Origin of the sequence: Psychroflexus sp. S27 (assembly GCF_002810405.1) — a bacterium.
Lineage (GTDB): Bacteria > Bacteroidota > Bacteroidia > Flavobacteriales > Flavobacteriaceae > Psychroflexus > Psychroflexus halocasei_A.
The window spans coordinates 1-57,671 of record NZ_NEXQ01000027.1 but is presented as its reverse complement, the minus strand read 5'-3'; the positions used below and the strand labels follow the sequence as shown (position 1 = coordinate 57,671).

The 57,671-nt window shown below is 33.6% G+C and carries 46 protein-coding genes, 1 tRNA gene, 2 rRNA genes and 1 pseudogene (1 of these 50 running past the window's edge); 25 read left to right on the top strand and 25 right to left on the bottom strand.

Annotation, left to right across the window (positions count from 1 at the left end):
• A protein-coding gene (gene queA / locus CAP47_RS12230; RefSeq protein WP_093242259.1) for a tRNA preQ1(34) S-adenosylmethionine ribosyltransferase-isomerase QueA crosses the window boundary here: on the top strand, positions 1-681 show its 3' portion. Its footprint begins 369 nt before the window's first position; 681 of the gene's 1,050 nt are visible here — the last part of the coding sequence; the start codon falls outside the window, past its left edge; its stop codon occupies positions 679-681.
• An 85-nt stretch (positions 682-766) separates the two neighbouring features.
• Here queA and CAP47_RS12225 read toward each other — a convergent pair whose 3' ends face one another.
• Complete coding sequence (locus tag CAP47_RS12225; protein WP_100776873.1) at positions 767-1,885, bottom strand: TlpA disulfide reductase family protein; 1,119 nt, start codon at positions 1,883-1,885, stop codon at positions 767-769.
• Between the two features lie 136 nt (positions 1,886-2,021).
• On the opposite strand from CAP47_RS12225, the gene CAP47_RS12220 reads away from it, so the two are divergent.
• Complete coding sequence (locus tag CAP47_RS12220) at positions 2,022-4,388, top strand: GAF domain-containing protein (RefSeq protein ID WP_100776872.1); 2,367 nt, start codon at positions 2,022-2,024, stop codon at positions 4,386-4,388.
• Here the strand turns inward: CAP47_RS12220 and CAP47_RS12595 are convergent.
• Both CAP47_RS12595 and CAP47_RS12215 read right to left on the bottom strand, forming a co-directional pair.
• Positions 4,380-4,679, bottom strand: coding sequence for a Pycsar system effector family protein (locus CAP47_RS12595; RefSeq protein WP_317042718.1), 300 nt, complete (start codon positions 4,677-4,679; stop codon positions 4,380-4,382). The two genes, CAP47_RS12220 and CAP47_RS12595, sit on opposite strands and share 9 nt — an antisense overlap.
• Positions 4,680-4,704: 25 nt before the next feature.
• Positions 4,705-5,562 carry an HD domain-containing protein gene (locus tag CAP47_RS12215; RefSeq protein WP_317042717.1) on the bottom strand — a complete coding sequence of 286 codons (858 nt, stop codon included), beginning with the start codon at positions 5,560-5,562 and terminating at the stop codon, positions 4,705-4,707.
• Positions 5,563-5,657: 95 nt separating this feature from the next.
• Between CAP47_RS12215 and CAP47_RS12210 the strand changes: the two genes are divergently transcribed.
• Positions 5,658-9,377, top strand: coding sequence for a metallophosphoesterase (locus tag CAP47_RS12210; protein ID WP_100776871.1), 3,720 nt, complete (start codon positions 5,658-5,660; stop codon positions 9,375-9,377).
• Here the strand turns inward: CAP47_RS12210 and CAP47_RS12205 are convergent.
• Positions 9,374-10,126: a C40 family peptidase gene (locus CAP47_RS12205; RefSeq protein ID WP_100776870.1), complete on the bottom strand. Its 753-nt coding sequence runs from the start codon at positions 10,124-10,126 to the stop codon at positions 9,374-9,376. The genes CAP47_RS12210 and CAP47_RS12205 overlap by 4 nt on opposite strands.
• A gap of 20 nt (positions 10,127-10,146) precedes the next feature.
• The gene (locus CAP47_RS12200; protein ID WP_100776869.1) at positions 10,147-11,325 is read right to left on the bottom strand and encodes an acetyl-CoA C-acyltransferase; all 1,179 of its coding nucleotides are present in this window, start codon (positions 11,323-11,325) and stop codon (positions 10,147-10,149) included.
• A 109-nt stretch (positions 11,326-11,434) separates the two neighbouring features.
• On the opposite strand from CAP47_RS12200, the gene CAP47_RS12195 reads away from it, so the two are divergent.
• The 3 genes from CAP47_RS12195 (at position 11,435) to rpsA (ending at position 16,184) form a co-directional block, all read left to right on the top strand.
• Positions 11,435-13,477: an HD family phosphohydrolase gene (locus CAP47_RS12195; RefSeq protein ID WP_100776868.1), complete on the top strand. Its 2,043-nt coding sequence runs from the start codon at positions 11,435-11,437 to the stop codon at positions 13,475-13,477.
• A 4-nt stretch (positions 13,478-13,481) separates the two neighbouring features.
• Positions 13,482-14,186 (top strand): (d)CMP kinase, encoded by a 705-nt coding sequence (gene cmk, locus CAP47_RS12190; protein ID WP_100776867.1) that lies wholly within the window; start codon positions 13,482-13,484, stop codon positions 14,184-14,186.
• 168 nt (positions 14,187-14,354) lie between these two features.
• Positions 14,355-16,184: a 30S ribosomal protein S1 gene (rpsA, locus tag CAP47_RS12185; protein ID WP_100776866.1), complete on the top strand. Its 1,830-nt coding sequence runs from the start codon at positions 14,355-14,357 to the stop codon at positions 16,182-16,184.
• A gap of 85 nt (positions 16,185-16,269) precedes the next feature.
• On the opposite strand, the gene CAP47_RS12180 is transcribed toward rpsA, so the two are convergent.
• Both CAP47_RS12180 and CAP47_RS12175 read right to left on the bottom strand, forming a co-directional pair.
• On the bottom strand, positions 16,270-16,653 hold the full coding sequence (locus CAP47_RS12180) for a protease complex subunit PrcB family protein (RefSeq protein WP_192870001.1): 384 nt from the start codon (positions 16,651-16,653) through the stop codon (positions 16,270-16,272).
• A gap of 232 nt (positions 16,654-16,885) precedes the next feature.
• Positions 16,886-17,296 (bottom strand): DUF4293 domain-containing protein, encoded by a 411-nt coding sequence (locus tag CAP47_RS12175; RefSeq protein ID WP_093241606.1) that lies wholly within the window; start codon positions 17,294-17,296, stop codon positions 16,886-16,888.
• Positions 17,297-17,477: 181 nt separating this feature from the next.
• On the opposite strand from CAP47_RS12175, the gene rho reads away from it, so the two are divergent.
• Positions 17,478-19,199, top strand: coding sequence for a transcription termination factor Rho (rho, locus tag CAP47_RS12170; RefSeq protein WP_100776864.1), 1,722 nt, complete (start codon positions 17,478-17,480; stop codon positions 19,197-19,199).
• A gap of 89 nt (positions 19,200-19,288) precedes the next feature.
• Here the strand turns inward: rho and CAP47_RS12165 are convergent, their stop codons facing one another.
• From CAP47_RS12165 to tsaE, 3 genes are read right to left on the bottom strand one after another with little or no spacing between them, the layout of a single operon-like run.
• The gene (locus CAP47_RS12165; RefSeq protein ID WP_100776863.1) at positions 19,289-19,660 is read right to left on the bottom strand and encodes a hypothetical protein; all 372 of its coding nucleotides are present in this window, start codon (positions 19,658-19,660) and stop codon (positions 19,289-19,291) included.
• Between the two features lie 2 nt (positions 19,661-19,662).
• Complete coding sequence (locus tag CAP47_RS12160) at positions 19,663-20,865, bottom strand: alanine dehydrogenase (protein ID WP_100776862.1); 1,203 nt, start codon at positions 20,863-20,865, stop codon at positions 19,663-19,665.
• A 26-nt stretch (positions 20,866-20,891) separates the two neighbouring features.
• Positions 20,892-21,299, bottom strand: a complete 408-nt coding sequence (gene tsaE, locus CAP47_RS12155; protein WP_100776861.1) for a tRNA (adenosine(37)-N6)-threonylcarbamoyltransferase complex ATPase subunit type 1 TsaE — start codon at positions 21,297-21,299, stop codon at positions 20,892-20,894.
• Positions 21,300-21,465: 166 nt separating this feature from the next.
• On the opposite strand from tsaE, the gene CAP47_RS12150 reads away from it, so the two are divergent.
• A complete protein-coding gene (locus tag CAP47_RS12150) occupies positions 21,466-22,578 on the top strand; it encodes a DUF748 domain-containing protein (RefSeq protein WP_100776860.1) in 1,113 nt (370 codons plus the stop codon).
• Positions 22,579-22,659: 81 nt separating this feature from the next.
• On the opposite strand, the gene CAP47_RS12145 is transcribed toward CAP47_RS12150, so the two are convergent.
• Positions 22,660-24,204 (bottom strand): bifunctional response regulator/alkaline phosphatase family protein, encoded by a 1,545-nt coding sequence (locus CAP47_RS12145; protein ID WP_100776859.1) that lies wholly within the window; start codon positions 24,202-24,204, stop codon positions 22,660-22,662.
• Positions 24,205-24,237: 33 nt separating this feature from the next.
• Here CAP47_RS12145 and CAP47_RS12140 point away from each other — a divergent pair, with 33 nt between their 5' ends.
• The 11 genes from CAP47_RS12140 to CAP47_RS12090 all read left to right on the top strand — a co-directional run bounded on the left by CAP47_RS12140 (position 24,238) and on the right by CAP47_RS12090 (position 35,225).
• A complete protein-coding gene (locus CAP47_RS12140; RefSeq protein ID WP_100776858.1) occupies positions 24,238-25,467 on the top strand; it encodes an HD domain-containing protein in 1,230 nt (409 codons plus the stop codon).
• Positions 25,468-25,491: 24 nt separating this feature from the next.
• On the top strand, positions 25,492-26,523 hold the full coding sequence (gene lpxD, locus CAP47_RS12135; protein WP_100776857.1) for a UDP-3-O-(3-hydroxymyristoyl)glucosamine N-acyltransferase: 1,032 nt from the start codon (positions 25,492-25,494) through the stop codon (positions 26,521-26,523).
• On the top strand, positions 26,516-27,919 hold the full coding sequence (locus CAP47_RS12130) for a bifunctional UDP-3-O-[3-hydroxymyristoyl] N-acetylglucosamine deacetylase/3-hydroxyacyl-ACP dehydratase (RefSeq protein WP_100776856.1): 1,404 nt from the start codon (positions 26,516-26,518) through the stop codon (positions 27,917-27,919). Before lpxD ends, CAP47_RS12130 begins: the two co-directional genes overlap by 8 nt.
• Before the next feature lie 2 nt (positions 27,920-27,921).
• Positions 27,922-28,704, top strand: coding sequence for an acyl-ACP--UDP-N-acetylglucosamine O-acyltransferase (gene lpxA / locus CAP47_RS12125; RefSeq protein WP_100776855.1), 783 nt, complete (start codon positions 27,922-27,924; stop codon positions 28,702-28,704).
• A gap of 9 nt (positions 28,705-28,713) precedes the next feature.
• Positions 28,714-29,277, top strand: a complete 564-nt coding sequence (gene efp, locus CAP47_RS12120) for an elongation factor P (RefSeq protein ID WP_100776854.1) — start codon at positions 28,714-28,716, stop codon at positions 29,275-29,277.
• 6 nt (positions 29,278-29,283) lie between these two features.
• Positions 29,284-30,213 (top strand): UDP-3-O-(3-hydroxymyristoyl)glucosamine N-acyltransferase, encoded by a 930-nt coding sequence (locus CAP47_RS12115; RefSeq protein WP_093241557.1) that lies wholly within the window; start codon positions 29,284-29,286, stop codon positions 30,211-30,213.
• The gene (locus tag CAP47_RS12110; RefSeq protein WP_100776853.1) at positions 30,213-30,584 is read left to right on the top strand and encodes a nuclear transport factor 2 family protein; all 372 of its coding nucleotides are present in this window, start codon (positions 30,213-30,215) and stop codon (positions 30,582-30,584) included. Before CAP47_RS12115 ends, CAP47_RS12110 begins: the two co-directional genes overlap by 1 nt.
• An 84-nt stretch (positions 30,585-30,668) precedes the next feature.
• Entirely contained in the window at positions 30,669-31,541 is an 873-nt protein-coding gene (sucD, locus tag CAP47_RS12105; RefSeq protein WP_100776852.1) for a succinate--CoA ligase subunit alpha, read from the top strand.
• A 74-nt stretch (positions 31,542-31,615) separates the two neighbouring features.
• Positions 31,616-32,362, top strand: a complete 747-nt coding sequence (gene fabG / locus CAP47_RS12100) for a 3-oxoacyl-[acyl-carrier-protein] reductase (protein ID WP_093241535.1) — start codon at positions 31,616-31,618, stop codon at positions 32,360-32,362.
• 4 nt (positions 32,363-32,366) lie between these two features.
• Positions 32,367-34,376 carry a hypothetical protein gene (locus CAP47_RS12095; RefSeq protein WP_100776851.1) on the top strand — a complete coding sequence of 670 codons (2,010 nt, stop codon included), beginning with the start codon at positions 32,367-32,369 and terminating at the stop codon, positions 34,374-34,376.
• A 30-nt stretch (positions 34,377-34,406) separates the two neighbouring features.
• Positions 34,407-35,225, top strand: a complete 819-nt coding sequence (locus tag CAP47_RS12090) for a prohibitin family protein (protein ID WP_100776850.1) — start codon at positions 34,407-34,409, stop codon at positions 35,223-35,225.
• Positions 35,226-35,313: 88 nt separating this feature from the next.
• Here CAP47_RS12090 and CAP47_RS12085 read toward each other — a convergent pair whose 3' ends face one another.
• Positions 35,314-37,302: an aconitate hydratase gene (locus tag CAP47_RS12085; RefSeq protein WP_100776849.1), complete on the bottom strand. Its 1,989-nt coding sequence runs from the start codon at positions 37,300-37,302 to the stop codon at positions 35,314-35,316.
• A gap of 192 nt (positions 37,303-37,494) precedes the next feature.
• On the opposite strand from CAP47_RS12085, the gene CAP47_RS12080 reads away from it, so the two are divergent.
• Positions 37,495-38,655, top strand: a complete 1,161-nt coding sequence (locus tag CAP47_RS12080; RefSeq protein WP_100776848.1) for a hypothetical protein — start codon at positions 37,495-37,497, stop codon at positions 38,653-38,655.
• Between the two features lie 89 nt (positions 38,656-38,744).
• On the opposite strand, the gene CAP47_RS12075 is transcribed toward CAP47_RS12080, so the two are convergent.
• The 3 genes from CAP47_RS12075 to CAP47_RS12065 form a co-directional block, all read right to left on the bottom strand.
• Positions 38,745-39,500, bottom strand: coding sequence for a YoaK family protein (locus tag CAP47_RS12075; protein ID WP_100776847.1), 756 nt, complete (start codon positions 39,498-39,500; stop codon positions 38,745-38,747).
• Between the two features lie 55 nt (positions 39,501-39,555).
• Positions 39,556-40,683, bottom strand: coding sequence for a transporter substrate-binding domain-containing protein (locus CAP47_RS12070; protein WP_100776846.1), 1,128 nt, complete (start codon positions 40,681-40,683; stop codon positions 39,556-39,558).
• A 97-nt stretch (positions 40,684-40,780) separates the two neighbouring features.
• On the bottom strand, positions 40,781-42,004 hold the full coding sequence (locus CAP47_RS12065; protein WP_100776845.1) for an outer membrane beta-barrel protein: 1,224 nt from the start codon (positions 42,002-42,004) through the stop codon (positions 40,781-40,783).
• A 219-nt stretch (positions 42,005-42,223) separates the two neighbouring features.
• On the opposite strand from CAP47_RS12065, the gene CAP47_RS12060 reads away from it, so the two are divergent.
• Complete coding sequence (locus CAP47_RS12060; protein WP_100776844.1) at positions 42,224-42,838, top strand: DUF3365 domain-containing protein; 615 nt, start codon at positions 42,224-42,226, stop codon at positions 42,836-42,838.
• A gap of 6 nt (positions 42,839-42,844) precedes the next feature.
• Here the strand turns inward: CAP47_RS12060 and CAP47_RS12055 are convergent, their stop codons facing one another.
• Both CAP47_RS12055 and CAP47_RS12050 read right to left on the bottom strand, forming a co-directional pair.
• A complete protein-coding gene (locus CAP47_RS12055; protein ID WP_100776843.1) occupies positions 42,845-44,107 on the bottom strand; it encodes a Y-family DNA polymerase in 1,263 nt (420 codons plus the stop codon).
• Positions 44,107-44,538, bottom strand: coding sequence for a LexA family protein (locus tag CAP47_RS12050; RefSeq protein ID WP_100776881.1), 432 nt, complete (start codon positions 44,536-44,538; stop codon positions 44,107-44,109). Before CAP47_RS12050 ends, CAP47_RS12055 begins: the two co-directional genes overlap by 1 nt.
• A gap of 227 nt (positions 44,539-44,765) precedes the next feature.
• On the opposite strand from CAP47_RS12050, the pseudogene CAP47_RS12045 reads away from it, so the two are divergent.
• Positions 44,766-46,218 (top strand): annotated as a pseudogene (locus CAP47_RS12045) (sodium:solute symporter family protein).
• Between the two features lie 96 nt (positions 46,219-46,314).
• On the opposite strand, the gene CAP47_RS12040 reads toward CAP47_RS12045, so the two are convergent.
• Entirely contained in the window at positions 46,315-47,823 is a 1,509-nt protein-coding gene (locus CAP47_RS12040; RefSeq protein WP_100776842.1) for a succinate CoA transferase, read from the bottom strand.
• A 172-nt stretch (positions 47,824-47,995) separates the two neighbouring features.
• On the opposite strand from CAP47_RS12040, the gene CAP47_RS12035 reads away from it, so the two are divergent.
• The 3 genes from CAP47_RS12035 to CAP47_RS12025 all read left to right on the top strand — a co-directional run bounded on the left by CAP47_RS12035 (position 47,996) and on the right by CAP47_RS12025 (position 50,905).
• On the top strand, positions 47,996-48,589 hold the full coding sequence (locus CAP47_RS12035) for a helix-turn-helix transcriptional regulator (RefSeq protein ID WP_100776841.1): 594 nt from the start codon (positions 47,996-47,998) through the stop codon (positions 48,587-48,589).
• Between the two features lie 116 nt (positions 48,590-48,705).
• On the top strand, positions 48,706-49,809 hold the full coding sequence (locus CAP47_RS12030) for an IS4 family transposase (RefSeq protein ID WP_093246194.1): 1,104 nt from the start codon (positions 48,706-48,708) through the stop codon (positions 49,807-49,809).
• A gap of 31 nt (positions 49,810-49,840) precedes the next feature.
• Positions 49,841-50,905, top strand: coding sequence for a branched-chain amino acid aminotransferase (locus CAP47_RS12025; RefSeq protein WP_100776840.1), 1,065 nt, complete (start codon positions 49,841-49,843; stop codon positions 50,903-50,905).
• A gap of 173 nt (positions 50,906-51,078) precedes the next feature.
• On the opposite strand, the gene wecB is transcribed toward CAP47_RS12025, so the two are convergent.
• The 7 genes from wecB to CAP47_RS11985 form a co-directional block, all read right to left on the bottom strand.
• A complete protein-coding gene (gene wecB / locus CAP47_RS12020) occupies positions 51,079-52,170 on the bottom strand; it encodes a non-hydrolyzing UDP-N-acetylglucosamine 2-epimerase (RefSeq protein ID WP_100776839.1) in 1,092 nt (363 codons plus the stop codon).
• 408 nt (positions 52,171-52,578) lie between these two features.
• Entirely contained in the window at positions 52,579-53,028 is a 450-nt protein-coding gene (locus tag CAP47_RS12015; protein ID WP_100776838.1) for a transposase, read from the bottom strand.
• A 1,034-nt stretch (positions 53,029-54,062) separates the two neighbouring features.
• Positions 54,063-54,136: transfer RNA gene (locus CAP47_RS12005), tRNA-Asp, on the bottom strand.
• A gap of 92 nt (positions 54,137-54,228) precedes the next feature.
• Positions 54,229-55,128 carry a DUF58 domain-containing protein gene (locus CAP47_RS12000; RefSeq protein ID WP_100776836.1) on the bottom strand — a complete coding sequence of 300 codons (900 nt, stop codon included), beginning with the start codon at positions 55,126-55,128 and terminating at the stop codon, positions 54,229-54,231.
• Positions 55,129-55,181: 53 nt separating this feature from the next.
• Positions 55,182-55,499, bottom strand: a complete 318-nt coding sequence (trxA, locus tag CAP47_RS11995) for a thioredoxin (protein ID WP_100776835.1) — start codon at positions 55,497-55,499, stop codon at positions 55,182-55,184.
• Positions 55,500-55,620: 121 nt separating this feature from the next.
• Positions 55,621-55,728: ribosomal RNA gene (gene rrf, locus CAP47_RS11990) — 5S ribosomal RNA — on the bottom strand.
• A gap of 78 nt (positions 55,729-55,806) precedes the next feature.
• Positions 55,807-57,671, bottom strand: a 23S ribosomal RNA gene (locus CAP47_RS11985); the annotation flags it as partial.

Below are 57,671 nucleotides of genomic sequence, written 5' to 3'. Positions count from 1 at the left end.
GATAATACAACATCTCGTGGTCGTACGTTACGTTTTTTATATGATGGTTCTTACGAAGATTTTAGATCTAAAATGCGTGAGTTAGGAGAGACACCTTTACCGAAATATATTAAAAGAGATGTTTCTCCTGAAGATGAAGAACGTTATCAAACAATTTATGCAAAAAATGAAGGTGCTGTAGCTGCACCAACTGCAGGTTTGCACTTTTCAAAGCATTTGATGAAGCGTTTAGAAATTAAAGGCGTTAATTTTGCAGATGTTACTTTACATATTGGATTAGGAACTTTCAACCCTGTTGAAGTCGAAGATTTATCTAAACATAAAATGGATTCAGAAGAAATCTGTATTGAAAAAGAAGCAACTGAAATTATCAACAGAGGTTTAGATGAAAAGAGAAGAATTTGTGCTGTTGGAACAACTGTTATGCGTACTTTAGAAAGCGCTGTAAGTTCAAATCAACGCTTAAATGAATATGAAGGTTGGACAAATAAATTTATTTTCCCTCCTTATGATTTCAGTATAGCAAACTGCATGGTTACAAATTTCCATATGCCTAAATCAACATTATTAATGATGATTTCTGCTTTCGCTGGCCATGAATTAATGGAGAAAGCTTATAAGGAAGCTGTGAAGGAAAATTATAGATTTTATTCTTACGGTGACGCTATGTTGATTATCTAATCAATTTCAAATAGTCATCAGTTTTAATCATAAAAAAAGGCTCTGAATTTTCAGAGCCTTTTGATTTTATGAAACTTATTAAAAATTAATCTAATAATTCAGCAACTTTATCTCTTAATTGTTGACCTCTTAAATTCTTTGCAATAATTTTTCCTTCCTCATCGATTAAGTAAGCGCGCGGAATACTTCTAACACCATACAATTTTGCAATAGGATCATTCCAAAATTGAAGGTTAGAAACATGATGCCAATCTAATTTATCATCTTCAATTGCTTTTAACCAACGGTCTTTTTGATTTGGTCGATCAAGTGAAACACCAATAACATCAAAACCTTTGTCTTTATAGTCATTGTAGATTGCAACGATATTTGGATTTTCAACACGGCATGGTCTACACCAAGAAGCCCAAAAATCAATCAATGTAACTTTTCCCATAGCATCATCTAAAGATAAAGTTCCCCCATCAGGTGTTGGTCCTTCAAATTTTGGAGCAAAAGCACCGATATCAGTCGCTTTTACTGAAGCTAAGTTTTTATTAATACTTCTGCCTAACTCTGTATCTTTAACTTCTGGCGTAAGTGTTGCTAATAATTTTTTAGATTCTTCAACTGGTAAAGATTTCTGAGAAAGAAAATCATTAATAATCAACAGACTCACAATTGAGTTAGGGTTCGTGTTGACAATATGTTTTCTATAAGCTATGTTTTCTTCTTTAAATTCATTGAATTTTGCCATTTTTTGAGAAAATTCTTCTTGATTGTTTTGAACTTTTGCTTGCGTGATTTCTCCTTGTAAATTATTGATTTTAGTTGCAAACCCCATTTGCTTATCAAGATACTTTGACATTTGGTCAGTTTGTGGACCGCCTGTGATTTTTGAATCTCTTAAGTTGTTTTTGTTTAACTCAATTTCTACATCGTGACCTTCATTGATGAAGATTAAGTTCTGTCTGTCTAGACCTTCAACGCTTAACAAGAAAATTTCTTGATGATTTGGTTCTGGTAATTCTGAAGCAAAACTATTTTGTTTAACTTGGAAAGTATCAACAGCCTGAATACTTTGAGATTTACCTAATTTACTGAGATAGATGTTTGTTCCATCACTGAGATCGTCTGCAGTTCCTTTAATTTGGGTATCAGGAGTTTTTTCACAGCTCTGCAATAGAGCACTGCCAATAAGACATATCGATAATAACTTACGCATAAAAATATTTTTTTACAAAGTTACATTTATAAAATTATTTTCCTTACAAAAAGGTTTAATAAGGTGTTAATGTACTTGCTTGTATGAAGGGTGGATGCAAAATTTCGTACTTTTGTAGATCTTACCATTTGTAGCTATGAAACAAAACTATCAATTTCCTTTTAAAATTTCTGTTAGCTTTAAAAAAGTTATTCAGTTGTATGAAGATCGACTTCGCACTGAGAAAAATCCGATTGCTAAAGATTATATCAAATCTTTGCTGGATTACATCAGTAAATATCCCGAACTTCTAGAAGGTGTTGATATTGATGAGAAGCTTAAATCGTATGATGATATCATAAAGGTTGTCCTCGATGATATCTTTCCAAATATGCTTTCGAATAATGAGATTAAAGCGGCTACTGTACCTTTTATTCCTACAATTTTCTGTAAATCTGATCGATTAGATAAGATTTTATCAGAGGCTGGAAATGATTACGAATTATCACCAAGAGACTTTAACATAGAACTAAATTATATTTTTGCTTGTGTTATAATTTTAAATGAATATTATGGTTGTCAGATAGATTACAGAATACCTCTCTATTACGATATTCCAGATAAGGATGGAAAAATAAAAACTTATCGTCTTTTTGTTAACTCTGATTTTGTTGAAATTGAACCTTTAAATAAAGCTGTTGAAATTACAGATGAAGATGTTGATTTATTAATGTCAAACCCTAAAGATATTGCTTTATGGGAATCATATTTTCCAAAAAACTCTTGGCATTTTAAAGGGTTTACACTTTTTAGCTTTTCAGATGTCACTATTGATGAGCAAGTTTCTAGACTTAAAACGGTACTCATTAATAACAGTTTAAAAAATGATACTGTTGTTTATGATCAACTAACATCAGTTTTTCGTAATATGTTTAATGTGGATGATCTTGAGTTTGGTTTTACTCTCTTTAATCAAGAGAGAAAAACGTTCAATGTCATCGATAGTGAGAAAATTGAAAGTTTTATATTAGGTGATTTGTTTTCTGAAAAATGTGAAAACGTAATTTGTCAAGATTCATTGAAGAATTTGGCAGAAAAAGGAGATTACTTTTGTATTTCTGATGTTGAGAAATATGCAAGCCAACATAGTGATATGCAGCTTTCTCAAAACTTGCTTTCTAAGGGTTTTAAATCAGTTATATTGGCGCCTATTTCAAAAGGAGATAATATTATTGGTATTCTTGAAATAGTTGCTCGCCAGAAAAATCAATTAAATCAGATCAATGCGATTAAACTTGATGCTGTTCTTCCTTATTTATACGCTTCTGCTGAACGTAACAAAATTGAACAACAAAACCGCGTCAAAGCTGTTATACAAAACAAATGTACTTCAATACATGAAAGTGTTGAGTGGAGATTTGAGAGAGAAGCACACAAATATATAGAGGCAAAAGATAAAGGTGAAAATTATGAGTTTGATGATATAATCTTTGATGGTGTCTTCCCACTTTATGGTCAAATTGATATTGTCGCTTCGTCTGAAGAACGTAATAAAGCGATTAAATTTGATTTGAGTAAGCAGCTCAATATTATGTTGGATATTTTTAAAGAGGCTAATGATTTGTCTTCTTTACCTATATATGAACATTCGATTTTTAGAATTAGAGAGTATTTAGATAAAATAAAAAATAGTTTTACAGCTAACTTAGAGCAACGTGTTTCTAGTTTGATTTTTAATGAACTCGATCCAGTACTTGACCATATTCTTGAAACTGAGCCTAGTCTTGACAAAAAAATACTTTCTTATAACCAACTTTTAAGTCAAGACAATAATTTAATTTATGAACGCCGAAGCGCTTTTGATCATACTGTTCATGAAAGTAATGAAAAATTGGCTGAGTATATCGACCAAAAACAAAATGAAGCTCAAAAGATATTTCCACATTACTTTGAGCGTTATAAAACTGACGGTGTTGAGCATAATCTTTACATAGGTCAAAGCATTTCGAGTTCTCAAAAGTTTAGTCACGTATTACTGCAAAATCTGCGTTTATGGCAACTTCAGGTGATGTGTGAAATGGAAAATGAATTTTATAAAATTCAAGATCACGCTGATTTACCACTTCAAGCTGCCTCCATGATATTGGTTTTCAATTCTCAATTATCTATCCGTTATCGTATGGATGAAAAGAAGTTTGACGTTGATGGGACTTATAATGCAAGGTATGAAGTGATTAAGAAAAGAATTGATAAAGCATTAATCAAAGACACTGATGAACGTGTGACTCAAAAAGGTAAAATTGCGATTATTTACACTTCATCAGAAATGAAAAAAGAATACAAGAAGTATATTTCTTACCTCCAAAGCAAAAACTATATTTCAAAAGAAGTAGAAGATTTAACGCTTGAAGATGTTCAAGGCGTTTCAGGTTTGAAAGCTTTACGTGTTGAAGTCTGCTATCACACTGAAGAAGATGAGAAGCAAACGATTAGTTACGATGAGTTGATGAAGCAATTACATTAAGTAAAAGGCAACGATAAAGCTCATCACTGAAATAATAATTCCTAATAGAAAAACTGTATAGGTGATACGCAACAGTTTATATTTCCTTTCTAATACAATACCGAGGTAGTAGAGGTCTTTCGTTAAGGCCTCATAAACATAATCTTTATCATCGATAATTTGTTTGATTCCCCAATGGTAATCATCAAACTTCATTTTATGGAAGTTTCCAAAAAACAAGATATTGACTTTGCGCTCTTTAACTTCTTCCTTGCTAAACTCACCAGATGTTACATTTGGCTTTGTTGACATAATAGACAAAATAATAGCCGCGACACTAAAAATAACCAATATTAAAGTTGGGGATCATTAAGTGCTGATTTGATGGATTATCTAGCTTAGGAATGATATTAGATAAAGCAAGAGAAATAATAATCGCATTAACAGAGAGGAGAATATTCGCTTTTGTATCTGCAATATCACTCAGCTTAATGTGATTACGAAGTGTAATTCTGAAAAGCGTTTGAATACTTCTTTCAGGATTTTCATTTTTATATTTGGCCTTATATTTGGCTTTAACTTCTTCTTTTCGATATTTTTTCTTGATCTTATTTTTCTTTTTGATCAAGTCCATCAGGTTTTCTTCCTTTTTTGCAGACCATTCTTTAATAGCGTAGGTAGAGTAAAATTTATGTTTGTTGGAAAGCATATTGATATTCTCCTCACGCCATTCTCTCGTATTGTAGTTTTCTTTACCTAATCGCTGAAATTCTTGTCTAAGTAATTCTGAAATTTCTTTAAAATCATCTGAGGCTAAATGACTTGAATCCGCATCTCTAATAATTTCTTCCTCTATAGATTTTGGGACTGCATCAACCTTTGTTGCTCTTATGCAATTAACAACTTTGGTAATAAAATCAGGTGTTTGATCTATCGTTTTTAAAAATTTCTCAGCAATTCTAACACTTTCTTCTTCATGATTTTCGTTAGTTACAGTGTATCCGAGATCATGAAGCCAAGCTGAAACTATAATAACTTCCTCTAATTCAGAATCAATTTCCGTGTGTTCAATGATCTCTTTTGCAGATTCAACAACACGTTTTGTATGATTAATATTATGATATAGATATGCTTCAGAAATATCATGTATTAATAATTTTTGTGCAAAAGCTTCTGTCTTGTCAATAGTGCTCATGAATTAGATTTATGATGTGCCATAAAAGTATAAAAATAAAGTCATAATCAACTCAGATTTTACTATTTTAGTGATGATTTTGTAATCTAACAAATATGAATAAAATATTACCTCTCATCAGTCTTTTAATGTTGATGTCTTGTGCTAATTATCAATTGAGAATTAAGGATGACTCCAAAAATGATATGATTGATTTCAAGCAAAATGAAATTGCTAATAGATTGATATTGATTGGTGATACAGGTAATTCAGTTAAAGGTAGAACCACTGATGGCCTTAAAGCTGTTGAGTATTACATTGAAGAAAATGAGCATCGTCATGCTGAAAAAATTATCATCTTAGGTGATAATATTTATCAAAATGGAATGCCACCTAAAGATCATAAAACCAGAGAAGAAGCTGAAAAAAGACATAAAGCGCAACTTGATGTTTTTCAAAAATTTGATGGTGATGTTATTTTTATTCCTGGAAACCATGATTGGCGTCATAAAATTCCTGGACTGATTGAGCAAAAAGAGTTCATGGAGGAATACACTGATAATGATCCTAAGTTTCTATGGAAGCCTGATATTGGATGTGGTATTGAAGGTTATGATCTCAGCGATCAACTTTATTTATTGATTCTAGATTCTGAGTGGTTTTTGCAAAATTGGGATAAAAATCCTGATATCAATAAAAATTGTTCAATCATCAAAACAAGAGAGCAATTTATAGAAGAATTCGAAACTGAATTAAAGAAAAACCAAAATAAAACAGTTTTGGTAGCGATGCATCACCCGATTCATTCAAGTGGAATTCATGGTGGGAAATATGAGTTAACTAAGCATTTATTCCCATCAGATAAAAAAATTCCATTGCCATTTTTGGCAACGCTTGCTAATGTTTTGAGAGCCAACGGAGGAATTTCTAAACAAGATATTCAAAATGCATTATACCAAAGTTTAACAAAACAGCTTGAAAGATATGCGGAAAAATACGGAAATGTTATTTTTGCTTCTGGCCATGAACACAATTTACAATATTTAGAAGCAGGAGAGACAAAACAAATTGTGAGTGGCTCTGGCTCAAAAGTATCTTTTGCTAAATTAGGTCGATACTCAGAGTTTGCATATCCTACACAAGGCTTTGCAGAATTAACAGTCCTCAAAAATGGTGCTTCTTACGTACGTTTTTATAAATATGAAAATGCTAAAGCAGTACCTGTTTATCAACAACAAATCAATCCACCGCATTATCTCGATGAAGAAATAGACTATGAAGAATCTAAGAATCAATACGTCACAAAAGCGATTTATGAGGATATTTCCTTAGGAGATTCCAAAGCTTATAAAAGCATTTTCGGTGAACATTACAGAGCGCTTTATTTCAAAAAAATGAAGTTTAAAACTGTTGACCTTGACACGCTCTATGGTGGCTTAACGCCGATACAACTTGGTGGCGGCGATCAAACGAATTCACTTCGTATGCAAGATGAAAATGGGAAACAATATAACATTCGTCAAATCAAAAAAGACGCAGTTCAACTTTTACAATCTAATGTTTATGAGGATGAATATTTAAGAGATGAATTTGACCATACATTAATAGAAAATGTTCTTGAAGACTTTATGACGGCTTCACATCCGTTTGCTTTTATGACGGTTCCAGTCATGGCCGAGACCGTAGGTGTTTATCATACCAATCCTGAAATTTATTATATTCCTAAACAAAAGGCTTTAGGGAAATTTAATAAAGAACATGGTGGTTTTATTTATATGGTTGAAGAACGGCCGCAAGATGATTGGTTAGGTGCTGATTTTTTTGGTTCACCGAATCATGATATCGTCAGTACCAGAAAATTTTATGACCATCTGAAACGTGATGAAAAATATAGAGTGGATGAGAAGCAATACATCAAATCAAGAGTATTTGACATTTTGATTGGTGATTTTGATAGGCATGCTGATCAATGGCGTTGGGCAGAGACTAAAACTGAAGATAAAACACATATATTCTCACCAATACCAAGAGATAGAGATCAGGTATTTGCAAGTTTTGATGGTGGTATTTTTGATTTGGTTCGTTTAATGGCAAGTTTCCCAAAATCTTATCAAACTTTTTCTGATGATGTGGATTATTATAAATGGTATTCATTTAATTCTAGAAGTCAAGACAGAAATTTATTAAGAAATTCTTCTAAGAAAGATTGGATGACAGCTGCAGAATTTATTCAAGAAAAAATAACTGATGATGTTATTGAAAAAGCTTTTGCTCAAATGCCAAAAGAAGTGAAAGGTGAAACCAATGATAAATTGATAACAACTGTTAAGAAAAGAAGGGATAATCTCGTTCATATTATTTCTCAATTTTATGATGTTATTGCGAAATATCAGGTTGTTATCGCGACAGATAAAGATGATTTTATCGATCTTGAATTTGTTAATGATCGAGAAGTTCAATTAAAAATCTATAGAAATATAAAGGGTGAAAGAGAGGATTTATTTGTTGAAAATACTTATACAGATGAGTTGACTCAGGAACTTTGGATTTATGGTCTTGATGATGATGACATATTTACAGTAACGGGTTCTAATAAATCTAAAATAAAAATCAGGCTAATTGGCGGTCATGGTAAAGACACTTACAATGTTGGCAAACAAAGAAAAGTTATAGTTCATGATTATAAGTCTTCAAAAAGTGAATTCTCTGATGATTTTAAAGCAAGAAAGAAATTATCAGATAACTATGAAGAAAATGTTTTTTTAAGAGGAAAAACAATTCATAACACGAGAATGACTGTCCCTAATTTTGGTTACAATCCTGATGATGGTTTTTTGATTGGTGGATTAGCGACTTTTAGGCATAAAGGTTTTTATGGTGAAGATTATACAACACAACATAAGATTAAAGCAGGTTTTTATTTTGGAACACAAAGTTATAATTTGTCCTACGAAATAGCTCACGCAGATATTATTGGTGATTTTAACGGATTTGCAGGCGTATCATACAAAAGTCCAAGTTTTGCTCATAATTTTTTCGGCTATAGCAATACAAGTATTAATAATGAAAGTGATTTTGGTAAAAAATACAACCGCGTTAGATTAAGAGATTTACAGGCGAGCATTGGTTTAAGAAGAGAATCTAAATATGGTAGTTTTTACGAGTTAAGATTGAATTACAACGCTTTAAAAGTCAAACGATCAGGAGGTCGATTTATCGATGCAATAGGTGATGACTTAGAACTTAGTGATGAAGACTTCTTCTCAAATCAGCATTTTTTAAGTGCAGAGACAACTTACCAATATGAAAGTTATGATGACAAACTTGCACCGGCAAAAGGAATGAATTTTGATTTAAACGCTGGCTTCACACAAGACTTAACCAGCTCTGATAACTTTTTTAGCCTAAACCCATCACTTGAATTTTTTAATCCATTATCTCAATCACGTCGCTTGGTTTTAAGAACTCAGGTTCAGTCACAATTGAGATTTAAGGAGGGTTTTAATTTTTATCAAGCAGCTCACTTAGGTGCGCAATCTGGATTAAGAGGTTATAGAAGAGAAAGGTTTACTGGAAAATCAACACTTGCTGGTAATGCAGATATAAGATATGTTTTTAATGAAATTCGCACATCATTTTTACCTCTTCAATTAGGTGTTTTTGGAGGAGGAGATGTAGGTCGAGTATGGGTTCCAAATGAAGACTCAAGCAAATGGCATAATTCTTATGGAGGAGGATTTTGGATAAATGCAGCTCAAATAGCAAGTGGGCAATTTAATCTTTTCCACGGAAAAGATGGTTTCCATTTTTCATTTGGTCTGGTGACGAAATTCTAATTGGCATATGTTTTTAAAACTCTTAATTGATGTGAATAAGTTCGTGTGTCAACATTAAAAATACCAGTGTGGTCAATCCTGTCAACGCGAACTTTTCCATGTGCATGAATAATGTAATTATCACCCATCAAGATTCCGACATGAATAATATTTCCTTCTTGGTTATCGAAAAATGCTAAATCTCCAATTTGAGTTTCTTCAATAAATGAAAGTGTTTGTCCCTGAAGTGCTTGTTGAGAAGCATCACGATGAAGCATAATGCCATTAGTTTTATAAACCATTTGAGTCAAACCACTACAATCAATACCAAATGGTGTTTTTCCACCCCAAAGATATGGAGCATTGAGGTAAAGCATCGCTGTATCTAAAAGCTGAGATCTCATGAAGTTTTGACCTGTTTGAAATCTTCCTTCAAAATGGTGATTTAAGATTTGAGAAGCTGCAACATTAGAGCCAGCACAAATGCTGAGGACTTGTTGTTCATTAAGATTAACAATATCGATCAAGTCAGCTGAATATGCAGCATCATTATGGCAAGTCTCATAAATTTCTTCAGTAATAAATTTAGCTTGTTTCTTGTCAATCCAGCCTTCATAATGATCAAATGCAATACGGATTCTGACCCATTTTTTACGTTCTTCTATAATTTTGAAATGATCACCATAAAGTAATTGTGTTACCATTTCTGAAGCATCATTAGCTTCCGATCTCACAGGAACGATGCTGAGTTTGCAAATTCCGTATTGCATTTGAATATAATTTAAATTAATTAAGCTCTTTCTAAAACGACAGCAGAGGCACCACCACCACCATTACAAATACCAGCGGCACCAAGTTTTGCATTATTTTGCTCTAATACGTTCAGTAAAGTAATAAGGATACGCACACCAGAACAACCAAGTGGGTGACCCAACGAAACAGCGCCACCATTGACATTTACTTTACTTTCATCAATATTAAGAAGTTTTGTGTTAGCAATACCAACGACAGAGAATGCTTCATTAAATTCGAAATACTCAATATCTTCAATTTTTAAATTTGCCTTTTCAATTGCTAAAGGGACAGCTTTTGCAGGAGCGGTTGTGAACCATTTTGGCTCTTGAGCAGCATCAGCATAACTTTTGATAGTAGCTAAAACTTTAAGACCAAGTTCATCAGCTTTTTCACGACTCATTAATACCATTGCACCTGCACCATCATTTATTGTTGATGAGTTTGCAGCAGTAGCAGTTCCTTCTTTAGAAAATGCAGCACGAAGGTTTGGTATTTTATCGAGTTTGATATTTTTATATTCTTCATCTTCTTTGAAAATGATAGGTTCTCCGCGACGTTGAGGAATTTCAACAGGAACAACCTCATTATCAAACTTTCCTTCTTCCCAAGCTTTGGCACTTCTTTTATAAGATTCAATCGCAAAAGCATCTTGATCTTCACGAGAAATATTATGTTCAGTGGCGCATAAGTCAGCGCAGGTTCCCATAGCTTCTTGACTGTAAGCATCTACAAGTCCATCTTTTTGTAAACCATCTACCATTTGAGCAGGACCAAATTTTTTGCCTTTTCTCATAGGTAAATAATGAGGAATCATACTCATGTTTTCCATGCCGCCAGCAACGACAACATCAGCATCACCGAGAGCGATAGACTGAGCAGCTTGCATAACAGCTTTCATTCCGCTTGCACAGACTTTATTCACTGTGGTTGCAGGAACCTTATCAGGAATGCCAGCACCAATAGCAGCTTGACGTGCAGGAGCTTGACCGTTGTTAGCTTGCACAACATTTCCCATTAAAACTTCGTTGACTAATTCTGGTTTTAAATTGATTTTATCTAAAGCACCTTTGATCGCGATTGAGCCAAGTTTTGTAGCGGGAATTGAAGATAAACTTCCTAAAAAACTCCCGATTGGCGTACGCGCAGCGCTTACTATAACGACTTCTTTACTCATGTTTTATTTTTTTACGATTGCTGCTAAATTAATGATTTTTAAAAGAACAAACGAATTATAAATGAAATGACTAATTTTTTTCTAATTTTGAACCACCAAAACAGGCTAAATGAAGTCTAAGCTAGACATACTTTACACAAAACAATCTTTGATTTACAAAATATTTTTGTTCTTAATCAGTGTTTTTTTAATTGTTTATTTCTTTCCGATACAAGGAAAATTTAAGTATGAAATAATCAAAAATAAGCCTTGGCAGTATGAAAATTTATATTCTCCATTTGATTTTGCAATCTTAAAATCTGATCAAGAATTAAAGTCAGAAAAAGAGCAAATCAAGGATAATCATATTCCATATTATATATATAATGTTGCTAAAGCAGATTCCATCTGGAAAAACTGGCCGAAAGTCATTTCACCACATCAAGATTCGTTGATTAGCGCAATGGCAGACAGAAGTTTTGTTGATACAATTATTAAAAATGTTTACAACTATGGCATACGCGTTGAAAGTGAAGATTTTGATGAAAAACAACTTGTTTACCTTAAAAAGAATATCAGATTACAAGAAGTAACCCTTGACAAGATTTTAAAACAATCTGATTTAGATCGTTATTTAGATCAAAAATTATCTAAATTCAGTTATGCTCAGTCAGCAAAATTGAAACCTATTTTTTACGATATTCTTTCTCCTAATGTTGAGTATGATAAAGAATTTAATCAACAAGTCTTAGAAGATGCTTATAAAAATATTTCGCCAACGCGTGGAAGTGTTTCTAAAGGGAGTAAAATTATTGCTAAAGGTGAAATCATTGAAGGTGAAAAATTACGAAAACTGAACTCTCTCAAAAATGAATATGAATCACAAGATTTAGACATGACAAGCTATGTCACAATCTTGATTGGTTATTCATTACTTGTTTCCTTGGCATTGCTCATGTTGATGTTGTTTTTGAGTAAATACAGAAATGATATTTATACAAATAACAACAAACTCACCTTTATATTTTTTAATATTCTCTTTATGGTTTTTCTCACCTTAGTTGTGATGAAAATCGGGTATGAGTACATTTATATTGTTCCACTTTGTATTTTACCATTAACATTGAAGGCGTTCTTTGATGCGCGCTTAGGCTTGTTCTCACATGTTGTTACAGTTTTGATTCTCGGCTTTGTGGTGCCTAATAGTTTTGAGTATATGTTTTTGCAAATTGTAACAGGTATTGTTACAATATTGACAGTTTCAGAACTTTATAAAAGAGCAAATCTCTTTATCTCTGTGGCGCAAATTACAGGTGTTTATATTTTTGCTTATATGGCGTTTAGCATGATTCAAGATGTTGATTTTGTCGATATCAATTACACAAATATGATTTATTTCATTCTTTGTGGTGTTGGTTTATTATTTGTGCAGCCTTTGATTTACACATATGAAAAAGCTTTTGGTCTAGTATCAGACCTTTCATTATTAGAATTATCAGATACCAATTCTAAATTACTGAAGCAATTGGCTGAAGTTGCACCTGGAACTTTTCATCATTCACTAAACGTTGCGAATTTAGCTGAAGCTGCCGCAAATGAAGTTGGTGCTAATGCTTTACTTGTAAGAGTTGGCGCGCTTTATCACGATATTGGTAAGATGAAAAACCCTATTTATTTCGTTGAAAACCAAACAACAGATGTCACGCCTCACGACGAGCTTTCTCCTCATGAAAGTGCTAAATTGATTGTGAATCATAGGTTAGAAGGAATTGAATATGCTAAAAGATATAAGCTTCCAGATCGTATAATTGATTTTATAAGAACACATCACGGCACCACAAAGGTTTATTTCTTTTTTAAGCAAGCACAAGAAAATGCACCTGAAGGTGTACGTATTGATCCAAAAGATTTTCAATATCCTGGTCCAAAACCTTTCAGTAAAGAAACAGCTATTTTGATGATGTGTGACAGTGTTGAAGCTGCGAGTAAAAGTTTAAAATCTCCAAACACTCGAATTATTGATAATTTCGTAGAAAAAATTATTGATAAACAAATTGAAGATGATCAGTTTGAAAATGCTGATATTACCTTTAAAGATATACAGCAAATCAAAAAGATTTTAAAAGCTAAGCTGAATAACATTTATCATTTACGTATTGAATATCCAGATTAAATTTATGAAAAAAATCACCATTGCCATTGATGGACATTCATCAACAGGGAAGAGCACAGCAGCAAAAGAATTGGCTAAAGCACTGAATTATATTTATGTCGATACAGGAGCAATGTATCGCGCCATGACTTATTTTGCTTTAAAAAATGGTTTTTTTGAGAATAATGTTTTAAATGAAACAAGACTTATTCAATCTTTAGATGATGTTGATTTGAGTTTTGAATATGATCAATCCAAAGAGAAAAGCATCATCTTATTAAATGGTGAAAATGTTGAAAATTTTATTCGTCAAATGGATGTTTCTAACAAAGTTAGTTATGTTGCTAAAATTCCTGAAGTAAGACATAAACTCGTTAAGATTCAACAGAAGATAGGAGAGAAGGGAGGTTTGGTTATGGATGGTCGTGATATTGGAAGTGTAGTTTTCCCTGAAGCTGAACTCAAAATATTTATGACAGCCACAGCAAATGAACGTGCAAAAAGACGTTTTAATGAATTAAAAGGAAATAATTCTGATTTAAATTTTGATGAAGTTCTTGCTAATGTTCAAGAACGTGACTTGATAGATTCTTCTCGTGAAACCTCTCCGCTTATACAAACCGATGATGCCGTAAAGCTTGACAATACGAACTTGACAAAAGAAGAGCAAGCTGATGTATTATTGAAATTAGCTAAAAAACAAATAGAAAAAGTTAACACGACTTCTTAATAAAAGAATCTAATTGTTTGGGTATCAAAATTTAAGTTGTATTTTTGCAAAACTTTTGGGAGTGGTTTAGAGTTTCCTAAAAGTATTGATAAAAATCATTTAACAATCTTTTGTTGGTTGCCACGTAAAAATTCAGAACTGACAAAATACAAATTTTAATCACAGCATATGGCTGAAGATTCAAAAAAAACAGAGCAACAAGACGTTGCAAACACAGAAGCACAACAATCTACAATCGAAGCTTCTGAACAACAAAAAAATCCTAAAGAATTTCTTGAAAACTTCAACTGGCACAAGTATGAAGAAGGAATTGATGAAGTTGCAGATGAGCAGTTAGATCAGTTTGAGAAATTAGTTGAAGAGAATTTTGTTGACACACTTCATAACGAAGTTGTTCAAGGTAAAGTTATCAAAATTACTGACCTTGACGCAATTATTGACATCAACGCAAAAAGTGAAGGTGTTATTTCTTTAAACGAATTTAGATACAACCCAGACCTTAAAGAAGGTGATATGGTTGACGTTCTTATTGACATTCGTGAAGATGAAGAAGGTCAATTAATTCTTTCTCATAGAAAGGCTCGTGTTATCAGAGCTTGGGAGCGCGTTAATTTAGCACAAGAAGACGGAACTGTAGTTAACGGTTTAGTTAAGTGCAGAACTAAAGGAGGAATGATCGTTGACGTTTTCGGCATCGAAGCTTTCTTACCAGGTTCTCAAATTGATGTGAAGCCTATTCGTGACTACGATGCTTACGTTGGGAAAAACATGGAATTCAAAGTTGTGAAAATCAACCACGAATTTAAAAACGTTGTTGTTTCGCATAAAGCACTTATCGAAGCTGATATTGAAGAGCAGAAGAAAGAAATTATCGGTCAATTAGAAAAAGGTCAAGTCCTTGAAGGTGTTGTTAAAAACATTACTTCTTACGGTGTATTTGTTGATCTTGGAGGTGTTGACGGATTAGTTCATATTACTGATTTATCTTGGTCAAGAATCAACCACCCGAACGAGGTTGTTGAGTTAGATCAAACATTAAACGTTGTAATTTTAGACTTTGATGAAGATAAAACAAGAATTCAACTTGGTCTTAAACAATTGAGCAAGCATCCTTGGGAAGCGTTAGATGAAAACATTAAAGTTGGTGATGTTGTGAAAGGAAAAGTCACAGTTATCGCTGATTATGGTGCATTCATCGAAGTTGAAGAAGGTGTTGAAGGTTTAATTCACGTTTCTGAAATGTCTTGGAGTACGCACTTGAGATCTGCACAAGATTTCGTAAATGTTGGTGATGAGATTGAAGCAAAAATCTTAACACTTGACCGTGAAGAGCGTAAAATGTCACTTGGTATTAAACAAATGACACCAGATCCATGGACTGATATTACAACTAAATATCCTGTTGGTTCTAAACACACAGGTGAAGTTAGAAACTTTACAAACTTTGGTGTTTTTGTTGAATTAGAAGAAGGAATTGACGGATTGATTTACATCTCTGATCTTTCTTGGACTAAGAAAATTAAGCACCCATCAGAATTCTGTAAAGTTGGTGATAAGTTAGACGTTGTTGTTCTTGAACTAGATGTTGAAGGACGCAAGTTAAGCTTAGGTCATAAGCAAACAGAAGTGAACCCTTGGGATAAATACGCTGAAGAGTTTGCTGTAGGAAGCAAGCACACTGCTGAAATCACTGATATTGTTGATAAAGGTGCAACCATCAAGTTTAACGATGATGTCACTGCATTTGTTCCTTCTCGTCACTTGATTAAAGAAGACGAAAGCAAGTTAACAAAAGGTGAATCAGCTGACTTTGTAATCATTGAATTCAATAAAGAATTTAAGAGAGTTGTTGCTTCGCATACTGCTATTCATAAAGAAGAAGAGCAAAATATTGTTAAGCAAGCTCAGCAAAAAGCTAAAACTGAAGAGAACAAAACTACTCTTGGTGATGCAAATGCTGAATTACAAGCGCTTAAAGATAAAATGGAAGGAAAGTAAGAAGTCCTTTTTAATAGCTAAAAAAGCCTCTCAAAAATTTGAGAGGCTTTTTTTGTTAGGTATTTATTGATAGATAAAATTACATTTATTTTCGAAGACGATCTGTAGTCTCAAACTCAATTACTTTATCAGTCTTAGGGATTTTTGCAATATAATAAGGTTGGGTCATCATACTAGTCGCAAGGCCGCGAGGACTCGTTTCTTCAACTTTGATAATGACTTGATTATCCTTTTGAGTGATCTCTTTAATTTTTATGGAATGTCCACCAGAGTTTTTCACTTCACTAAATAACGCGATGATCATTTCGTTCTTAAAATTAACTGGATCCATCTTTATACGTTGATCGTTGATGCTATTCATTTTTTCTTCTAAGGCATTCCAGTCTTCTTGGTTTTCAATCACATGGTAAGAACCATTAATGCCTTCTTCGCCATTACCAGTGAGTTCAGATTGATGGATAATTGTCATATTTTCTGTTGATGGGTCTTGATAGCTTTTGCAACTGATGCCTGTTATGACAAGGCTTAGTACTATTAATTTCTTTAACATATTTAGTTTTTATAAAAGATTATAACACTTAAGATAATACAAATGTATGTTTGACTATCTTAATTCTTACATAAAATTAAAAATTATAATTTTAAAATAAAAAAACCCCGAATAAACGGGGTTTTACACTAAATACACTAAGATTCGAGGCTTAACGGAAACGATCAACAGATTTTACAAGGTCTTCATCCTTTTTAATAGCTTTATTAGCTATCACAATAAAAACGATAGAAATGATAGGAAGAAGAACCCCAATACCCTTCTCAGAAAAGCTTGATTCTCCAGGTAGGTTTAGCGATCCATAAACGAAAATGCCTACTAAAACAGCGTTCAATAACATATTTAAACGTCCTAAGACGAATTGTAGTTGTCTATTTTTGTATTTAAAAATACTAATCAGTGCAAGCAATGCACTTGCATAAAATAAAATACTTACAATCATATAAGTGTTATCGCCCAAAATATTATCAAAAATAAAGTCTGAAGCAGGCAGTAAATTAAAAATTACTGCGTTGAGGATAAACACAATTGTAAGATATAAGCTTTGTACTCTCTGTATCATTTGATGCAATTGAAATACAAAAATAGAAGATTATTTGACAAAAAATATTTAAAAATTAATTTTTTGTTGTATAATTGCATAGTCCAATGATTTACTTTGATGTAATTATTTCAAACACATCAATTTAACCCCTATTTTTTCTTCAAAAAAAATATCAAAAAAATAATTTCAATAATAGTCAATGTTAGAAATTAACGAATTAAAGGCGAAAAAACTCCCTGAGTTACAAAATATCGCCAAAGAGTTAGAAGTACCAAAATTTAGAAGTTTAAAAAAGTTAGATCTTATTTATCAAATTTTAGACTATCAAGCGAGCAATCCTGAAAAAGTCAAATCTGTTGTAAATAATGATTTTAATAAGTCTGAGAAAGATTCTTCTAAACCATCAAGTCAACCTAAAAAAGAAGCGCCTAAGCGTGTTCGTGTTAGTAAAAAGATGGAAGAGGAAGCTGAGCGTAAAAGTGAAGCAAATCAAACTCACAATGCTAAGTCTGATCATAAATCTAAGTCAGATCATAAGCCAAAGCCGTCTCACAATAAAGACACTCAAAAAAGGCAAAATAAGCCAAAGCCTGATTCTAAGGCTAAGTCTAACGATAAAGCTGATAAGAGAAATCCTAATCAAACTAAGGAATATCAGGAAAAACAACGTCGTGAAGATACCAAAGGAAGAGACAAGAATCAAAATCAAAAATCTTCTAAAAGTTCACAAAGTCATACTCATTCCAACTCTCAGAAAAACGGAAATAAAGACAGCCGTAATAAGTATAAGAAATCAGATTACGAGTTTGATGCAATTATTGAGAGTGAAGGCGTTTTAGATATGATGCCTGATGGTTATGGTTTTTTAAGATCGTCAGATTACAATTATTTGTCATCACCTGATGATATTTATTTGTCTCAATCTCAAATCAAACTTTTTGGTTTGAAAACTGGAGATACAGTTCTTGGACAAGTTCGTCCACCTAAAGAAGGAGAGAAGTATTTTCCGCTGATCAAAATTATTCAAATAAATGGCTTAGATCCGAAAGTGGTACGTGATCGTGTTTCTTTTGAGCATTTAACACCATTATTTCCTCAAGAAAAGTTCAATATCGCTGATCGACGTCCTTCAATGTCAACACGTATCATGGATATGTTTGCACCAATAGGTAAAGGTCAGAGAGGTATGATTGTTTCTCAGCCAAAAACTGGTAAAACAATTCTTTTAAAAGAAATAGCGAATGCTATAGCGGCAAACCACCCTGAGGTTTATCAATTGGTTTTATTAATCGATGAGCGCCCAGAAGAGGTGACAGATATGCAGCGCAGTGTGAAAGGTGAAGTTGTTGCTTCTACCTTTGACAAAGAGGCACACGAACACGTCAAAGTTGCAAATATCGTTATCGAAAAAGCAAAACGTTTGGTTGAATGTGGTCACGATGTTGTGATTTTATTAGATTCAATCACGCGTTTAGCAAGAGCATACAATACAGTGCAGCCGGCTAGTGGTAAAGTATTAAGTGGTGGTGTTGATGCAAATGCATTGCACAAACCAAAGCGTTTTTTCGGTGCAGCACGTAATATTGAAAATGGCGGATCTTTATCAATTATCGCAACTGCTTTAACGGATACTGGTTCTAAAATGGACGAAGTTATCTTTGAAGAATTTAAAGGAACTGGTAATATGGAATTGCAGCTTGATCGCAAGATTGCAAACCGTCGTATCTTCCCAGCGATTGATTTAACAGCGTCAAGTACAAGACGTGATGATTTACTTCTTGATGAAAATATGATTCAAAAAATGTGGGTGATGCGTAAGTATTTAGCTGACATGAATCCTATTGAAGCGATGGAGTTTATTAGCGATCGCGTTAAAAAGACAAAAACAAATGAAGAATTTATTGTTTCAATGAATAATTAATTCTTTATTAAAATAGTCTCGTTATTCGAGTCAACAAAAAAGGTCTTTCAATTTTGAAAGACCTTTTTTTATTTTAAGCGTAAACTTAATTATTGCCTTTCAAGCTTTTGAATTTGCGCAATTGAATCGCAATTTTCAATTTGAAGTTTATATTTTTCTGATGCATATTTAGATTCTAAAATATAAATTTTACAGGAATCTAAATCAGTTTGACTTTCTCCAAAATTTACAGTTGCATCTTGTAAAATGGTTTTATATTGACTTGTATCAATCTGGTAATGACTAAAACTTTGTAGCGCCTCAGATGAGTAACTTGCTTTTTTAGTTGAAATGTTTTTGATGACTCTCGCATCTAAACCATAATCACAAGACGTTTTTTTTCCTCCTAAAAAAAATAAAAGAATAATCACTCCAATAACTAAACCAATGGAGTAATAACCTAAGCGTTGAATAAATTTCATATTTAAAAAATAAGTAAATTCGGATCTTTATAATCCATGTCAAACCAATTTGCAACGGATTTGTTTGTTAAAATTCCGTGGTACAAATATAATCCATTGCGAAGACCTTTCTCATATCGAAGCGTATTTTCTATGCCGCCTTCTTCAGCAATATGTAATAAGTAAGGTGTAAAAATATTACTGATTGACATTGAGGATGTTCGAGGATAGCGAGAAGGAATATTAGGAACGCAATAATGAATCACATCGTCAATCACTTTGGTGGGTTTATTGTGATTCGTGATTTCAGAAGTCTCAACACAACCACCCATATCAATACTAACATCGATAATAACAGCTCCTTTTTTCATTTTCTGAACCATTTTTTTAGAAACAATTACTGGAGATCTGTTTTTGCCTCCAACAGCACCAATCACGACATCAGCCCGACGAAGTGCTTTTGTTAAGCTTTTAGGTTGAATTGTTGAAGTGAAAATATGATGACTCAGGTTTTCTCTTAAATGACGAAGTCTTGTGATTGAACTATCGAAAACTTTGATGGATGCACCTAAACCAATAGCAGATTTTGCTGCAAATTCTCCAACTGTTCCTGCGCCAATAATCACAACTTCTGTTGGTGGAACACCGCTGATGTTACCAAGCATTAATCCATTGGCTTCATCGACTTTAGCCAAAAGCTCAGCTGCGATTAAAATTGATGCTGATCCAGCAATCTCGCTTAAAGTTCTAACTGCTGGGTATGTGCCGAACTCATCTTTAATAAACTCAAAAGCCAAAGCAGTGATGCGTTTTTCAGCAAGTTTTTGAAAATACTTTTTGTTTCTCGTTTTGAGTTGTAATGCAGAAATTAAAGTGGTTTGCGGATGTATGATTTCTAGTTCTTCATCGCACAAAGGCGCCACCTTTAAAATAATGGGACAAGAGAAAATCTTGTTTTTATCATTTGTAATTTCTGCTCCAGCTTCGCTATAATCTTGATCAGAAAATTTGGCGTAATTTCCAGCGCCTTTTTCAATCAAGACGCGATGACCATTTGCTGTTAAAGCGCTAACAGCATCAGGTGTCAAACATACACGTTTTTCTTGATAACTAATTTCCTTTGGGATGCCTATAAAAAGCTGTCCTTTTGTTTTTGATAATTCGAGCATTTCTTCTTGAGGAAGTAATTCAGATTGAGTGAACGGAGATGATGATGTTTGGCTCATAATATCAAAGATAATTAGGTTAAACTTTATTTTAATTCGAGTATGCGTTCAAGTTTTTCATTAAAACTGATGTGAATACAGTGATGATCAAAATCTAAAAGGTTTGGAATTTTCTCTGGCCATTCAATGAAAACCCAAGCTTCTGTATCAATATAATCCTCAAACCCTATGTCGTAAGCTTCTTCTTCATTTTCAATTCTGTAAAAATCAAAGTGAAAGATTTTAGACTTCTCTAGTTCATATTCATTGACTAAAGAAAAAGTAGGACTAGAGACTAATTCATCTGAACCTAATTTTTTTACTAAAGCCTTGATTAAGGTTGTTTTGCCAGCACCTAAATCACCTTTAAAAATAATTTTTCGATAAGAAATGTGATTCAGTATTTTTTCTGAAATTCTTTCTAAATCGTCAAGATTGTAATCTATAATTGTCATTGACAAGTTTTAATTCAAACGGTCATAAATTTAATAATATTTCTTAATTAGTTCTTATCATTTGTCAAAATTATCAGAGATTATCTTTATGATCACTAAAATGATTTATTAATATTTTAACTGAATAGAACTTATATTTGAGTCATTTTAGCTAAAAACAAGAGCCATGTCAAAAAGTAAAAGGAAATTTTATGAAAAGAAAAGGTATGTTATCCCTATTATTATTTTAATTCTCTTGATTGTATTTAGATTATATCTCCCAACATTAATTAAAAATTACGCCAATAAAACTTTAGCAGATATCCCTGGTTATTATGGTCATGTTAAAGATATTGACTTATCTATTTGGAGAGGTGCTTATCAAATTGATGAATTATATTTAAATAAGGTTACCGCTAAAAGTGAAGTTCCTTTTTTAAATTTTCCACGGACTGATATTTCTGTTCAATGGCGCGCTTTATTAAAAGGAAAGATTGTGAGTGAAATTGAAATGTTTCAACCACAAATCACCTATGTTTTAGAAGATCAAGAAACAACTTCTGAAGATACTGAGACTGAAGCTGATGATTGGACGGCAGCATTAAAAGATATCGTTCCGTTAGAGATAAACAATTTACAAATTCATCAAGGGAAATTGGCTTTTCTTCAATTACAAGCTGATCCTTCGATTGATCTTTATATCGATCAATTAAATCTTTCTGCTAAAAATCTTAGAAATGTGCAACGTTCAGGTGATAAGCTTCCTTCTCCAATTCATGCCACTGGTGTATCCATTGGGAAGGGTGAATTAAAAATTGATGGTGAACTCGATTTGATTAAAGAAATCCCTGATATGGATATTTCTTTAGCTCTAGAAAATGCTGAGGTGAGTTCTCTTAATGATTTTACAAATCACTATGCAGGTTTAGATTTCGAAAGTGGAAAACTAGGCGTTTTTAGTGAAGTTGCTATCGCAGATGGTTACATGAAGGCTTATGTTAAGCCATTATTAACCGATACAAAATTGATTGGTAAAGATGATGGATTCCTGAAAACTCTTTGGGAAGGTTTTGTCGGTATCTTTAAATTTATTTTGAAAAATCAAGGGACAGATACCGTAGCGACAAAAGTTCCAATTGAAGGTGATTTAAATAAAGTTGACTCGAAAGTTTGGCCAACAATAACTAATATTTTTAAAAATGCTTGGATTAGCGCTTTTACTGAAAGTGTAGATAGCGAAATAGAATTTAAAGATGTTTTGGATAAAGGTAAAGAAGAAGAGAAAAAAGAGAAGAAGTAAATTTATTTAGGAACTATTTTAAAAAAAGCACAAGTCAAATTTAATTTGCTTGTGCTTTTTTGTGTCAATATAGTGTCAATTTTACTCGTAAACAGCAAACGGAATAATCATTTCTTCTAATGAGACGCCGCCGTGTTGATAACTGTTTTTGTAATAATTGACATAGTAATTGTAGTTGTTTGGATAAGCTAAAAAATAGTTGTTTTTTGCAAAAATATAAGAACTTGACATATTGATTTTTGGAAGTTTGAATTTAGATGGATCTTTTGCAACAATCACATCTTTATCTTCGTAAGTCAAGCTTCGGCCAGTTTTATACCTAAGGTTTAAACTCGTATTTTTATCACCAATAACTTTTGAAGGATTTTTAACGTTGATCGTTCCGTGATCTGTAGTGATAATTGTTTTAAAGCCTAGTGCTTTGGCTTGCTGAATAATTTCTAATAGGGGTGAGTTTTTAAACCAACTTTCAGTCAATGATCTATAAGATTTATCAGTTGATGCAAGTTCTTTAATCACTTCAAGTTCTGTTTTTGAGTGTGAAAGCATATCAACAAAATTATATACCACAACAGATAGGTCTTTAGATTTTTCTTGCTTGAAATTGTCAACAAGTTTTTCACCTTGACTGATATTGGTAATCTTATGGTAAGAGAAATCTAATGGTTTTCCGAGGCGGTTAAGTTGCGCTTCTAAAAACTCTTTTTCAAATAAATTTTTACCACCATCATCTGTATCATTTTTCCAATATTCTGGATATATTTTTTCCATATCTTCAGGTGTTAAGCCTGAGAAAATGGCATTTCTTGCATATTGTGTAGCAGTTGGTAGAATGCTGAAAAAAGCTTCTTCTTTTTTCTTTTTAAGATATTTATTCAGTGTCGGTTCAAATGCTTTATATTGATCATATCGCAAATTATCTATGACAACAAGTAATGTCGGTTGCTCTTTAGAGATTTCAGGTAGAATTTTATTTCTAAAAAGCGTGTGAGATAATTCTGGAGCTTTTGTGTTTTTTTCAAACCAAGACGCGTAATTTTTTTCTATAAACTTACCAAATTCAATATTCGCTTCATTTTTTTGGGTTTCTAATATTTCAAACATGCCGCCGTCATCTATATCTCCTAGTTCTAATTCCCAATAAACCAGTTTTTTGTAAAGCTCTACCCAGGCATCATAAGTGTTGGTTTGCATTAAATCCATTGTGATTTTCCTGAACTCTTGCTGGTAGTTTGATGTTGTTTTTTGTGTGACTAAACGTGAATGATCAAGATTCTTTTTTAAGCTCAATAAAATTTGATTTGGATTGACGGGTTTGATGAGGTAATCTGCAATTTTAGATCCAATGGCTTCTTCCATAATGTATTCTTCTTCGCTTTTCGTGATCATCACAACAGGAAGATTGTCTTGAATGGTTTTGATTTCAGCTAAAGTTTCGATTCCTGTCAGACCAGGCATATTTTCATCCAATAAAACGATGTCGAAATTTTCATTAGGAATGAGTTCAATGGCTTCAGGACCACTTTGGCAAGTTGTCACTTCATAATTCTTTTGTTCAAGAAATAAAACATGAGGTTTCAATAAATCTATTTCATCATCAACCCATAAAACTTTCAGCTTTGTCATATATATGTATCTTTGTTTTTAAATAAATAGTTTGTGAAACAAAATAGTAAACTTAAGATTATTAACGATCCGATTTATGGTTTTATTACCATTCCTAGTCCATTAATTTTCGATATTATCGAGCATCCGTTTTTTCAAAGACTGAGAAGAGTTTCACAAATGGGACTGTCATATTTGGTTTATCCAGGTGCGCATCACACAAGATTTCATCATGCTTTGGGTTGTATACATTTGATGGATAAAGCCATTAAGGTTTTAAGATTTAAAGGTGTAAAAATTTCCGAGGATGAAGAGGAGGCTTTGTTAATTGCCATTTTGCTTCATGATATTGGTCATGGACCGTTTTCTCATGCTTTGGAACATAGTTTGGTTGGTGGTGTTAACCATGAAGAAATTTCGTTGAAATTTATGCATCAACTCAATGATGAATTTAATGGCAAGATCAGTTTAGCCATTGAAATTTTCACTGATCAATATCCTAAAAAATTTTTATGTCAATTGCTTTCTAGTCAACTGGACATGGATAGGTTAGATTATTTGAGAAGAGATAGTTTTTACACTGGTGTGGCAGAAGGAAATGTTAATAGCGAGCGTTTAATAAGTATGTTAAATGTAAGAAACGATGAAATTGTTATTGAAGAAAAAGGGATTTATTCTGTTGAAAAATTCCTTGTTGCTCGCCGTTTAATGTATTGGCAAGTTTATTTACATAAAACAGGTTTATGTGCAGAGCAAGTTTTGATTAAAGCAATCAAAAGAGCAAAATATTTGGTACAACAAGGAGAGGATATATTTGGAAGTCAAGCGCTTTTATTTTTCCTTAAAAATGATATCGAGTTAGATAATTTCAACAAGAAAGAACTTGAAACTTTTGCAAAACTTGATGATTTTGATGTTATTTACGCCATTAAAATGTGGATGAACGCTGATGATATTGTCTTAAAAAACTTATCTCAAATGCTGATCAATAGGCAGCTTCCTAAAATTAAGCTAAAAGATAAACCGATTAATAATGCTAAATATCATGTTGAACTTGAAAGTTTTATGAAAGATCATGACATGACAGCAGAAGAAGCAAATTATTTTGTTTTCACAGGTGAAGCGAATAATTTAGCTTACACAACGAGTGATCAGCCGATTAAAATCCTTTATAAAAATGGAAAACTCAAGGATGTTTCTAAGGCTTCAGATCAATTTAACCTGAAAGCTTTGTCAAAAGTTGTGACGAAATATTACTTATGTTACCCAAAAAACAATTATTAACACTTTTTTCCTATTTTTGCAAGAATGAAATTTACAGCAAATCAAATAGCAGAAATTTTAAACGGCGAAATTGTTGGTAATTCTGAAGCGGTTGTTTCTAAATTATCAAAAATTGAAGAGGGTGAGGAAGGCTCACTTACATTTCTGTCTAATCCGAAATATACAAACTATGTACACTCATCAAATGCGAGTGTTTGCATTGTTAATAAAGATTTTGAACCTAAAGAAAACACTTCTGTTACCTTGATAAAAGTTGAAGATTCTTATGAAGCTTTTTCTAAATTATTAGGTTATTACGAAGAATTCAAAAAAACAAAAAAGCTTGGTGTAGAAGATCCACATTTTATGGGAGAAGATGTAAGTTTAGGTGAGGATATTTATATCGGCGCTTTTTCATACATCGGAAATAATGCCAAAATTGGAAATAAGGTTTCAATACATCCAAATTCTTATATTGGTGATAATGTTGAAATAGGTGATAATACTGTTATTTACCCAGGTAGTAAAGTTTTTTCAGACTGTATTATTGGTGAAAATTGTGTTTTACATGGAGGTGTTATCATAGGTGCAGATGGTTTTGGTTTTACGCCAAATGATAAAGGCGTTTTTACAAAAGTTCCACAAACGGGTAATGTTATTATAGAAGATGATGTTGATGTTGGCGCAGCAACTACAATTGATCGCGCAACTTTAGGATCAACAATTATCCGAAAAGGAGTGAAACTTGATAACCAAATTCAAATTGCACATAATGTTGAGATAGGTGAACACACTGCAATTGCTGCTCAAACTGGAATAGCAGGATCAACACGTATAGGAAAACATTGTATTATCGGCGGCCAAGTTGGTATTGTCGGTCATATTAAAATTGGCGATCATGTCCGAATTCAAGCACAAACAGGAGTTGGTAAAAACGTAAAAGATGGTCAGGCCATACAAGGATCACCAGCACTTGGGTATTCAGACTTTAACAAGTCTTATGTTCATTTTAGAAACTTACCAAAAATAGTTAATCAGCTAAATTCTATAGAGAAAAAAATCAGTAAAGATGAGTAATAGTCCTAAAAAACAAACGACAATTTCTAAGGAAATTAAACTTGAAGGTGTCGGACTTCATACAGGTCAAAATGTGATCTTAACCTTCAAACCAGCAGAAGCAAGCACTGGTTTTATCTTTAGACGAATGGATCTTGAAGGACATCCGATGATTCCAGCTGATGCCAACTTAGTAGCAAGTACTGATAGAGGTACAACACTGGAAAAAAATGGTGTTTTGATTCAAACCTCTGAGCACGTTCTCGCTGCTTGTGTTGGTTTGGGTATTGATAATGTGATCATTGAACTCAATGCTTCTGAACCTCCGATAATGGATGGTTCTTCAAAATATTTTGTAGAAGCCTTAGAAAAAGCAGAAGTTATTGAATTAGATGCTGAGCGTGAAGAGTTTATCGTGAAAGATGTCATCTCTTTTTCTGATGAAGAAACAGGCTCTGAAATCTTAGTGATGCCAGCGAATGAGTATCAAGTCACAACTATGGTTGATTTTCAAACCAAAGTTTTAGGAACACAAAATGCTTCGATTAAATCTATTACTGAATTTAAAGATCATATTGCAAATTCAAGGACTTTCAGTTTTTTACATGAACTTGAAGCGCTTCTTGAACACGGTTTAATCAAAGGTGGAGATCTGAATAATGCGATTGTTTACGTCGATAAAGAGTTGTCTCCTGAAATAATGAAAAAACTAGAAGTTGCTTTTGATAAAAAAGACATTTCAGTAAAACCTAATGGTATTTTAGATAACTTAACTTTACATCATCCAAATGAAGCAGCAAGGCATAAATTACTTGATGTTATTGGTGATTTAGCTCTTGTGGGAACACATATACGAGGTAAAGTTATCGCGAATAAACCAGGTCATAAAATAAACACGCAATTTGCTAAAAAACTTGCAAAAGTGATTAAAGCAGAAAAGCGAAATAAAGTTCCACAAATAGATCTGAATTCAAAGCCTCTTTATGATGTTTCTGAAATTATGGATCGTCTACCACATCGACCTCCGTTTTTGTTGGTTGATAAAATATATGAGTTAACAGACTCATCCGTTGTTGGAACGAAAAATGTCACAATGAATGAACCTTTCTTTGTTGGACATTTCCCTGGAAAACCTGTGATGCCTGGTGTTCTTCAAGTTGAAGCGATGGCGCAAACTGGCGGAATTTTAGCTTTGAGCACTGTTCCTGATCCAGAAAATTACTTAACCTTTTTCATGAAAATGAATAATGTGAAGTTTAAACAGCAAGTTGTTCCTGGTGACACACTTATATTTAAATTAGAACTGATTTCACCTATAAGAAGAGGAATCATTCAAATGCAAGCCTATGCTTATGCTAATGGAAAATTAGCATGTGAAGCAGAGTTAATGGCACAAATAGTAAAATCAAAAGAATAATTATGAATCAACCTTTAGCATACGTCCACCCTGGAGCAAAAATAGCTAAGAATGTTGTCATTGAACCATTTACGACTATTCATAACAATGTCGTTATTGGCGAAGGGTCTTGGATCGGATCTAATGTGACGATTATGGAAGGTGCTCGCATTGGTAAAAATGTCAGTATTTTTCCAGGTGCAGTTATTTCAGCTGTTCCTCAAGATAAAAAGTTTGAAGACGAAGATACAATTACCGAAATAGGCGATAACACAACAATACGCGAATGCGTCACAATCAATCGTGGAACCAGTGACAGAATGAAAACCAAAATTGGTAAAAATTGTTGGATTATGGCTTATTGCCATATTGCTCATGATTGTATTGTAGGCGACAACTGTGTGTTCTCTAACAATTCAACATTGGCAGGACATATTACAGTGGGTGACTATGCGGTTTTAGCAGGTATGACAGCGATACAGCAATTTTGTAGCATTGGGCGACATGCATTTATCACAGGTGGTTCTCTTGTCAGAAAAGATGTTCCTCCCTACGTAAAAGCAGCGCGCGAACCTTTATCTTATGTCGGGATAAATTCAGTAGGCTTAAGACGAAGAGGTTTTGACACACAAAAAATTAGAGAGATTCAAGATATTTATAGAATCTTATATCAAAAAAATTATAACAATTCTCAAGCACTTTCAATTCTTGAAGCTGAAATGGAGGCAACTTCTGAGCGTGATGAAATCATTCAATTTGTCAAAGACTCGCAGCGTGGAATTATGAAAGGCTATTTTTCAAATTAATACAATATTATGGCTACAACAAGTGATATCAGAAATGGTTTATGTATTAAATACAACCATGACATTTATAAAGTCGTTGAATTTTTACACGTAAAACCAGGAAAAGGTCCAGCTTTCGTCAGAACGAAATTAAAAAGTGTAACCACAGGAAAGACACTTGATAATACTTTTTCAGCAGGACATAAAATTGATGAGGTAAGAGTTGAAACTCACAAATATCAATTTTTATATAAAGAAGGTGAGTTTTATCACTTTATGCATACTGATGATTATACGCAGATTCGTTTAGTAGAAGCTGCATTGGATATGCCAGGTTTATTAAAAGAAGGTGAGGTTGTGACAATCTTGATTAATACCGAAGATGATGTACCTTTATCTGTTGAAATGCCTCCACATGTTGAACTGGAAGTTACTCACACTGAACCAGGTGTTAAAGGAAATACGGCAACAAATGCAACTAAACCTGCAACTGTAGAAACAGGAGCTAGCGTCAATGTTCCTCTTTTTGTCAATGAAGGTGACATGATTAAGATAGAAACAGAAAAAGGACATTACAAAGAACGCGTTAAGTAAGTTTTTATGAAATTTCCTAAACCTTACGCTTTAAAAACGATTGCAGATTTAATTGACGCAGATTTTGTTGGTGATGAAAACTACGAAGTTTTAGGCGCTAATGAAATTCATGTTGTCGAGAAGGGTGATATAGTCTTTGTTGACCATCCTAAATATTACGATAAAGCTTTGCGATCAAAGGCAAGTGTAATTTTAATCAATAAAAAAGTAGATTGCCCAGAAGGGAAGGCGCTTTTAGTTTCAGATGATCCATTTCGAGATTTTAATAAACTAACACACTTTTTTAAACCTTTCGAAAAAGCAACTCAAAATATTTCTGAATCTGCAGAAATACATGATTCTACAATTTTACAACCAGGTGTTTTTATTGGCAATCATGTTAAAATTGGTCAAAATTGTTTGATTCATCCAAACGTCACAATATACGACCATACTGAAATTGGAGACAATGTAACAATCCATGCAGGAGCTGTTATAGGAGCGGATGCTTTTTACTATAAAAACAGACCTGAAGGTTTTGATAAACTCATCTCTGGCGGAAAAGTTGTTATCCAAAACAATGTTGAGATTGGTGCTGCCGCTACAATTGATAGAGGCGTTTCTGGTGAAACTTTTATCAGTGAAGGAACCAAAATTGATAATCATGTTCAAATTGCACACGATACTTTTATCGGCAAAAAATGTTTGATTGCATCTCAAGCTGGTATCGCAGGTTGTTGTGTCATTGAAGATGAAGTTACCATTTGGGGACAAGTTGGTTTAGCCAGTGGTTTGCATATTGGAAAAAAAGCAATTTTATTAGCACAAACAGGAGTTTCAAAAGATTTAGAAGGCGGAAAAACTTATTTTGGAACGCCAGCTGAAGAAGCAAGAAAAAAATATAAAGAGATGGTGTACATCTCAAAATTACCAGAAATCTATAAAAAATTAAAATAGTGTCAAAGAACAAGGAGCTTATTGCTGAATTTTTAGAATCAGATTTTTATAAAAATCTAGATCTCATTGATAAGTACTTTAATGAAAACGCCATTATTGAATGGCATAGCCACGAAGGCCAAATTAAACTTGATAGAGAAGGTTTTAAAAAGATAACTTCAGAAATGGGGAAAACTTTTTTAAACATGACGGCTCAATTTTCAAGGCTTTTAGAAGCTGAAGAAAAAGTAGTGACAAACTTCACTTATTTTGTAGAAACTATTGAATCTGAAGACTTAATAGAACTCGCTCATTTTATGGCGATCTTCGAAATAGAATCAGGTCAAATCATCAAAGCTGAAATGATGAGCATTGCAGCTGATGATGCTTAATAAAATCATTGGGATTTTAAGCTGATAAAACTTTTAATCTTCGATTGAATAAATTACATTTGTTGATAAAAATATAACACCGTTATGAGCGTTTTAGTAGATAAAAATTCAAAAATTATTGTACAAGGTTTCACAGGAAGTGAAGGAACTTTCCATGCTGAGCAAATGATTGACTACGGCACAAATATCGTTGGTGGTGTAACACCAGGGAAAGGAGGAACCGAACATTTAGGGAAACCTGTTTTCAACACCGTCTCTGATGCTGTTGAAAAAGCTGGAGCAGACACAACAATCATTTTTGTACCGCCTGCATTTGCTGGCGATGCAATTATGGAGGCTGCAGATGCAGGAATCAAAGTTATTATCACAATCACGGAAGGTATCCCTGTTTCAGATATGATTAAAGTTTCTAACTATATTCAAAATAGAGATTGCCGTTTAATAGGTCCTAACTGTCCAGGTGTGATTACACCAGAAGAAGCTAAAGTTGGTATCATGCCAGGCTTTGTTTTCAAAAAAGGAAAAGTAGGTATCGTTTCTAAGTCAGGAACATTAACTTATGAGGCTGCTGATCAGGTTGTTAAGCAAGGATTAGGAATTACAACTGCTATTGGTATCGGCGGTGACCCAATTATTGGCACAACAACTAAAGATGCTGTTGAGTTACTTGTTAACGATCCAGAAACTGAATGCGTTGTGATGATCGGTGAAATCGGTGGACAACTTGAAGCTGAAGCGGCTCAATGGTATAAAGAAAGCGGTAGCAAAAAACCAGTTGTTGGCTTTATCGCTGGTGAAACTGCACCAGCAGGACGTACAATGGGTCATGCTGGAGCTATTGTAGGTGGTAGTGAAGATACTGCACAAGCTAAAAAGAAAATTTTAAAAGACAGTGGAATTCATGTTGTTGATTCTCCTGCTGAAATAGGAAAGAAAGTTGCTGAGGTGATTGGCTAATTTTCTCAAAAATATTTAAACCTCTTTGAGCATTCCTTAAAGAGGTTTGTTTTTTTACTTAAAAATATTATCTCATGAAATTGTTACAAGATCAAAATGTTATTATTACTGGAGGAAGTAGAGGTATAGGCCGTGGTATAGCGACAACCTTTGCTAAACATGGTGCAAATGTTGCCTTTACTTATAATTCTTCAACGCAAGCTGCAGAAGAATTGGTTAAGGAACTTGAGGGTTTTGGTGTGAAAGCTAAAGCTTATCAATCAGATGCTGCCGATTTTGATAAAGCACAAGAATTAGCAAAGCTTGTTCTTGAAGATTTTGGTCAAATTGATGCTTTGGTCAATAATGCAGGAATCACAAAAGACAATTTATTGATGAGAATGAGTGAAGAAGACTTTGATAAAGTGATTAAAGTTAACCTTAACTCCGTTTTTAATCTAACTAAAGCTGTTTTACGTCCAATGCTAAAGCAACGTAAAGGAAGCATTATTAACATGAGTTCTGTTGTTGGGATTAAAGGAAATGCAGGACAATCAAACTACTCTGCCTCTAAAGCAGGAATCATTGGTTTTTCTAAATCAGTTGCTCTAGAGTTAGGTTCTAGAAATATTCGCTCTAACGTGATTGCTCCTGGCTTTATCGAAACTGAAATGACAGAAAAGCTTGATGAAAATACCGTTCAAGGATGGAGAGATAGTATTCCTTTAAAACGTGGTGGAACTCCTGAAGATATTGCAAATGCTTGTGTTTTTCTAGCAAGTGATATGAGTGCTTATATTACAGGTCAAACATTAAGTGTTGATGGTGGAATGCTAACTTAAAAATATGTCTGGCCAAACGATTTTATTGATTGTTATTAACTTCATACTATCTGTTGGTCTAAGCTATTTTTTATATCAAAAATATTTAAAAGACAAAAACAAATGGATGCTTGCCATCTTTAGGTTTTTGTCTTTTTTTATTATAGGTCTTATCATAATTGATCTCACGGCTGAAAATAAAAGTGTTTTTACAGAAAAACCTCAGTTGCTTTTAGCGATTGACGATTCGCAGTCTATTGCTCATTTAGGTGATACAACTCAGGTGAAATCAGCTTTAAATAATTTTGAAAATCATAAAGAACTCAATGATAAATTTGATTTGAATATGATCAAATTTAGCCAGGAAGTTGATATTCTAGATCGTTTAACTTTTACAGGACAACAAACAGATATCTCGAGTGTTATTGATTTTTATCAATCAGATGATCAAGAAAATAGAGCTTTTGTTTTACTTTCAGATGGTCGTCAAACTGTTGGTGTTAATTATGCTTATCAATTAAAAAAATCTAATTCTAAACAAAATTTCGCTTTGGTTGTGGGTGATACTGTACAACATCCTGATTTATCAATCGAAATGTTGAATGTTAATCAATTTGCCTTTTTGAACAACAATTTTCCGATTGAAGTTTTTGTCAATTATAAAGGAGATCAATCCGTTAGCAAAAAACTGATTCTCTATCAAAATGATAAGAGAATTAAATCTAAAGTTTTAGAGTTTAAAGTCAATTCAGCTCTTTCTCATACCTTTTATGTAAATGCTAATCAAGTTGGAAGTCAAAGCTATAAAGTTGAAATAGAAAGCCTATCTGAGGAAAATAATATATCAAATAACCAAAGACTGTTTGGAATTGATGTCATTGATAATCGTTACAAAATCGTGATTGTTTCTGATTTTATTCACCCTGATATCGGAGCTTTAAAATCCTCAATTGAGTCTAATGAACAAAATGAAGTTCAAATTAAATCAATATCTGAAATTTCTTCGCTCGAAGATGTTAATTTGTTTATTTTTTATCAACCTCAAGCTGGAGCAAATTCACTTTTCAAGAAAGTAATTCAAAATGAATCTAATTTTATGTTGTTTTTAGGTACATCAACAGACTATAGTTTGATAAACTCTTTAGATTTAGGCTTTAGAAAATCTGCTTCTGGTGTTGATGAAGATTATTTTGGCAAACTTAATTCAGATTTTTCTTTGTATCAATTTGAAGATTTAAATTTTGAAAGTTTCCCACCCTTAAAATCGGACTTTAGCAATCTTCAAGTGACAGACCAATCTGAAAATATTTTAATGAGTAAAATTCAAAATACTATAACAGATTCTCCATTGTTTTTTGTTATTCAAAAAGGGGAGTATAAGCGCAGTGTTTTTGGTGCTGAAAACATTTGGAAATGGAAGGCAAAATCATATCGGAATAATTCAGATTTTGAGAAATTCAATACATTTATCAATCAGCATATTCAATTTTTAGCATCTAATGAACCTAAAGAACGCTTATCACTTTCGAGTGAAAGCTTTTATAATCAAGGTTTGGAAAATGAAATCAAAGCAAAATATTATGATGCAAACTTTAAATTTGATCCTAATGCTGATTTAGAATTACAAATTAAAAAAAGTGAAACAGATGAAGTTTTTACAAGCCAAATGCTGCTTAAGAATCAAGAATACACATCGAATATTTCACAACTAGCACCTGGAGAGTATCAAGCTAATTTGACTGTTGGTAGTTTTTCAAAAGAAATTCGTTTTCAAATATTAGCTTATAATCCTGAAAAAACTTCAAAAAATGCAGATATCAATTCATTGAAAAATGCATTTGATGAAGCTCATCTTTATCCTGTTGATAAGCATGAAAAATTGATACAAACTTTATTAAATTCAAATCAATTTTACAATGTGGAAAGTCAGCAGACAAAATCGGTAAGCTTAATTGAAATTAAGTATTTATTAATTATATTAGTCTTTTTATTATCAATAGAATGGTTCTTCCGAAAATATCTCGGATTAATCTAAAAATCAAAACTAAATTTTAAAAATCCACGTATGGAAAAATTACCCAAGTCAATCATTCCAATTGTTATTGCGATTATTATTGTCATTATTTTTATTTCAAATTCAACAGTTAACATCAACTCAGGTGAAGCTGGCGTTTTATTTAAACGTTTTGGAGGCGGAGTTGTGACAGATGAACCAGCTTTAGGAGAGGGTTTTCACTTAGTTGCACCCTGGAATGATGTTTTTGTTTACGAAGTAAGACAGCAATCTATCGATGAGAAAATGGTTGTTTTATCATCAAATGGTCTTGACATCAAACTTGATGTGACTATTTGGTATGAACCAGATTATGATCGTTTAGGTTTATTACACAAAGAAAGAGGTGAAGATTACTTGAGACGTTTAATTCTCCCAGCGGTTCGTTCTGCAACTAGAACTGTTGTTGGACGCTATAAGCCTGAAGAATTATATGCACAAAAAAGAGAATCAATTCAGGAAGAAATGTACGTTGAGTCTGAGCAAATGTTGAAAGATCAGTTTGTTCAAGTTAACCGTATCTTAGTAAGAGACGTTTCTTTACCACCAACAATTAAGCAAGCGATTGAGCGTAAATTGAAGCAAGAGCAAGAGTCTTTAGAGTATCAATACCGTTTAGAAAAAGCTGAAAAAGAAAAAGAAAGACAGCGTATTGAAGCTGAAGGTAAAGCACGTGCAAACGAAATTTTAAGTGCTTCATTAACAGATAAAATTTTGAGAGAAAAAGGAATTCAAGCGACTATTGAATTATCAACATCTACAAATAGTAAAGTGATTGTTATCGGATCAGGAGATGATGGAATGCCATTAATTCTTGGAGGTGACAATTAATTGAAGATTTCAAAATCAAACTAAAATGGCTTTAGAGTTTAATTTCTAAAGCCATTTTTTTGTTTTAACTAAACTGAATTATTTTAAATTAAGATTCACCTAAATCATTTTCTTCAATTCTTTCTTTAAAATCATTAATAATTCCACCTTTCATCAGGATATGAATCTGTCTGTCGCTTAAACTGTGTTTCGTTGGGAATCTGATTTTAGATCCATCAGATTTTTTAAGAGTGACTTCAATTGTATTTCTGTTTCCAACGTTTTCACGTAAATTCTTCAAAATGATTTCGTCACCTTGATCGATTTTATCGTAATCTTCTACATTTAAAAATTCAAGTGGAAGAATACCAAAATTGATTAAATTTTGCCAAGCAATTCTGGCATAACTATTTGCAATAACAGCAACTTGGCCAAGATATTTAGGAGCTAAAGCTGCATGCTCACGGCTTGATCCTTGTGCGTAATTATCTTTCGCAACAACGACATGACCACCATGACTTTCTTTCGTTTTCATGGCGCGATCATAAAAAGTATCATCGATCACTGTGTATGAGAACTTGCTTATTTCAGGGAGGTTACTTCTAAATGGAAGGACATCAGCACCAGCTTTCAAAATTTCATCGGTAGAAATATTATCTCCCATTTTAAGTAAAACAGGAACTTGACAAGCATCTTTTAAAGGATCGATATGTGGTAATGAACTAATGTTTGGTCCTTTTTCTAATTTAATATCCGAACCATCTTCAGGAGGAGCAACCAACATGTCGTCCTTTATAATATGAAATTCGGGATATTTAAATTTCGGATATGTCATTCCATATAAATCTTCTAAATCTCTAGGGTCTGTGATTTTACCTGTTAAAGCTGACGCAGCTGCAGTTTCAGGACTACAAAGATGAACTTGATCGTCTTTAGTTCCAGACCTGTCTGGGAAGTTTCTAGGCATCGTTCTTAAGCTTATCGTACCAGAAGCAGGTGCTTGACCCATACCAATACAACCCATACAACCTGATTGATGAAAGCGAGCTCCAGCTTTTATGAGGTTTCCGAAAGCTTTGTTATCAATCATATTTTGGATGATTTGTCTTGAAGTAGGATTAACATCAAATGAAACATCGTTATGTACTGCTTTATCTTCAACAATTGCACTTGCAATCCAGAAATCTCTTAAACCTGGATTGGCAGATGAACCAATAACAACTTGACTGATTTCTTTGCCTGCGACTTCACTAACAGGAACAACGTTTCCTGGGCTTGTAGGCAATGCGATTAAAGGAACTAAATCATCAAGAATTATTTCTTCGTGAAGATCATATTTTGCATCATCATCTGCTTTTAATTCCTTCCAATCATCTTCTCTTTTTTGTGATTTTAAAAATCTTTTAGTTTCATGGTCACTTGGGAAAACTGTTGTCGTTGCACCAAGCTCAGCTCCCATATTGGCAATAACATGTCTGTCCATTGCGCTGAGATGTTGAAGTCCATCACCATAGTATTCAATAATTTTACCAACACCACCTTTAACGTTATGGCGACGTAACATTTCTAAAATGACGTCTTTTGCGCTAACCCAATCTGTCAATTTACCAGTGAGTTTAACACCCCAAACCTCAGGCATTTTAACATAGTAAGGTTGCCCAGCAATCGCAGCAGCAACATCAAGACCACCAGTCCCTATTGCTAGCATTCCTAAAGATCCTGCAGCAGGCGTGTGGCTGTCAGAACCAACCATTGTTTTCCCAGGCTTGCCAAATCTTTCCATGTGAACAGGATGACTTACACCATTTCCTGGGCGGCTGTACCATAAGCCAAATTTTTGAGAGGCTGATAGTAAGAAAAGATGATCATCAGCATTTTTGTAATCGGTTTGTAAAAGATTATGATCAACATATTGTACAGCGACTTCAGTTTGAGCTTTTTCTAAACCCATGGCTTCCAGTTCTAACTGAACCAATGTTCCTGTCGCATCTTGCAATAATGCCTGATCTATTTTAATCCCAATTTCTTGACCAGGAACCATTTCACCTTCAACTAAATGCTCTTTGATGAGTTTCTGTGTAACGTTAAATTCTTTCATGTTTTTACTTTCAATTTATTAGTAACATGGCGAATATGTGTCGTGTTTAACAATAAATTAAAATGTATCTATCAAATAACTCATAAAATATGAGGAAATAATTATGTGATTATCGTTAAAGCGTTGCTAAAGACTTTTAGTTCTACATTAAAAGCTTTTATCTTCAAGGTATTAATTTTAAAAATTGAAATTATGAGTTTGTTAAACAAAAGTGATATTAAAAATCTGCTGAGTATTCATGGTGAGTTATGTGTTTCTATTTTTATACCCACAGAACGTGCTGGTCAAAATGTCTTAAATGAAAAAAATAAAATTCATCTAAAATCTCAATTAAAAGAAGTTGAGAAAGGCTTAGTCAATCAGAGAACTTCAAAAGATGTGATTAGTAAAATAAGTGGTCCTATTCAGAAATTGATTGACGACACAAATTTTTGGCGACATCAAAGTGATGGGTTAGCAGTTTTTGCCTCAGAAAATTTCTTTAAAATATTTACACTTCCAGTTAATTTTGAAGCTTATCACTATGTTTCAAATGAATTCTATATCAAGCCACTGGTTCCAATGCTAAATGATGATGAACGATTCTATATACTTGCTCTTCAGCTACAAGAGGTCACTTTATATGAAGCAACACGATATACAATTGGAGAGGTTGAAGTTGAAGATTTAATTCCATCACGACTTGAAGAACGTGTTGGTTTTGATTATAAAGAGAAGCACTTGAGTTTTAGATCACAGAATTCAGGTGGAGAAAAAACAATTTTCCATGGTCACGGTGGTGGAGGCGGTGATGAAAGAAAGGATGAAATAACAAGATATTTTAGAGCGATAGACAAAGGTTTAGAAAGCGTTTTGACTGGAGATAAAGCACCTCTCATTGTGGCAACTCAAGATTATCTATTTCCACTTTATAAAGATGCCAATAATTATAATAACCTCTATGAAGAAGTTTTACCAGGAAATCCTTCTGAGGGAGATTTATTTGATTTACATGAAAAAGCTTTGAGACTCATTGAGCCATTATTAAGAAAGAAGAGAAATGAAAAAGCTGAAGCTTTCAATAAACATAATAAAACTGAGAAAACAGGTACGTCAATTACCGATATTTTACCTTCAATTCAACAAGGGAAAGTTGACACTTTGTTTTTAGAAAATCGAAATGATATTTGGGGACACTACAACAAAAATAACATGAAAACTATCTTGCACGACAAGCAACAAGCTGATAATTATTCTTTGATGAATTGGGCTGCAAAGGAAGTTTTGTCACAAGGCGGCCACGTTTTCTTAACCCAAAAAGCGCAAATGCCAGATACAAGCTCTAAAGTAAATGCATTGTATAGGTTTAGTTAAAAAAACCTGACTTTAAATAAAGACTAAAATCATCTGTTGTGTTATTCAGCAGGTGATTTTTTATTATAAAAACTGTAGACTCGTTTAGTTTAGATAGATCGCAAAGCTTTCTTTCTAAACTTCTTAATTTTTCGACGTGCTTTTCTAATTTTAAACAACATATCATCATAAAATAAACTGACGATTAATATAGCTGCTGCAATGCTTAAGGTTTTCAATTTCAATTCAAAATTGGAGTAAAAAATGTTTCCTATAACTCCTCCAATAAAGAAGAAAGTAATGATATAAATTCTCATTTTAATTCTTGATCTTATTTCTGAAATATGAGGATGTGATTTTGGAAAAAATAATTGTGAGAGTTCAATTCCAAGATCAGTAAACAAACCAGTTAAATGTGTTGTTCTGACAATTGCATCTGAAATTTTTGTAACATATGAGTTTTGTAAACCCATTGCAAACAATAGAATACAAGCAATTACATTTGGATAATCGATCTTTAAGAAATCACCTACTATGGCAACTCCAATTAAGATGAGTGCTTCAATCATAATAGGAATCACATAAACATTAAGTCTCTTATTTTCTTTAAAAAATTGAATTAATAGGCCAGAGGTAAAAGAACCCAATAAAAATGAATTGATATAAAATAAAAATACAGCTGCTTTTTCAAATTCAAAATTATGGACATCGTACATCATTAATGCAAAATGCCCCGTGACATGAGTCGTTAACTGTAAAATAGCTAAAAAGCCAGTGACATTAACAATTCCTGCAACTAAAGAAAGTATACTTGCAATTTTAAGGTTGTGTCTATATGTTCTACTCTTTCCTTGATGCTTAAACATAAGTTTGCAATATCAATATGTCTTTAATTTAAATTATAAGATAGAAATATAAAATTTACTCATCTTTATCTAAGTAATAATCAATAATGCGCACAGTTTCTTGTTTTTCGGCATGCTCCAATAAAGCGCGATTGACTCTATAAATAAATCTGTTATCATTTTTCGGAAAGGCAAAACCATAACCCTGTTTGTAATATTCAGCTTTGGCCAAGTGTAATTGATTTTCAGTTTCATTTTTTAGATGATAAAGCAATTGTGGTCTATCGTAAACAACTGCATCAACATCATTACTTTTTAATTGATCAAATGCATCATCAAGGCTAGCAACATTACTGACTTTAACCTTGTTTTCACGAAGAAAATTTTCAGATGGTGACCCTTGAACTGTAGCTGCCTTTCGATCAGAAAGTTGTTCAATATTAGTGATTGTTGTCGTCCCTAATGATGACAAAGTTAAAGTACTGGCAATACCAGCTACCATAGAAGTTGCAGAAATAATGGAAATGACCATCCAAGCACCAGCAATTATACGTCCAGAAACTGTAATCGGAGCTTTGTCTCCATAACCCGTTGTACTCATGGTGACAATGGCAAGCCACATGCCTGTTGCAATTCCGTTAATTGGATCATGAGGGAATTGATCAGGAGATTTATTTCGCTCAGCCAGCCATAGTAGTGTTCCTACAATAGCAAGAATAAAAAGAAAAACAGCAACAGCTAATATTAGCTTAATGCTAAAAAGCGGTTTAATAGCATTCCATAAACTAAAATCATCTTCGCGAGAAACAATAGCTAAACTTGAATTGTAGAAAGGTTGAGAGAATTGCATTCTTTCTAAGCGATTAGACGTAATGCTTAAAGGGCCGACAACAATATCTAAATCATTTCTACCAAGTTTTCTTAAAGCTTTATCAGTACTATCAAATATATGGTATTCATAATCCCAATTTTCTTCTAAAGCAATGTCTTCCCATATCTCAATAGCGATACCACCAGAAACATCACCATCAGTTGTAAAGACAAAAGGTTCATTACCAGCAACACCAATTTTAAGAATTTTCGTCTTTAAAGTATCAACTTTATTTTCTTGAGCATGAACAAAGTTAAATGTGGTGAGTACGAATATTAAAAATAAAAAGATCTTGTTTTTATCAATAAGAAAACGAGATGAGATCATTATCATTATAAATTTAGGCTTTTATAAAATACAAAATAAGCTATAAATTTATTGAAAGGATATCATTTTTTACTAAAGTTTAAAAAGTAGCTTCCATACAAAATTAAAATATCTGATATCCTAATATGAATGACATGCTGCTGTAATCTGAAGACCAGTATTCATAACTATCTAAAATATCCCTATTTGTTTGATATCTGAATTCTAAACTAAACTTTTTATTGTATTGATAACCAGCTCCAAAAGCGATATTATTCCCTTTTTTAACCTCTATTGTATTTAAATTAGAACCATCTTTTCTTGTGAACTCTACTGACGAACTCATGCTAAAATCCATAACGTAAGCTGCATTTAGATATATAGCTGATTTTTTATTGATGTAAAAATAATGTCTCAATCCAATCGGAATTTCAATAGAACTATAATCGACAATGGCAACGCGTTCGTCTCCCACTATGTTGTCAGTCGGTGAAGATGATTCAGATTTGAAACTCTGGTAAGCAGGCTCTAATGTGATCGCCCATTTATTTTTATTAAAAGGTAAGACAAACTCCAAGTCAATGCCAATTCCAAAACCAGTTTCATCATCAAACTCAATAGGGTCAATGTCTGACAGAGAATTGCCAAATGTTAAAGAAGAGATATTAAAGCGTGGCTTAATGGTTAAATGAAAGAAATCTCTTTTGTCTTTTGCATTAAAATTTATGTAATCACTCTCAACACAATCATTAAATTTAGTGAATTGCTTAACCAAATCTCTTTTGCTGTAATTGATATATTCAAGTTTTTGTTGGTCAAAACCATCACAAGATAAGTCACTCCACAGTTGTTGTCTGTATCTGTTGTTTTCGCTAACATCTCCATTAACAGTTTTATATTTTTTATAAATTAACTGTTTGATTTCTGAATCTTTTAAACTGTAAAAATAACGTAATAAATTACCATCATTATATTCATATAAATTTGCTTGGCCTTCAACAAGTACTTTTAAAAATAAATTCTCCTCGCTGAAAATCGGATTTCTGTTTTGACTTAAGCGATTGATATTTTTACTAGATCTATCAATTTCAACCTTGGCTTTGATGTATTTAGAAATTCCATTTATTCCAAACTCATTAAGCGTCTCTATTGATTTGAGTTGTGCTTCGTCGTTTTCTTGAAGTTTATACTCAATTTGTGTCGGTGTATTTTTCCAATCAACATTTTTGATAAGACAAGTTGTTTTCTGTCCTGAATTATTAATAAAGTAACCTTCTTCAAAGGTGATTTGAGCATACGAATTGAAGCCAATAATAAAGAGTAAAAGAGAGAGTAATTGCTTTTTCATAGGAAGTAAATATGAATTTGTTTTGATTTTTTTAAAAATCAGTGAGTTGTTAATGAAAAGCCGAAAATATTAAAATTTATTAAATATTTGTCAATGTATATGGTTTTTATTTTTTTCAATTTATAGAACATCATTTTTTGTTCTGTAAATTAACTTTATAAGTAACAAGAGTTACAAACCAATATCATTTTCTTAATTATTTTTGATAAAATAATTTTTATGAAAAAAATATTAATCTCAATTTTCGTTTTAGCTTTAACTTTATCGAGCTGCCAGAACAATAAATCTCAAGATCAAACAGATCAAAAGAAAGATGAGCCTGTTCAAGTTGAAAAAAAAGAGCAGAAAGATTACAAAAGCATAGGTTTAGAATATGCGATAGGAACCAAAGCAGAGCTTGGTAAAAATTTAATGACCAAAATGAAAGAGGACGGGCCTATTCATGCGTTAGAATTTTGTAATGTTCAAGCGATGCCGATAACCGACTCTATGTCTAAAAAATATAATGCTGATATTAAAAGAGTTTCCGATAAAAATCGTAATCCATCTAATCTAGCATCAGAACAAGAAATAGAATACATCAGACAATTTTCTCAAATGGTTTCTAATGAAGACCAAGTCGAACCAATTATTGAAACGACTGAAGATAAAGTGAAATTCTATTATCCAATCACAACAAATTCGATGTGTTTAAAATGCCACGGAAAGGTTGGTGAAGATATCGCGACTGAAACTTATAATAAAATTATTGAGTTATACCCAGAGGATAAAGCGATAGGATATCAAGAGAATGAAGTGAGAGGGATTTGGCGAATATATTTTGATAAAGAGTAGAAGTGCTCAACTCGCTTTAATTTCAATAACATCTGTTAATTTTGTTGAGTAATTTTGGCTCAAATGATTTTGGCGCATTTTCCAGCGGTGTTTTAAATCTTGATTTCCAAATTTGATTGTGTGCTTTCCATAGCTTTCATTAAGCGCATCAATTTTTTTCATCAAAGGGATATGTTTCGGGTTTTCTTCCGTAAAAAGCGAGGTTTGTTTTTCATTTTCTGGAGTTATCCGACTCACAATAACGCCAGCTTTTTTATAAGAAATATCTTGCTCATAAATTTGGTGTAAAGCTTTTTTAGCGAATTTCACTAAATCTAAGCTCGAGTTGGTCGGGTAGGGAAGTTGTACCGTAAAACCTCTGCTGTGATAAGTCGTATTTTTTCGAAACCTGTTACTTTTTAGAAAAACATAAATAGATTGACAACAGCTATCTTGACGACGCAATTTTTCGCCACAAATAATCGCGTAACTGCAAATACGTTCGGTGATATAATCTAAATCTTTGTACTCATAATCGAAAGAGCGTGTGGTGGCAATTGCTTTCTTATTAGTGATGCCTTCAAGACCTAAAGTTTGCTCGCCTTCTAATTCTTTTTTAAGGCGTAAACCAACAACTGTCATGTGTTTTCTCACCCAATCATCATTGAGTTGAGCAAATTCATAAGCCTTCTTAAAGCCCAAAGCTTCTAAGCGTTTTTGGTGTTGTCTGCCAATTCCCCAAATGTCTCCAATGGAGAGCCATTTCAAAGCTTTGAGACGTAATTCTTCATTCTTGATAATATAAATTCCGCCAGTATGTTTCGGAAATTTTTTTGCAATACTGTTAGCAACTTTACTTAATGTTTTCGTTTCTGCAACACCAATGCTGATGGGTATTCCTGTTGATTTTTCAACAGATTTTTTCATTTTTTGTAAATGCTTTTCAAGACCAATTTTGTCATAACCTCTAAAGTATAAAAAGGATTCATCAATACTGTAAATTTCAATATCAGGTGTAAATTCACTTAAAATATTCATCACGCGTGCACTCATATCGCCATAAAGTGCATAATTGGATGAAAAGACTTTGATATTTTTTTGTTTAAAAATCTTTTCAAATTTAAAAGCTGGCGCACCCATCGGGATGCCGAGTGCTTTGGCTTCATTGCTTCTCGCAATCACACAGCCATCATTATTTGATAAAATTGCGATAGGCACTTCTCGTAAACTCGGATTGAATACACGCTCACAAGAGGCATAAAAATTGTTACAATCAACTAAAGCAAACATTATGATATTTTTTTGATAACTGTGGTCACAATTCCCCAAATAACAAAATCATTTTCAGGATAAACAGGGATGGGTTGGTAATTTTTATTTTCTGCAACGAGCCATAACTTATCTTTTTCGTACAAAACACGTTTGACGGTAAACTCACCATCTAAATAACAAATTGCAATGCTGTTGTTTTTGGGTTCTAAACTCTTGTCAATAATCAACAAGTCACCATCATTGAGGCCAGCATCAATCATGCTATCACCACTTACTTTACCGAAAAATGTTGCATTTGGATGCTTGATAAATTCTTTGTTCAAATCAATGCTTAAGTCCAAAAAATCTTCAGCAGGACTCGGAAATCCAGCTGTAATTTTTTCAGCTAAAGGAAGGATAAGACTTTTGCTAAGTTCAATTTTTTTGATGTGTGTTAATGTTGTTCTCATAAAAGTAAGCTCTTCTAAAGTAGAAAACAAAATTAGGATAAATTCCATGTATAAAGGAATAATCCAGGATGTTTAACATCAATAAAGTTTAGAGCAAACTTTTCTCCTTTCGCTAAACACTTGTTAAAGCTGATCTTTCAGGTAATCTTGATTTTCAGATTACAAAATAATCTGTTTATTTGTAATACGTTTAAAAACGAAACCCAGCCCAAACTATAAAGCTAACAATGCCAAATACAACACTTACAATTGTTTTTCTTTCTATCTATGTGTTTGCAATAATTGCCTTGGGCATTTGGAATAGAAAAAGTGAAAATAGTGAAGATTATTTTTTGGCATCGCGCCAACTTCCAGCATGGTTATTAGCCATTACATTTATCGCATCTTGGTGGGGCGGAGGTTCAGCGATTGATCTTGTAGATCACGCACATAAAAACGGGTTAAGTTCTTTCTGGATTTACGGTGTTCCTGTTTTAATTGCCACCGCTTTGATGTATGTTTTTGCTAAAGGCATCAGAAATATTGGAACAATATCTCAGCCTCAATTGATGAAGGAACGCTACAATAGTAAGGTTGCATTGTTGCTGACAATATTCATCATTATTTTTTATGATCATTGCTTCTGCTGTTCAGGTAATTGTGGTCGGAAAGTTTTTTCAAGCTTTTTTTGATATGAGTTATGCAACTGGCTGTATTTTAGGGATTTTAATTGTGTTAACTTATTCTTTGTTTGGTGGGTTTAAAGGTGTTGTTATAACTGACTTTTTACAATTTCTATTTTTCTTGTTCACAGGCATATTTTTGTTTTATTACACCTATACGGAATCTGGCGGTATGGAAGCTGTTAAAGCTGTTGCAAATGCTAATGAAAAAGTGGGTTATACTTCTTTCTTTTCTAGTGTTGCTGATAATATTGCTTATGTGATCACTTTCGGGACCTCATGGATGATTCAAGCCAATATTTGGCAGCGTATTTCGGCAGCTAAAAAAGCAACTGATGCCAAAAAAATGATGATCATTAGCTTTATTGCTTTTATCCCGCTTTATTTAATGGTCACTTATACAGGAATGTTTTCTTCAGTGATGTTTGATACAGTTCCTAAAGCCGGTATTGTTCCTGAAATGATTAGTCAATTACCAAATTCCGTGATGAGTGCGACGATGTTTGTCGGACTTTGTGCAGCGATTATGTCTACAATGGATTCATTGATTAATACTGGCGCTTTGTCTTTAACTGTTGATATTTATAAAAATTATATCAATCCTAAAGCAAGCTCTAAGCTACAAGTTGTTATTGCGCGTTCATCCACTTTTTTAATGGGTGCAATCGCTTTATTGTTTGCTTTAAAAATAAAATCAGTTTTAAAAATCTCTTGGATAGGTTCAGATTTCCTCACAAGTGGAGCTTTTGTTCCTTTGGTATTAGGTTTTGTATGGGCAAGAGGCACTTCAAAAGCTGCAATTGCATCAATGCTATTTGGACTACTATTTTCAACATACAACTTACTTGTTGCCTTGGGAATAGATTTACCAATTGCATGGGAAATTGCTTCAGCAACACAAGCCATAATCGGGATTTCAGTTTCTTTAGTCATTTATGTGAGTGTGAGTTTATTTTCTAAAGTTGATACTGAACAAAGCAAAGCTTTTATCAAAAAAGCTGGCATTTTAAAATCATAATCGGTATTGAGATTAAACAAATAAAGCTGAGCAATTTTATAGATTGATCAGCTTTTAGCGTATGATAGATTATATTTTAGCTTTATAAACTGAATTTTAATGAATTGCAAATTCTTCAATTTTCATTGTGCCATGTGTTTTTAAATTAGTGTGCCAGCTTAATGTTTCCTCAAGAATATGAGGCGTGTGTCCGCCCAATTTTGAAGCTTCTGTAAAATAATTCATTAGCTGTTCTTTGTATTCTGGGTGCACACAATTTTCTATAATCACTTTGGCTCTTTCTATTGGTGCTATACCTCTAATATCTGCCAAACCTTGTTCTGTGACTAAAATATCAACATCGTGTTCTGTGTGATCGGTGTGGGAAACCATAGGAACGATATGTGAAATTCGACCTTCTTTTGAAATCGAAGGACAAGCAAAAATACTGAGATAGCCATTTCTAGCAAAATCTCCAGAGCCACCAATACCATTCATCATTTTAGTACCAGTGATATGTGTTGAATTGACGTTGCCATATATATCAAACTCAATAGCTGTGTTGATACCAATAACACCTAATCGGCTGATCACTTCAGCAGCATTACTGATGTTTTGTGGTCTTAAAAGTAGTTTGTCTTTATAGTCTTCAAAATTATTAAAAACTTTTTTGGAGCATTCCTCTGTCACTGTGATTGAAGAAGCTGAAGCAAATAGTAATTTACCAGAATCAAACAATTCAAAAGTGCTGTCTTGAAGCACTTCAGAATACATTGTCAAATCTTTGAATCGGCTGTTAACAAAACCTGATAGAATCGCATTTGCTGTTTTACCAATGCCTGCTTGTAGAGGCAAAAGAGATTCTGTTAATCTCCCTTCATCAACTTCTTTTCCTAAAAACTGAAGAATATGATTAGAGATTGCTGTTGTTTTTTCATCAGGATCAGAAATGATAGCCGGACTATCTGGAACTTCAGTAAATACAATAGCTGCAACTTTTTCAGGATCTATTTTTATGTATGGAACACCGATTTTTGTATCAGAATGCAATACAGGGATAATATCACGATGTGGTTGCTTTTTCAAAAACTTGATATCGTGAATACCTTCTAAGCTTTCAGGAAAACTTGTATTGATCTCGATGATGATTTTTTCTGCTTTATCTGCAAAAACAGGTGAATTTCCCACTGAGGTTGTCGGAATAATATAGCCGTCTTTTGTGATAGAAACGGCTTCAATAATTGCAACATCAATTTTGAAAGTATCGACATGCTGAAGCATATCGGCAGTTTGACCTAAATGTTGATCAACGTAAAGAACTTCGTGGCTATTGATGCTTTTTCTAAGTGTCGGATCTGCCTGAAAAGGCATTCGTTTGTGCAAAGCGCCATTTTTAGCTAAGTCCGCATCGGTATTGTATCCTAGTGAAGCGCCACTTAATACGGTTACTTTAACATCTTCATACAAAGCTCTTTGAGCAACTTTTGGTAAAACAGCTTTACTATCTCCTGCTTTTGTAAAACCACTAACGCCTAAAACATCATTATTTTTGATCAATAATGATGCTTTTTCTGGTGATTGAATCCTATCAAGATATGCTGTGTAATTAATTCTATTTTTTTTCATAATTGTATCTTTTAATAAATATTAATCCAATTTATTTTCAAATTGATTAATCTTTGGGATGTATTTTATGCATTTGCTAAAAAGCACTTCTGCAATTTATATAACATATTTGATGTCTATTTATTTAAGTAAGACATTAATTTATTAATTTAGTGCAAAACATTATTTTTTGATGAATAGTAAATATTATTTAACTGAAGTTGATAAACATCCGGCTAGTATTTATTGTTATTTCAACTTAAAAGGAGAAAGTTTTGTTGTATCGCATCAACATCAAAAAGGACAGTTTTTATATGCTGAAGGCGATGTTGTTCATGTCAAAACAAATGTAGGAACACATTATTTGCCTGCGCGACATTATATGTGGATTCCATCAAATGTCAATCATGCTATTTATCCTAGCTCATCGCGAGTAATCATGAAAAATTTGTATTTTCCTGTCTCAGATCAAGCTGCATTGTTTTATAAAAAAGTAGGAATTTACCCCATTAATTCTCTTTTAATCGAATTATTAATTTTTACAAAAAACTGGAATGGAGATATATTTCAAACTCAAAAAAATAAATATGCAGTTGTTGATGCTTTTAGGGCTTTACTTCAGCAAACGGCTTCTCAACCTTTATTTTTAGAATTACCGCATCCGAATGATCATCGCCTAAGTGAAGTCATTGATTATTTAACCAAACACATTCATCAGGAACATTTGTTGCCACAGTTAGCTTCAAAATTTAGCATGACTGATAAATCTTTATATCGTTTATTTTAGTACACGACAAAAATTGTTTAACTATTTGATTTTTAACAAAGTAAAGTGAATTTTAATCTTCTTTATATTGCATAAAATACTGGAATTCAGTATATTAAAGCATTATTCTTCAAGTAATGACTTTAAAAAAGAACTCCAGTACAGGTATTAAAGATACTCAATTATTAGCACTATTCAAAGCTCATTTCAAAGGACATCTCAACTTGGCCAGGATCCGTCTTATCTGTTTGTTTATTGACGCTCTATGCAAAGTTAAGTCTGTCAATTTTGTAAAGTTATCTGCTGGATTTGATACATCTGTAGATGCTTCAAGCAGTTACAGACGCATTCAACGCTTTATGGCACTTGCCGATCTATCTATGATCTGGGTAGCCAAGTTTATTTTTTGCCTTCTTCCAGAGAAAGATAAACTGGTGCTCTCTATGGATAGGACCAACTGGAAGTTCGGGGATAAAAACATAAATATCCTTATGTTGGGGATCAGTTATAAAAATGTAGCTTTTCCAATAATGTTCAAAATGCTGGACAAAAGGGGGAATTCCAATACTCCTGAGCGTATTGCATTGGTACAAGGCTTCATTGACTGCTTTGGCAAGGACTGTATCGATTGTTTGTTGGCAGATAGGGAGTTTGTGGGTGAGCAATGGCTTAATTTCCTTAATTCAAAGAATATACGTTACTTCATTCGAATACGTAATAACTTTAAAATTTACTGCCCAAGACGGCAAAAGGAAATTACAGCACAGCATTTATTTCATAGCTTGAAAGCTGGGCAGATAAGGCACTATCCTAAAATAGTCAGGATGCACGGGGAATATTGTTACTTATCAGGCACAAAATCCATTAAAGATGGAAAAGTTGACTTTTGCATTATAGTATCATTCAACAAACCAGATGAGGCACTAGAGTATTATACTAAAAGATGGCAGATAGAGAGCTTGTTCAGGGCTCTTAAAACCAGCGGGTTCAATCTTGAAGATACTCACGTTACACACCCTGAAAGACTGGAAAAGTTAATCATGCTCGTGATGATAGCATTTGTGTGGTGTTATAAAATTGGAGACTTTATTGATACTCAAATAAAACCAATAAGAATCAAAAAACACGGAAGAAGAGCTATATCAGTCTTCAGATATGGATTAGACTATATCTCAAAATGCTTGTTATCAGGAACTAATAAATATGACCTTAATCTAATTCAATTTTTGTCGTGTACTTAAAAAATTTGTATATTCGCTAAAATTTTAAAAAATGAGTCAATTAAATTCACTTTTAAATATTACAAAAACTAAAAAATCTAGATTAGAGGAAGTTGATTTTGACAACTTACAATTCGGCAAAAACTACGCTGACCACATGATGTACTGTGATTACATTGATGGGGAATGGCAAAAACCAGTGATAGCACCTTATGGACCTATGAGTTTTGAGCCATCAGTTAAAGTGTTTCATTACGGTCAAGCTGTTTTTGAAGGCATGAAAGCTTTTAAAGACGATCATGATGATGTCTGGTTATTCAGACCTGAAGACAACCTGAATCGTATCAATATTTCTTCAAAACGTATGGCGATTCCTGAATTTCCTAAGGAATATTTTATGGAGAGTCTTAAAACGCTGATGCAACTTGATAAAGACTGGGTAAAAAAAGGACAAGGTAATTCTTTATACATCCGCCCATTTGCGATTGCCACTGAAGCAGGTGTTTCTGCATCAGAATCTAATCAGTATCGTTTTATGATTATTACTTGCCCAGCCAAGGCCTATTATTCAAAACCAGTAAAAGTTTTGATTGCACAAGATTACAGCAGATCGGCAGATGGTGGCGTTGGTTATGCAAAGGCAGCTGGTAATTACGGAGCACAGTTTTATCCGACCAAATTGGCTAAAGAAAAAGGTTTAGACCAGATTATATGGACAGATGCAAATACGCATCAGTATATGGAGGAAGCAGGAACGATGAATATCTTTTTCCGTATTAATGATAAATTGGTTACAGCCCCAACCAATGACCGAATTTTAGATGGCATCACAAGAAAGTCAATTATCCAATTAGCACAAGATGAAGGCTTAGATGTAGAGATTGATCGCGTTGAAGTTAAGCGCATTATAGATGCAGCTAAAAGTGGTGAACTTAAAGAAATTTTTGGCGCAGGAACTGCCGCTACTATTGTTGGTGTAGAAGGCTTTGAATATGATGGGCAGTATTATGAACTTCCTGTTATGGAGGATTCTTATGGCGCTCATTTCAAAAAAAGATTACAAGATATACAATATAATAGAGCCGAGGATCCGCATGGATGGCGTTTTAAAATATAAAAAAGCTCTGTTTAAAAGACTAAAAATGACAAACCTCGATGCAAATCGAGGTTTTTTTTGAGTTGCTTTTAAAGCTGAGTTTTTGGCTTTAGGCCGTTTTCTTGAATTATGAATTTTGAATTCAAAATTTTGAATGACTCAAAAACTCACACCTACTAGTAGTATCTAACAAACTAAAATTTAATTTTGAGAATTTCGTCTATAATTCTTTCAGCACATTTCCCATCCCACATCGGTATTTCTTGACACTCTTTCCATTCACCATTAAAAAGTTTTTGCATAGCAGGTTGAATTGCTTTAGGGTCAGTACCCAAAAGTTCATTTGTACCCAATTCAATAGTTTCGGGGCGTTCGGTATTGTCTCTTAATGTCATACAAGGAACGTTTAAAATTGAGGCTTCTTCTGTAATACCTCCTGAATCCGTTATCACAGCTTTTGCGCGCCCTACTAAATAATTGAATTCTAAATAGCTTAATGGTTCTACCATATGTAAGCGCGGATGCATAATTCCGAGCTTCTTTAAAATTTTCGCAGTTCTTGGGTGTACTGGAAATATGAGTGGTAAATCATTTGTATTATTAACAATCTCATCCATCAGCTCTTTAAGCTTCGTTTCTTCATCAACATTAGCAGGTCGGTGAAGGGTCATCACTAAATATTCTTTTTCATTAAGTGACAATTCATCCCATACTTCTGGTTTTTTAAAATTTGGACGCTGCTTTAGCAAAGTATCTATCATGGTATTACCAACAAAGAAAAGCTGATTGTCTTTTACCCCGCTTGATTTGAGGTTATTGTTTGCTAAGTCCGAAGTTGTAAAAAAGTAGTTTGTAATACTATCTGTTAGCAATCGATTGATTTCTTCAGGCATAGACCAATCTCCTGAACGGATGCCTGCTTCAACATGTGCAACCTTAACCTGTTGCTTTTGTGCGGTAATTGCACATGCCATTGTGGAAGTAACATCCCCTACAACCAAAACAAGATCTGTTGGGTTGTTAATAAGCTCTTTTTCAAAAGCTAACATAATTTTTGCAGTTTGCTCTGCTTGTGATCCCCCTCCAGACTCTAAATTGGTATGAGGAGCAGGTATTTCTAATTGATCAAAGAAATCACCAGACATTTTTTTATCATAATGCTGACCTGTATGAACAAGTCGATAGTCTATATTCTCTGATTTGTCTTTTGCCTTTTGTATGGCATGAATAATTGGTGCTATTTTCATGAAGTTTGGGCGTGCACCCGCGATGATAGTAATAAGCATATGTCTTGGTTTTCTTCTGATTTTTATTTTATGATAAATGACCTAAAGCTTTTGAAAAAAGTTATTGAGTCAATTTCAAAAATAATACATTATTTGGTTTTATGCTTTGAACAATACGAAAGTTTGATTGTGCTTTTTATTGAAGTAGGCATTCGGCTGTAGGCTTTTTTTGATTTAGAATTTTAAACTTTAAATGACTCACCATTCAAAAACTCACACATTGAACATCCCTGATTAGAGTTGACCGTTTTTAGTTATTAATTTCATCGTTAAAAATAGTAATTATTGGTCTATTAGATGGTTTTAATTTGTTCCAATAATCTTCAAAGTTATTCGGACTCATTTTGGGTAAATGTTTATGAACCCTATTCTGGTTATAATTTAATACTGCTTTTTTGACACACTGCTTTAATTGATAAAATGTTTAGGCTTCCAGTAGCTTAAATATTCTTCCTTAATAGTTCTATTAATGCGTTCCGCATAAGCATTATCCAAACCACTTAAAGCCATACTTATCTTTGTGCCATTAGCTTTTAATAAATCAATATATCGTCCATAAGTATATTGACTTCCTCTGTCTGAATAATGAATAACTGGTGACCTATTAGTTCGTATAGCCATTTGCAATGCTTTTAATTTCTGGGTGCTGCTATCTTTCATCTCTACAATTCTTGAACCTTTTTCGTTAAAGGTAGAAAATTTATAGATCCAATTATAAATTGACACATTGCTTATGCCATGTAATTTCTCTAATTGTAAAACACTGAATTGTCCAGATTCAAAATCTTGAACAACTTGACGCTTAAATTCTTCAGAATAAGTTCGCTGTTTTCTTAAGGCTTTTAAATTTGCTTTCATAAGTATACACTTTGATTAAAGTGGTCAACCTATATCAGGGACGTACAACCTACCACCTACTACCTACTACCTACTACCTACTACCTACTAATTACTCATTACTCATTTCTATTTTTTCGATTTCGATTTCAGTTTCAACTTCTTTTAATGTTCTCCCTTCTTTTCCATTGCCGAAAAGAAGCAAACCCCGAAGGGTCGGGACTACGAAAGTCTAGGCTTACGAACCTAATGCTAAATTGTATGTTCATAAGCTAAATTTTAGGAAACTCACCTGATTGCATCAGGCTTAAACAGCCTAAAATTTAACGCTTATTTCACTGCCAATTTTACACATTATTTTCGATAGGCCGTTTTACTTGAATTATGAATTTAAAATTCTGAATTTTGAATTTATCTTCCCCTTCTATAAAGTTGAAAATACTTCAACTCAACGAAAATGAATTATGAAAGCCAACTGACTCATTTAAAGAAATACCTGTGGCTTTCGCGAAAGTGCTTGACGTAGTCATAAGCATATAGCGAAAAAGACATCAGGGGTTTTGCGAAGAGCAACGAAGAAAAAATTTCCTGAAATTAGTCTTGTCCCGACGGTTCGGGATTGCTTCTCCCGATCCCGAAACGTCGGGAGGATTGCGTCAAGAAAAAATGAAGAGGAACTTATTTTAATGCTTTTACTTTTTTTCATTGCCAAATCCGAGGAATCGGGAGCAAGAAGTCTTGAAAGATTATGACTAGGAGCGCTGTGGATTTATAAACATAAAATGAAGCTATGTCAGATCATTCAATGCAAAATATGGCTTTTAGAGTACAATTTAGAGGAGTCAAAAATCTAGATTTTTCCTTTATGGATTAACCACAATTTTTGCATAAACACAACATATGTTCTTGATCCGTTAAATCAAGAGAAATAATGCCTTTATTATATAATAAGTTTATAAACAAAAAAAGCCTTTCCTATGGAAAAGCTTCTACAAAGTATTAACTCTGATTTCGAATAAACTTAATTATTCACAACACAACATTAACTTTAATTGCGGTCTGGACGAGACTCGAACTCGCGACCCCCTGCGTGACAGGCAGGTATTCTAACCAACTGAACTACCAGACCGTGTGCGTATTGCGGTTGCAAATATACAACCCTTTTTTGATTCTGCAAGCTCCAAATAAAAATAAATTTAAAATATTTTTCACTAAGAGTCTTTACTTCTGATTTTCAACAAAATAAGATTCTAATATTTTTTGATATCCTTTATTAATATCTGCTTCAACATATGAAATCTTGTATCTTAAGCAAACTAATTTTAATTCATTGATATAATTCTTCATATAATTCTGATAAGATGTTTGATATGAATCTGTAAAAACCTGTACAGCTTGATGTGATTCTAAATCCTTAAACTCAACAGCCTTATTCTTAAAATTAAAGTCGACTTCCTGTTGAAAATCTAAAACATGAAATAAAATAACTTTAGCTTTCTTATGTTTAAAGAGCTTTAGTGCATCTATCAACTCATCTCTTTTATCAGAAAGCATATCACTAAAAAGAACAACAACTGAGCGTTGACGTATTTTATTAGCTATAAACTCAAAATTTGAATAGAAGTCTGTTTCCCTAAAAGAGCCTTTATCTGATATAACGGAGACCAAATTATGCTCAAGAAGCCTATAATGTTTCTGACTATTTTTTTCATCTAAAAAAAGCTTTAACTCCTGATCAAAAAAACTTAAACCAAAAGCATCTCTTTGATTGATAAGAAGCTTACATATTGAAGCAATGCTTAAAGTTGAAAATTCAATTTTATTATCAGTAAAATAATTATCACCCTTAGATTCCATGTACATTGAAGAAGAAACATCTAAAATAAAATGGCATCTCAAATTTGTATCATCTTGGAATTTTTTAATGTAGAGTTTTTCAGTTCTTGCAAACAGTTTCCAATCGATATGTTTAGTTGAATCGCCTTGATTATAAAATTTATGTTCAGCAAATTCAGAAGAGAATCCATGAAAAGGACTTTTATGGAATCCCGAAATAAATCCTTCAACAATACGATTAACTTTAAAATCAAAATGTTTCAAGTTAATTGAAGTTTTGAACATAAAAAAAGGGTTTAGTTAAACTAAACCCTAAGATAAATATTTAGGTGAATTAATTAGATTAATTCGTCTAAAATTTCTTTATAAGTTTCTTTTTGAGCAACGCCAACCTGACGTTTAACAAGCTCTCCCTTATTAAAAACTAAAACAGTTGGAATATTTCTTACACCGTATTTAGCAGCAAAATCTTGATTTTCATCTACATCAATTTTACCAATAACAGCTTTACCATCATATTCTTTTGATAACTCCTCAACGATAGGAGTTAACATACGACAAGGCCCGCACCATGCAGCCCAAAAGTCGATAAGCACAGGCTTATCATTTTCTAATACAATCTTTTCAAAATCTTGATCTTTTATTTCTAGTGCCATAATTTAATTTTATTTGAAACAAAAATAATGAATATAAGTGAGCTAAGATAAATTTTAAGTGAGATTTAATAAATAAACAAAAAAGCCTGTAAGATTGTTCTTACAGGCTTTTTTATATAAAGGAAGGCGGCGACCTACTCTCCCACGTTAGTAGTACCATCGGCGCTAACGAGCTTAACTTCTCTGTTCGGAATGGGAAGAGGTGAGCCTCGTTGCTATAACCACCTTAAGTCATTAATATCAACATATCAGATAAGATAAAATAAAGATGTAATCACCTTGATTATTTTTAAATAAAAGAGCTAGCTATTATAAGCCTTCGGGTAATTAGTACTACTCGGCTGTGACATTACTGCCTTTACACCTGTAGCCTATCAACCCCGTAGTCTACGGGGACCCTTTAAAGAAATCTCATCTTGTGGTGGGTTTCGCGCTTATATGCTTTCAGCGCTTATCCCTKCCAAACGTAGCTACTCTGCGATGCTCCTGGCGGAACAACAGATACACCAGAGGTTTGTCCAACTCGGTCCTCTCGTACTAGAGTCAGATCCACGCAAATTTCTAACGCCCACTGTAGATAGAGACCGAACTGTCTCACGACGTTCTGAACCCAGCTCGCGTGCCACTTTAATGGGCGAACAGCCCAACCCTTGGGACCTTCTCCAGCCCCAGGATGTGACGAGCCGACATCGAGGTGCCAAACCCCCCCGTCGATGTGAGCTCTTGGGGGAGATCAGCCTGTTATCCCCGGAGTACCTTTTATCCTTTGAGCGATGGCCCTTCCATGCGGAACCACCGGATCACTATGCTCTACTTTCGTACCTGATCGACTTGTRGGTCTCTCAGTCAAGCTCCCTTATGCCATTGCACTCTACGCACGGTTACCAAGCGTRCTGAGGGAACCTTTAGAAGCCTCCGTTACTATTTTGGAGGCGACCACCCCAGTCAAACTACCCACCAAGTAATGTCCCCCACAAAYGCGGGGTTAGGCCTTAAACAAGTAAAGGGTGGTATTTCAACAATGACTCCACCACACCTGGCGATGCAGCTTCAATGTCTCCCACCTATCCTACACATCACTTATCCAAAGTCAATACTAAGCTATAGTAAAGGTTCACGGGGTCTTTTCGTCCCACAGCGGGTAATCGGCATCTTCACCGATACTTCAATTTCACCGAGCTCATGGCTGAGACAGTGTCCAGATCGTTGCACCATTCGTGCAGGTCGGAACTTACCCGACAAGGAATTTCGCTACCTTAGGACCGTTATAGTTACGGCCGCCGTTTACTGGGGCTTCAATTCAATGCTTCGCTAAAAGCTAACATCTCCTCTTAACCTTCCAGCACCGGGCAGGTGTCAAGCCCTATACTTCATCTCTCGATTTAGCAGAGCTCTGTGTTTTTGATAAACAGTCGCCTGGACCTATTCACTGCGGCCCCACCGTAGTGGGGCGACCCTTCTCCCGAAGTTACGGGTCGATTTTGCCTAGTTCCTTAGCCATGAATCTCTCGAGCACCTTAGAATTCTCTTCCCAACTACCTGTGTCGGTTTACGGTACGGGCTGCTATAATTGATTTTCTTGGAAGAACCGCCTTTAGATTATCACCGCCACCGTAGCTTTGGTGTACTATCCCTTAATTACTTAAGGTTCAACGYGCAATTCCGTCTGCACGCACTAAATTTGCTTCTCCGTCTCTTTTATTTTATAGCAGGTAGCAGAATATTAACTGCTTGTCCATCGACTTCTCCTTTCGGATACGCCTTAGGCCCCGACTAACCCTCAGCTGATTAGCATAGCTGAGGAATCCTTGGTCTTTCGGTGTGCGGGTTTCTCGCCCGCATTATCGTTACTTATGCCTACATTTTCTTTTCTAAACACTCCAGCAAACCTGACAGTTCACCTTCTACGCCGTTTAGAATGCTCCCCTACCTCTCATAACYTAAGTCATGAAAGCATAGCTTCGGTAATATACTTATGCCCGATTATTATCCATGCCTGATCGCTCGACTAGTGAGCTGTTACGCACTCTTTAAATGAATGGCTGCTTCCAAGCCAACATCCTAGCTGTCTATGCAATTAGACCGCGTTTTTTCAACTTAGTATATATTTTGGGACCTTAGCTGATGCTCTGGGTTCTTTCCCTCTCGGACATGGACCTTAGCACCCATGCC

Excerpts from the sequence above, each read along its gene's own strand:
- CAP47_RS12225 (WP_100776873.1), bottom strand. The coding sequence starts at position 1,885 with ATGCGTAAGTTATTATCGATATGTCTTATTGGCAGTGCTCTATTGCAG.
- CAP47_RS12220 (WP_100776872.1), top strand. The coding sequence starts at position 2,022 with ATGAAACAAAACTATCAATTTCCTTTTAAAATTTCTGTTAGCTTTAAA.
- CAP47_RS12595 (WP_317042718.1), bottom strand. The coding sequence starts at position 4,679 with ATGTCAACAAAGCCAAATGTAACATCTGGTGAGTTTAGCAAGGAAGAA.
- CAP47_RS12215 (WP_317042717.1), bottom strand. The coding sequence starts at position 5,562 with ATGAGCACTATTGACAAGACAGAAGCTTTTGCACAAAAATTATTAATA.
- CAP47_RS12210 (WP_100776871.1), top strand. The coding sequence starts at position 5,658 with ATGAATAAAATATTACCTCTCATCAGTCTTTTAATGTTGATGTCTTGT.
- CAP47_RS12205 (WP_100776870.1), bottom strand. The coding sequence starts at position 10,126 with ATGCAATACGGAATTTGCAAACTCAGCATCGTTCCTGTGAGATCGGAA.
- CAP47_RS12200 (WP_100776869.1), bottom strand. The coding sequence starts at position 11,325 with ATGAGTAAAGAAGTCGTTATAGTAAGCGCTGCGCGTACGCCAATCGGG.
- CAP47_RS12195 (WP_100776868.1), top strand. The coding sequence starts at position 11,435 with ATGAAGTCTAAGCTAGACATACTTTACACAAAACAATCTTTGATTTAC.
- cmk (WP_100776867.1), top strand. The coding sequence starts at position 13,482 with ATGAAAAAAATCACCATTGCCATTGATGGACATTCATCAACAGGGAAG.
- rpsA (WP_100776866.1), top strand. The coding sequence starts at position 14,355 with ATGGCTGAAGATTCAAAAAAAACAGAGCAACAAGACGTTGCAAACACA.
- CAP47_RS12180 (WP_192870001.1), bottom strand. The coding sequence starts at position 16,653 with ATGACAATTATCCATCAATCTGAACTCACTGGTAATGGCGAAGAAGGC.
- CAP47_RS12175 (WP_093241606.1), bottom strand. The coding sequence starts at position 17,296 with ATGATACAGAGAGTACAAAGCTTATATCTTACAATTGTGTTTATCCTC.
- rho (WP_100776864.1), top strand. The coding sequence starts at position 17,478 with ATGTTAGAAATTAACGAATTAAAGGCGAAAAAACTCCCTGAGTTACAA.
- CAP47_RS12165 (WP_100776863.1), bottom strand. The coding sequence starts at position 19,660 with ATGAAATTTATTCAACGCTTAGGTTATTACTCCATTGGTTTAGTTATT.
- CAP47_RS12160 (WP_100776862.1), bottom strand. The coding sequence starts at position 20,865 with ATGAGCCAAACATCATCATCTCCGTTCACTCAATCTGAATTACTTCCT.
- tsaE (WP_100776861.1), bottom strand. The coding sequence starts at position 21,299 with ATGACAATTATAGATTACAATCTTGACGATTTAGAAAGAATTTCAGAA.
- CAP47_RS12150 (WP_100776860.1), top strand. The coding sequence starts at position 21,466 with ATGTCAAAAAGTAAAAGGAAATTTTATGAAAAGAAAAGGTATGTTATC.
- CAP47_RS12145 (WP_100776859.1), bottom strand. The coding sequence starts at position 24,204 with ATGACAAAGCTGAAAGTTTTATGGGTTGATGATGAAATAGATTTATTG.
- lpxD (WP_100776857.1), top strand. The coding sequence starts at position 25,492 with ATGAAATTTACAGCAAATCAAATAGCAGAAATTTTAAACGGCGAAATT.
- CAP47_RS12130 (WP_100776856.1), top strand. The coding sequence starts at position 26,516 with ATGAGTAATAGTCCTAAAAAACAAACGACAATTTCTAAGGAAATTAAA.
- lpxA (WP_100776855.1), top strand. The coding sequence starts at position 27,922 with ATGAATCAACCTTTAGCATACGTCCACCCTGGAGCAAAAATAGCTAAG.
- efp (WP_100776854.1), top strand. The coding sequence starts at position 28,714 with ATGGCTACAACAAGTGATATCAGAAATGGTTTATGTATTAAATACAAC.
- CAP47_RS12115 (WP_093241557.1), top strand. The coding sequence starts at position 29,284 with ATGAAATTTCCTAAACCTTACGCTTTAAAAACGATTGCAGATTTAATT.
- sucD (WP_100776852.1), top strand. The coding sequence starts at position 30,669 with ATGAGCGTTTTAGTAGATAAAAATTCAAAAATTATTGTACAAGGTTTC.
- fabG (WP_093241535.1), top strand. The coding sequence starts at position 31,616 with ATGAAATTGTTACAAGATCAAAATGTTATTATTACTGGAGGAAGTAGA.
- CAP47_RS12095 (WP_100776851.1), top strand. The coding sequence starts at position 32,367 with ATGTCTGGCCAAACGATTTTATTGATTGTTATTAACTTCATACTATCT.
- CAP47_RS12090 (WP_100776850.1), top strand. The coding sequence starts at position 34,407 with ATGGAAAAATTACCCAAGTCAATCATTCCAATTGTTATTGCGATTATT.
- CAP47_RS12085 (WP_100776849.1), bottom strand. The coding sequence starts at position 37,302 with ATGAAAGAATTTAACGTTACACAGAAACTCATCAAAGAGCATTTAGTT.
- CAP47_RS12080 (WP_100776848.1), top strand. The coding sequence starts at position 37,495 with ATGAGTTTGTTAAACAAAAGTGATATTAAAAATCTGCTGAGTATTCAT.
- CAP47_RS12075 (WP_100776847.1), bottom strand. The coding sequence starts at position 39,500 with ATGTTTAAGCATCAAGGAAAGAGTAGAACATATAGACACAACCTTAAA.
- CAP47_RS12070 (WP_100776846.1), bottom strand. The coding sequence starts at position 40,683 with ATGATAATGATCTCATCTCGTTTTCTTATTGATAAAAACAAGATCTTT.
- CAP47_RS12065 (WP_100776845.1), bottom strand. The coding sequence starts at position 42,004 with ATGAAAAAGCAATTACTCTCTCTTTTACTCTTTATTATTGGCTTCAAT.
- CAP47_RS12060 (WP_100776844.1), top strand. The coding sequence starts at position 42,224 with ATGAAAAAAATATTAATCTCAATTTTCGTTTTAGCTTTAACTTTATCG.
- CAP47_RS12055 (WP_100776843.1), bottom strand. The coding sequence starts at position 44,107 with ATGTTTGCTTTAGTTGATTGTAACAATTTTTATGCCTCTTGTGAGCGT.
- CAP47_RS12050 (WP_100776881.1), bottom strand. The coding sequence starts at position 44,538 with ATGAGAACAACATTAACACACATCAAAAAAATTGAACTTAGCAAAAGT.
- CAP47_RS12040 (WP_100776842.1), bottom strand. The coding sequence starts at position 47,823 with ATGAAAAAAAATAGAATTAATTACACAGCATATCTTGATAGGATTCAA.
- CAP47_RS12035 (WP_100776841.1), top strand. The coding sequence starts at position 47,996 with ATGAATAGTAAATATTATTTAACTGAAGTTGATAAACATCCGGCTAGT.
- CAP47_RS12030 (WP_093246194.1), top strand. The coding sequence starts at position 48,706 with ATGACTTTAAAAAAGAACTCCAGTACAGGTATTAAAGATACTCAATTA.
- CAP47_RS12025 (WP_100776840.1), top strand. The coding sequence starts at position 49,841 with ATGAGTCAATTAAATTCACTTTTAAATATTACAAAAACTAAAAAATCT.
- wecB (WP_100776839.1), bottom strand. The coding sequence starts at position 52,170 with ATGCTTATTACTATCATCGCGGGTGCACGCCCAAACTTCATGAAAATA.
- CAP47_RS12015 (WP_100776838.1), bottom strand. The coding sequence starts at position 53,028 with ATGAAAGCAAATTTAAAAGCCTTAAGAAAACAGCGAACTTATTCTGAA.
- CAP47_RS12000 (WP_100776836.1), bottom strand. The coding sequence starts at position 55,128 with ATGTTCAAAACTTCAATTAACTTGAAACATTTTGATTTTAAAGTTAAT.
- trxA (WP_100776835.1), bottom strand. The coding sequence starts at position 55,499 with ATGGCACTAGAAATAAAAGATCAAGATTTTGAAAAGATTGTATTAGAA.